Raw genomic sequence first — 57671 nt, forward strand, 5'->3', positions numbered from 1 at the left:
TCTATGACATATTTTTTATTTGCACGTATTGTTTTGGTAATCCAGCTCATGGTATTATAATACCTGAACGGATGAAGTTTCAGCATGTGTGCTTCTATCATTTTCTTGGAATTTATTTTGTCTTTTGGCAAAAGTTTTTGTTTGTCGAGTTTTGTAATATATTCTAAAACTTCTGCAGCCGAGAACTCTTTTGTAAACCATACTTTACAGTATGACGGGAACTGCTTGGCACCTGTGGCACCTTCATTTAAGATAATTAATGACTTGATTGTGTAGTTTGGAAAGATAATTTCCAAAAGTGCTTTTTTCTTTCTCAGTCTGCGACGCAATTTCAATACAGACTTTACCAGTGTCATTTCAACAAAATAGAGTTCATTGTTTTTTGTCAAAAACATTGCATCAAATTCACTGATTTCACGGCTTTTTGTTCTGTAGACTATTTGTTCTTTCTCGCTGATGGAAAGAGTATTTGCATAGGCTTTGCATTTTCCCTGATGAAAACCCTTGAGTACAAATTTTGTTATATAGTCATTCTCCTGGGCGTAACGCAAAAGCTTCTCATAAATAAAATTTTCATACACTTCCCCTTCAAAGGAACGGTAGGAACTCAAATAGGAAGGATCATCCAGTTCGATGCCTTTTTTAATTAAAGAGAGTAAATGTTTTGTATTATAAACATAATGGAGTAAATTATCCGCTATGTCTTCTTTTTCTAAATTTTTAATTGCCGGAGAAATTTCTAACATCAGAGTGTCATCTCACTGTTTTTAAAGAAGTCATCTATGACTGAACGGTATGTTGCTATATCATCAATTGAGTTTACTTCATTTCTCAAAACTGATGCACCTCGATAGCCTTTCGAATAGGTATGGGTATGCTTTCTAAACATTGCAACACCATGCTGTCCGTAAAACTCTATCATTTTGTCAAAATGTTCCATAATAATTTCATGTTTAAGACTCTGTTCGATAGATTCTGCACCGGTTTTAAGCTGATGAAATATCCACGGAGCCCCTACTGCACCGCGACCTATCATAACCCCGTCAGCACCAGTATGTTCAAGCACCCATTTGGCTTTTTCATAAGAATCTATATCTCCGTTGGCAATCACCGGGATATCTACAGCCTCTTTTATCTCTCTTATTGCATCATAATCAACAGCTGCTTTAAACTTGCCGGTTCGTGTTCTTCCATGCACTGCAATAAAATCTGCACCGCTGTCCTGCACAACTTTTGCAATATCTACGTGATTTTTCTTTTCAAAGCCCAATCTTATTTTAACACTGGTCATATTTTTATTGGAAGTATTTTTAATAGTTTTTATTATATCTCCCATCAGAGGAAGGTCCAAAAGAAGAGAACTGCCACTGCCGTGACCCACAACTTTGGGTACAGGACAACCACAGTTCAGATCAATAATGTCAATTCCATCCTGCTCGTTTAGTATTTCAACCGCACGACGTACAATATCAACATCAGCACCTGCAATTTGTACAGAATACGGATCTTCCAAAGAAGATTTTTCCAGCATATGCAGTGTTTTTTGTGAACCGTGGGCCAGAGCATTTGAACTCAACATTTCACTGACAGTCAAATCTGCTCCAAATTTTTTCACCACACTTCTAAAAGGAAGATCAGTAAAACCCGCCAATGGGGCTAATACATATAATGGCTTGTCAAAGGAGAGTTTTGTTTTTTTCATTATTACAGAAACATATCTATACTAAAGTTTTGTCCACACTCTTTAAGCGCACGATAGGCTTTAAAGTTCTGATACTCATCAGGCTGAGAATTGTCAAGAATAGCATTGGCCGGTGCTATCATTTCAAGGTCATAAAGCGTATAAAGATACGCATCCACAGCATCTTCATCTTCTTCAGACAATATTTCAAAAAGTTTTATTCTCTGTTCCGGAATCATACCGCCTTTAGATAGAATCGAAGAAATTTCAATATAGTCTTTCTTGCTGAGATCAAGTTTTTTAAATAAATCTATAAGTACTTCATTGCTGATTTTCAAAATATTTTCATCAGCATTAATTCTTGAAAGGATTACATGTAAAGCCTCTTTTGTTAAAAAGGATTTATATTTTTCAATACCGCTCAATGGTGCGGTTTTGACATAATCCACATAAACCTCTTTACATATACTGTCATCATATTTGGTACAGTTTGCCAGAATATTTTCTGCACTTATCTGACCTTTTTTGTATCTGTTTCTTTCGTTTTGTATCACAAGTTCATTGTCAGACGGTAAATTGTACGGTTTAAGATCCACAACTTCACCGTTTTTGACATCTTGAATAATACGCAGTACTTTTTCAATTTTTTCGTTATTTATTTTTCCTATAATCTCTCCGACCGGGTGCATCTCACTATTTTGCAAAAGCGTTCCCAATAGAGTATATCTATCGGTTTTAAATGTATAGTTTCTCTCTTTTTTTCCCAGGTAGGCATCAATAACAGCATTAATAAGTTTTTCATAATCTTTTTCATATTTACGTAATCGAAAATTACCGATAATTGAATAGAATGTCATATGTGCCACGCTTGCAAGGTATAGGATAAATATCGGTATGATTACCCATAAAGCAATAGAGAGTGACGGCATAGGAATGCCAAACAGATCTATACTCATGCTTTCCTGTGTTACATATGCGTAAACATACCAACCGACAAGTCCCATCCAAACCAATGCAGCTACTGTGTACCTTTTAATATACATTCTCCAATCCTTTATTTAGATTTTTCTACTATTTCTCTACAGTCAATGCAGTATGCAGCATGCGGTTTTACTTTCAGTCTTTGAAATCCTATTTCATCTTCACACATTTCACAAACACCATAACCACCGTTTTTAATTTTAGAGAGTATTTTTTCAATCTCATCCAATTCCTGCTTTTGCTGCTCTATTATAGCACCTTCTACCATAGAATTGTTATTTGCCGAAGCATGATCGCCTTCATCATTTAAATCTAACGAACTCAGTTCACTTAGTTCTGTTCGGACACCCTGAATGTTTTTCTCTATCTGTTCTTTTCGACTCAGTAGTAACTCTTTAAAATATTTTAACTCACTTGCTTGCACTTATATTTCCCTTTTATTTATGATATGGATGATTGCTCAGTATAGCAAAACCTCTATAGATCTGTTCCAATAAAACCGCCTTGGCAATTTTATGACTCATTGTTATTTTGCCTAAACTGACAACAGCATTGCTTTGGTCTAAAAAATCTTTTTCAAAACCATATGCTCCGCCTATAAAAAATTTTACAGACATTTTATCATTTAGAAGCTTACTAAATTCAAAACTGTCTACTAGTTTTCCATCTGGATGCAAAGTTATACAGAAATCTTTCCCAATATAAGCTTCTAAAGCTTTGGTATATGCTTTTTGAGCGGCCTGTGGGGAAATTGTGTGTGCTTTTGTTACATCTTTTGAAAAAATCTCCGTATCTTTTACAGTTGCAAACCTTGATATCATTTTTGTCAACTCTTTATACAGCGGATCGTAAAGTGTTTTTTCTCTTTTTGCTATAGAGACGATTTCTATATTCATTGGAGTAAGCCGCTCCCGATTACATTGTATGTTACATGTTCAAATGAATCATTAAGTTTCACACCGCCTATAGCAGCGACATGGTGTCTGGATTTTGAGGCAATGGTATCCAGGGTATCTCCAAGAAGGCTTGATACATCTTTTTTTGTATCAGTATTTCTGTATGCGCCAAGTCCGATATAGTTTAAATCCATTGCATTTGCCTGCAAAACTTCTTCTTCATTATGCGTTGAAATACCTAAAATTTTGTCTTCATTTATAACACTTCGTAAAATTTTGACTGCCTTGAATACATCTGTATCTATAGCTTTAAGATCTTCCTGCCCTACATGCACACCATCGCAGAATTCAACAAGCTCATAGGCATCATTCACTATCAAAAAACCGTCATAAAGTTTTCTGATTTTTATCAATTGTGCTTTAATAAAAGCGATGTCTGCATTTTTATTTCGATATTGTATAATTTCAGCATTCTTCTTTTTTGCAATACCTATAAAGGATTCTAAAGAAATTCCTTTTTTATCAAGCATGTCCTGATCACATAACGCATAGAGTCTCATATCAGTCTTTTTTCAGTAAAGTCAGCATATCAGAGAGGGTTTTTTTCAACTTGTTTCGATTGACAATCATATCAATGGAACCGTGTTCTAGTAAAAATTCAGCTCTTTGAAATCCCTCAGGCAATTCTGAACCAATAGTCTGCTCAATAACTCTCTGTCCTGCAAAACCGATCAACGCTCCCGGTTCAGCTATAATAATGTCACCAAGGTTGGCAAAAGAGGCACTCACCCCACCCATCGTCGGGTCCGTAAGCACAGAGATAAAAGGCAGTTTGTGATTGGAAAGTTTTGCCAGTGCCGCCGAAGTTTTACTCATCTGCAGCAGTGAAAAGGTTGATTCCTGCATTCTTGCACCACCTGAGGCACTGAGTATGATCAAACCCTGCTTTTTCTCAATAGCTCTCTCAGCCGCGCGAACAATTTTTTCACCCTCAACTGAGCCCAAAGAACCGCCCATAAAAGCAAAATCAAAAATGACAAGCTGTACATCAACCCCGTTCATTTTACATTCACCGCTTACTACTGATGATTTTCTTCCTGTTTTTGCATAGGCTTCTTCAAGACGTTTTTTATAAGGTTTTTTGTCAACAAACTTCAACGGATCCACAGGTTCCAATGAAGCATCATACTCTACAAATGTTCCCTCGTCTGCAAGCATATTGAGTCTCTCTTTTACACCTATACGGATATGATACCCACATTTTGGACATACGTAGTTTTGATTCTCAACTTCTTTGTAGTACATAAGAGAGTGACATGATTTGCATTTAATCCAATGAGACCCTGCTTCGGCTTTTTCCGGTTGTTTATTGTCAAATGTTTTTGTAAAAAGGTTTAGTAAATTCAAAAAAAATCCTTAAATTATATAAATAGACTCTATTATAGCAAATTAATGTTGATTTTAAAGAATTTTTGAAAATATTTTTTTCAGAAGAAAGGCAGATTTACTCATCAAAAACAAGTAAATCTGCTTGAATTTATTGCAACAAAGAGTCTATAATGCTTCTTGCTGCCTCACGACCGTCAAAAGCCGCAGTTACAACTAAATCGGCACCACGAAAACAATCGCCTCCGGCATATATACCGGGTGTTGTTGTTTCGTATGTCTCTTCATTCACAATAATCCCACCCCATGAATTTGTCTCTATGCCGTTTTCAGCTAAAAACGACGGCACAACAGGATCAAATCCAAGTGACATTATAACCACATCTGCATTCACTCTGAATTGTGAACCCTTTACCTCTTCCATGCGTTGACGGCCTGAAGCATCTTTGGCACCCAGAGTTGTTTTTACAACTTCTACCGCCACTGCACGTCCTTCCTCATTTAATATTATCTCTTTGGGTGCTACAAGAAATGTAAAATCAACACCCTCTTCCATCGCATTTTTATACTCTTTTTTACTGCCCGGCATGTTTTTTTCATCTCTGCGATACAAACATGTAACAGATTTTGCACCTTCACGTTTTGCAGTTCTTAAACAATCCATCGCCGTATCACCTCCACCGATGACCACAACATTTAAATCTTTAAAATCAAATTTTTTATCATACGGCTGTTTAAAATTCTTTCTTTGTATGTTTGTAAGATAATCCATTGCCTTGTAGACATTTGGTGCATTTTCACCTGCGATACCCGCACTTTTTGCTTTTGTTGCACCAACGCCTATAAACATTGCATCATGTTCGTTTGCAATAGTTTCAAACTCTATATCACGTCCCACTTCACTGTTGAGCACAAGTGTCAATCCGGCCTCTTCCAAAAGTTTCACACGTCTCTCAACTACTTTTTTATCGAGTTTGAAATTTGGAATACCGTATGTCAAAAGACCGCCTGCACGGTCACTTTTTTCATACATGGTTACAGCAATGCCTGAACGCAAAAGATAGGTAGCAGCAGAGAGTCCTGCTGGACCGCTTCCGATAACAGCCACTTTTTTATCTGTTGTTATTCCAGGAAAATCCGGTGTATATCCTGCTTTAAATCCTGCTTCAGTAATGTGTGTTTCAACAGAACCGATGGTAATCGCCCCGTGCCCGTCATTTAATGTACAATCCCCTTCACAGAGTCTGTCATGCGGACATACTCTTCCCATGACTTCAGGGAAAGGAGAAGGTTCATTGGAGAGTTTAAAAGCAAATTCCAAATCTTTTTCGGCAATAGATTTGAGCCATTGAGGAATATAATTGTGCAAAGGACATTTGTTTAAACAAAACGGATCGCCGCACTGAATACATCTGTCACTCTGTGTTGCTGCCTCATCTTTATCAAAGACTTCGTAAATTTCACCAAAATCTTTTGTTCTGTCAACAACCAGTCTTTTTGCCGGGTCAATTCTCTCAGTTTTTAGGTATTCGCGCATTTTAGTCTCCGTTCTCTAGATTAAGAGGTAATTTTGTTAAATTTTTAGGTTTTACCAGCCAGAAGTTTCGTACTTCCACTCTAAAGTTTTCCAGTAAATCTTCAGCTTTTTTGCTCTTTGTTTCTACTACATAATCTTTGAGCAGGCGTTTGAGGTAATGTCGTGCTTCATCTCCCTCATCTGTATCAATTCTTACAGCTTCCACAAGTTCACTGTTTACATTTTCAATAAAATCATGATCTTCATCATAGACAAAGCTCACGCCTCCTGTCATTCCTGCACCAAAATTAATACCGGTACGTCCCAGAATGACAACAACACCGCCTGTCATATATTCACAGGCATTGTCTCCGGTCCCCTCAACAATAGCAAAGGCTCCGGAATTACGTACTGCAAAACGCTCTCCGACACTGCCTGAAATATAAAGTTTTCCGCCGGTAGCACCATAAAGACAGGTGTTACCGCCTGCTGAAAATTCTTCACCCTCATTTTTGGAAGTAATAATGATTTTTCCTCCGTGCATACCTTTGCCTATATAATCATTTGCAACGCCGTCAAGATAAATCGAAACACCCGGAATTAAAAACGCACCGAGTGCCTGTCCGGCTACACCGCTGAGATTCATTTTGATTGTATCCGGCTTCAGTCCTTCATCCCCGTAGTATTTCGCAATTTCTCCGGATATCAAAGCACCAAAACTTCTGTGGATATTTTGGATTTCTCTTTTGATGCGTATCGGGTATTCAGGATGTTTAATCGCATTCATCGCCTCTTTGAGAACATCTTTTTCAAATTTGTTATCATCAAAAGGCGGATTAAACGGCTGTTGATGCGTATTGACACCCTCTTCTCTGTGCAGGATTGCCGAGAAATCAAATTTCTTGGCAAATTCATCGTCTTTGACACTCAGCAGGTCCACACGGCCTATCATTTCCTCCATGGTTCTGTACCCAAGTTCTGCCATAATGGCTCTGATATCTTCGGCCAAATATGTAAAATAATTGATTACCTGATCAACATGTCCTTTAAAGAACTCTTCACGAAGTTTTTCGTTTTGTGTTGCAATACCTACAGAACATTTATTAACATGACAGATACGAAGCATCTTACAGCCTACAATAGTCAAAACACCTGTACCGAAAGCAAAAGACTCCGCACCCAGTAAAGCAGCTTTAACAACATCAAGTCCTGTTTTTAGCCCACCGTCTGTCTGCAATTCTACAAGTCCACGCAGATTATTTGCCTTAAGCGCATTATGTGCTTCAGACAATCCGAGTTCCCAAGGATTCCCTGCAAATTTGATAGAGGTCAGTGGAGCGGCACCGGTACCGCCGTCTCCTCCTGAAATAATAATTTTATCAGCATAGGCTTTTGCCACACCCGCAGCAATGGTGCCTACTCCGACAGTAGATACAAGCTTGACAGCGATTCTTGCCGCAGGATTGACCTGCTTCAAATCAAAAATCAACTGTGCCAAATCTTCAATAGAATAAATATCATGGTGCGGCGGCGGTGATATGAGTGTCACGCCGGGAACAGTATGACGAAGCTTTCCGATAAGGGCAGTCACTTTATGCCCCGGAAGCTGTCCGCCTTCACCCGGTTTTGCACCCTGTGCAACTTTAATCTGAATCTCCTCTGCACTTCTCAGATACGCCGGAGTAACACCAAAACGGCCTGAGGCGACCTGTTTGATTTTGGAAACTCTCTCTGTGTTGTATCTTGCTTTGTCCTCTCCGCCTTCTCCTGAGTTTGACTGTGCTCCGATTCTGTTCATTGCAATGGCAATTGTTTCATGGGCTTCAGGAGAAATGGAACCGAGACTCATAGCAGCGGATGCAAAACGTTTGAAAATCGCTTCTTTCGGTTCAACTTCTGATATATCAATCGGTTTTCTGTCTGATTTCAAGTCAAAGAAATCACGAATAAATTTTAATCCGCGCTTGTTTACAAGATTTTTCAGTGTATCAAAGTTTTCCTGTGTAGGGTGCTTGGAAACAGCATGAATTGCATGAATGACAGCAGGACCGAAATCATGATGTTCCTGATTTGTATAAAACTTATAGTAGCCACCGATATTCAAAGGAAATATTTTGTTAAAACCGTTTGTTTTAAAAGCATCTTTATGGGCTTTTTGCAGTCTTTCGTCTATATCTTCATAGGTAAGTCCGCTGAGCGTACAATGCGATGTTGCAAAACACTCTTTTACTATGGTTTTATCCAGTCCCATTACATCAAAAAGACCGGAATTTCTGTAAGAGGCAATTGTTGCAATTCCCATTTTGGACATAATTTTCAAGAGTCCGCTGTTGAGTGCAGTGTGTACAGATTTATAGGCTTCAGAAAATGTCATATTTAACGCTTTTGATTTTTCAAGCTGGTTTGCCACTGTTGCGAACAATACATAAGGATGGATTGCCGAAGCACCATATCCAAGGAGTACTGCAGCACTGTGCGAATCAATGACTTCTCCCGTTGTAGCGATAATAGAAACCAAATGACGAATCTTTTCGTTCAGTAAAGCGAAGTTCAAACGGCCTATGGCCATTGCCATCGGAATAACTTTGTTGTCCTTGTCAAATCCGCTGTCATCCAAAATGACAATGCGTGTTCCTTCATTTTTAACCGATGCTATGACTTTTTGAACCAATGCTTCCAAAGAGGCTTTCAAATCGCTTGTATAGGTGGTTGAAAATGTGGCATTTTTATAAAATTCCTGATATCTTGGAGAGGAATCATTGCCAAAAGACTTGAGCACTTCCAACTTTTCAGTCGTTATTATCGGAGAAATAGACTTCAGCCTGTGCGCATGTGACGGAATTTCATCCAGAATATTATGCACTTCACCAAAACCGGTATTTAAGCTCATTACAACTTTTTCACGAATAGGATCAATTGGCGGATTGGTAACCTGTGCAAATTTTTGCTTGAAAAAATCAGTAAAATTACGCTGTTTTTTAGAAAAAGCTGCAAGAGGTGTGTCATCACCCATAGAACCCACGGCTTCTTTTGCCTCTTTTACCATTGGTTCGATTACCTGTTCAATAACTTCCTGCGTAACATTAAAATATCTTTGTTTGGCAATCAAATCTGCCTCATCAACTTCTCTGCATACAACATACTGCTCTTCCACATGTTCCTGCAAATAAATCATATGTTCATTCAGCCACTTCATATACGGATTGGAACCTTTTAAATAATCATCAATTTCCTGACTCTTCAGAAGCTTGCCAAATTTCAGATCAAGTCCTATCATTTCCCCTGACTGCAGACGTCCACGCTCTTTGATCTCTTCTTCGGGAATATCTACAACACCGTACTCGGAAGCTATCAGAAGGTTGTCATCTTTTGTTACGATGTATTTTGATGGACGCAAACCGTTTCTGTCAAGTACACAGCCTATATATCGTCCGTCTGTTACTGAAAATGCAGCCGGACCGTCCCATGCTTCAAATACAGTTGAATGATATTCATAAAAAGCTCGTAATTCAGGATCCATATGCGGTGCGTTCTGCCATGCCGGAGGAATCACTGCACGGACAGCTTTGAAAAAGTCCATACCGTTTACAATTAAAAATTCAAAAAAGTTATCGGCTGAAGCACTGTCAGAAGCACCGGGCTGCAGGATAGGAAGCAGTCTTTTAATTTCTTCGTCGCTGAATACTTCGCTTTTTATTGATTCAGATTTTATAGCCACATTAATGCGGTTGGCTTCAACAGAGTTGATTTCTCCATTATGCGCTACAGCACGAAACGGCTGTGCAAGACGCCATTCAGGGAGTGTATTTGTTGAAAATCTTTGATGAAAAAGTGAAAAAGAGATTTTAAAATTTTCATTCTGCAGATCTTTGTAAAATTCTTTGATATGCGTAGGCATAACAAGCCCTTTATACGATAGCACTTTAGAACTCATAGATGCTATATAGAAATCTCTTTCAGAAATCATTTCATGTTCTGCTTCTTTGCGTGAAAGATATAAAAGTGCATCAAATCTGTTTGTGGCCATGATTGAATTAGGAACAATGAAAAGCTGTACGATGTGAGGCAGTGAAGCCAGTGCCTGGTCTCCTAGTGCATTGGTGTCAATTGGAACATCACGGTATAAAACCACTTTTAAATCATTGTTGTTACAAATAGATTCCAGTGTCTGCAAATGCTTTTTCTCTTTGGTAAAAACTACAGCTACTGCAAACTGAGACGGTAATTCTATACCTTTTTCTTTTGCTTCATTTTTAAGAAAATCAGTCGGCATGGAAAGCAGTAAACCGCTTCCGTCCCCCGTTTTTCCATCTGCAGCAACAGCACCACGGTGCATCATGCGTTCAAGCGCAGTCACTGCATCATTGAGCACTTTGTGTGAAGGTTTGTTTTTGATGTTGGCGACAAGACCAAAACCGCAATTATCCTTAAATGATCTTAATAAATCATGATGTTCAACCATTTCAACTCCCAAATTTGTAAATTTTATATGCAAAACATATAAATTTAATCTCTTTTTAAAGAAACTTAGTCTATTTAGACAAAGCATGTAAATTATACTTTCTTTTGGTTTAAATAAGCATAATAAGTGTAAAATATTTTAAAAAAAATTAAAAAGTGTGTATATAGGAAGCAATTAGGTGCAAGGTTTTATCATTAATTTAAATCGCGTCAAAGACGAAGATTTAATAGTAAATATTTTATCTCAAAACAGCTTAGATACCCTTTACAGATTCTACGGTGCACGTCACGGTGTGATAAATATAGGTTTTAAAATTGATTATGAAGTCGAAAACTCGGCAAAATCCACTATATCAAGACTTAAAGATGTTATACACATTGGATACAGCTGGATAAATGATTATAATCTTTTGCGATTATGGCAGGATTTTTTAGGGCTTTTCTATAAGCACTTGAAAGACTCTGAAGATATTGGTTCTTTTTATTTTGATTTAATTGAGGAAGCTTCACAAAACTGGAACAGACAAAACCCCAAACGCGTAGCTATTGAAGCCTATACCAAACTTTTGGAGCATGAAGGACGGCTGCATAAAGATATGCACTGTTTTTTATGTTCCAAAAAAATTGATGGGGATGTCTCTCTTTTACGTGCATATCTTCCAACGCATGAACAGTGTTCGCATACGCTGGCAATCAACAAAAAAGGGCTAAAAGAACTCTTTGAAAACAAATCTTCTCTTTTTTTAGGCAACCAGGAAGTAAATCGGCTCTGGAATGTTCTGCTTGAAGGTTTATAATTTACATATTTTGTTGTATTCTACTATCATGCCATGATATCGGGCATATATAAGGTTTAAATCTTTACATGTAAAGGCCTCTTTTATGCCTGATTCCAAAAATTCTTTATACTGCATATAATTTTTAAACTCTATGTCAAAACTCTTTAACAGCCTTTTTGTATAACTGTCTACAACCATCTCATCTCTAAAACAGGCATAACAGAGAATAGCGTCCGCACTCTCCTGTCCGATGCCTTTTTGCAGCAAAAGCCACTCTCTGCTTACCTCTTTTTGAAAAGATGCAAAATCACCAAATTCATTTTGAATGTTTTTTGCAAGCTGCAAAAGCCTTGGTGCTTTTTGGTTATAGAATCCGCTTGGACGAATCTTCTCTTTTAAGACGTCTGCATCCAAAGCGGCAAAACTGTTCAAATCCAAAAACATGTCTAAATTCTTTAAAGACTTTTCAACATTTTTCCATGTTGTGTTTTGCGTCAATACAGCACCTGCAACAACTTCAAAGGTTCCCGCATTGGGCCACCACAATTTCGGCGAATACTGCAACAGGTTTTTTGCTTCTAAAAAATCATATATCTGCAGAGAATTTGTGTACATGTAAACCTTTATCTAAATGGGTACTTCTAAAAACCTAACATCTCTTTCTTGCTACAAGAGAGGCTACACGGGTATCTTCGCCTCGCAGATTCACTTCGTCTTTTTCTTCATAGTAGATAATATCAAGCCCGATAAAAGCATGCAGCAATTCATTTGTACGCAAAAGGTATTCAGGGTTTGCCGGCTGATTAAAATCGCCGTGTGCCACAATAAAAGTTTCAAAAATCAACAGGCCGTTCGGCTTGAGAGCTTCTTTGATCTGCGGCAACAACCTTCTGCTCAAATAGTTAATATTGATAATGAGATCGTACGTATTTTTCTCTAAATTATAACTGTCCAGGTCAGCTTCTATTTTATTTATTTTCTCATCATCTTTTATCTGAGAAAGTGCATAATCACTAAAATCCACAGCATCAACTTCAAAACCTTTTTCTGCTAAAAAGTGCGTATTTCTGCCAATTCCGCAGGCAATATCCAAGGCTCTGTCTCCTGCTGCACAATCTATATACTTTTCAACTATCGGTTCTACATTTTTTCGCATCGGCTTCTCTACATGGCGAATATTCCAACGTTCTTTATCTTCTATCATTCTCAACCTTTCTTATCTTAAGAGTTTCGGAGTTACTCAGCATAAACTTTATATGCTATTATATTGAAATTTTTTTGTATACACCTTGAACCGATAAAACAAACATATATTATTTTCAGGAAGCTTTAGTATGAAATTTTTTTTATTTTTATTTGTTTTCTTACTTTGTGTGCTCCGTGCCGAATCCACAGATACAAATTCATCGTATCTTGATACTGCGCATAAAATAATTTCTGACAAAGTCACAGGCTATTCAGACACCCTTGATCAGACGATCAGCAAACTGTTCACAGGAAAAAAAGCACAAAATAGCTATGATGATTTTTTTAAAAATGAAAAATATTTCAATGAAACAGAAAAATCATTTGTCAGTGTAAATCTAAATACACAATTTCAGTCAAAATACCAAGAAAAAAGTACCCTGAACATAAATGCCAACATTGCCCTCAAAAGAACAAATCAGAAGCTTAATCTTTTTATCTCAGGCATCAATGAAAACAAAAACATAATAGACAAAAATGCTGCCACAGAACTTGGTCTCAACTATTTCAGATCAGACAGTTACGAGATCCAAAGCAGGTATTCCATTGGAATCAGAGGCTTTTATCCGTTTATCAGAGCACGATATTATAAAGTTTTTATTGCAAAAAACTGGAAAATCGAACCTATGCAGATTTTTGAGTATTCGAGTAAAGAGAGTTTTACAGAAAGAACTTTCATCTATTTCGACAATACACTTACAGACAGATCACTGTTAAGGCTCACCTTACACAGAGAAACAAAAACAAAGGTAAAGGGAATGGACTATGATATCTCGGCACAATACTATTGGAACTTTAACAAAAAAAACATCCTAAGTATATCTGAAATATTTTCCGGCAATACAGAATATACAACAGAACAGTCTTCTAAAAAGTACAGCGGTATAAATAATTATGCTACAGTTTTGACTTTTAGAAAAAACATATGGAAAAAATGGTTTTTTTATCAGATCAGTCCCTCTGTAAACTTTCACAAGGAAAACAGTTACAAAGCAAATTATGCAATTGCATTTTTAATAAATCTTTATTTTGGCGATTTTGACTAAAAGTTCATGAAAGTCTGTTTTTGTAATCTTCATATCCAAACTCTTTTACAAGTTCAATTGTTCCGTTTTTGCGCTTTATCGCCAAAGAAGGAAGTTTCACACCATTAAAGGTGGTATTTTTGACAAAAGTATAATGAATTTGATCTTCAAATATAACAGTATCTCCTACATGCAAAGGTGTATCAAAAGAGTAATCCCCCATGATGTCACCCGCAAGACAGGTGTTTCCGCCTAAACGGTAGGTATATTTTTTTTCATTTGCCATGCCTGCATTTCTTACTTGGGCACGATACGGCATTGCCAGTGTATCAGGCATATGTGCTTCTGCTGATGTATCCAAAATGGCTATATTCATACCGTTTTGAAAAACATCCAAAACAGTGGACTCCAGATAGCCTGTTTCCCAACCGACGGCCTCTCCGGGTTCCAAATAGACATCAATATTATATTTTTCACGAAATTCTTTGATTATCCAAACAAGTTTCTCTATATCATAGCCTTTTTTGGTTATGTGATGTCCTCCGCCAAAATTAATATATTGCAAATTTTTCAAATATCTTCCGAATTTATCTTCAAAAGCCGCTAAAACCTGTTCAAGCGCATCTGCATTTTGCTCACAAAGCGCATGAAAATTGAGTCCGTCTATCTTTTCAAGCAGTTTTTCATCAAAATTCTGCAGAGTTGTTCCCAGTCTGCTGTACAAACCGCAGGGGTTGTATATATCGACCGGAGAAGAAGAGACTTCAGGGTTTATTCTCAAAGAAACATGAATATTTTCATTGATTTCTTTGACTTTCCAAATATATTTTTCCAATTGATTTGGAGAATTAAAGACTATATGATCAGATATTTTGGTTATTTCTTCAATCTCATCATCTTTATATGCCGGAGAATAAGTATGCACTTCTGCATCCGGGTTGTATTTGCAAAATTCTTCACGGGCAAGTTTTGCCTCATACAGACCACTGGCTGTACAGCCTTTTAAATATTTTGCCACCAGTTCAAAAGTGCTCCACATTGCAAAGCCCTTGAGTGCCAAAATAATTTTGGCACCGCTTTGTTCTTGCACATACGCTAAAGTTTGCAGATTCTTTTCTAAAAGGATTTCCTCGCATATATAACACGGTGTTTTAATTGGATTCATTTGTTTAGTCTAGTTCTTGAATCTTCCAAGGCAATCCCTGTTTATTGAGCTCTTCCATAAACGGATCAGGATCAAACTCTTCCATATTATGCACCCCTGTTTTGTACCAGACTTTTTCAAGCATCAACTTTGCACCTATCATCGCAGGAACTCCCGTCGTATAAGAGACAGCCTGAGAGTTCACCTCTTTATAGCATGCTTCATGATCACTTACCTGATAAATATAGATTTTTTTCTTTTTGCCGTCTTTTATGCCCTCTGCCACGATACCGATATTTGTTTTTCCTTTTGTACGGGGACCAAGAGAAGCCGGATCAGGGAGCAGTGTTTTTAAAAACTCTATCGGAACAATTTGTTGCCCCTGATGCTCAATCGGCTCAATTCCCAGCATGCCTACATTTTCAAGACACTTCATATGCGTAAGATAACTCTCGCCAAAGGTCATAAAAAACCGAATACGCTTAAGCCCTTTTATATGCTTGACAAGGGATTCCATCTCTTCATGATAAAGCAAATAAGAATCTTTAGGTCCGATTTCAGGATAATCCCAGACCATTTTTATCTCCATCGGCTCTGTTTCTATCCATTTGCCGTTTTCCCAGTATCGCCCGTTTGCAGAAACTTCACGAAGATTGATCTCAGGATTGAAGTTTGTTGCAAAAGGATAGCCGTGATCACCTGCATTGCAATCAAGAATATCAATAGTATGAATTTCGTCAAAATAGTGTTTTTGCGCATAGGCACAAAAAACATTTGTCACACCCGGGTCAAAACCGCTGCCAAGCAAACCCATAATACCTGCTTCTTTGAAGGCTTCGTCTTTTTCCCATTGCAGTTTATACTCAAATTTTGCCTCATCGGGATGTTCATAGTTTGCAGTGTCCAAATAATCTGTTTTTGTTGCAATACAGGCGTCCATAATTGTTAGGTCCTGGTAAGGGAGTGCCACATTGATAACAATATCCGCCTGCACTTTATTTATCAAATCTGCTATCTCCTGCGTATTGTCGGCATCAAGCGCATAGGTTTCTATATCTGCATCTGGCAGTTCTGATTTAATATCATCGCATTTTGATTTTGTTCTGCTTGCAAGTACTATTTTTCCAAATACCTCTGCATTCTGTACACATTTATGCACAACTACACGGCTTACGCCGCCCGCACCTATTATTAACGTTGTATTCATTATAATTCTCCCTATACTAAAGCGTCAGCTAATGTAAAAATCCATATCAAAAGTGTAACCAATAAGCTTAACAAAACTAAAGTCGCACCGGCATCTTTTGCCTGTTTTGCCAAAATATGATACTCGTTAGTCACCAAATCCACAACTCTTTCAATGGCACTGTTTGCAACTTCTGCCAAAACAGGTATAAACAGTGAAATAAAAAGGATACTTGAGTGTACAAAACCTACCGGCAAACTCCAGGCAACAATACCCATCACCGCAAGCATAAAAAGCTGCCACTTAAATGATGTTTCATTTTTCACTATATCTATAAAACCCTCTACTGCATACATACCATTTTTATAAAGATTATGTTTTGGTTTATTCAGCTTCATATTTTTCTCTCATTTGTAAAATTATATCCCGTAACTCTTTTGCTTTTGTATCAATCGGCAGAGGATTTCCAAAATAGATTTTAACTACTCTGCGCTTAAAAATATTCCTTTTGGCACCTTTTGGCCTATATTTTGCAAAAGAACTGCCAAATATACCTTTATCTATATAAAAAGGAACAATAACACCCTCATAATCTTTTGGAATCAGCTCATACCCTCTCTTAAACTCATGTATATTTCCGTCCTGTGATATTTCGCCTTCGGGAAACAAAGCGACAATGCTGCCTTTTTTTAATCTTTTATGTGCCTCTTTCATTGCATCTTTGAATGCTCTTGGCGAAAGAGGGATTGCTTCCCCCTTTTTAAAAACAGCGTGAAAAAATTTCCAGTTATAAATATCTTTGTCCATCATATAATTTATTCGTCTTGCTATAGGCAACTGCAATAAAATCCAGTCAAGCCAGCTGACATGATTTCCCAGTAATAAAACAGCTTTGTCCTCCGGGATATTTTCTAATCCTATGTAAATATATTTATGCCGCAATGCCGCAATAAGACCCATAAGTGAAAAAAACATCTCTACTACATATCTTTTATATAAATTACGTATCAGATAAATGCCTATCATCCCCATAAAATAAAAAAGCAGTTCAGCATTCATCCCGAAATATGCGAATACCGTTGTCAACAATAAAAAAGTAAACATAAATATGTTTTGTATAAAATTATTTGCTGCCAAAATAATTCCAAGATGTACACGTGAAGCCAGATACTGAATTCTTGCATTTAACGGTACCAAAATAAATGCCGCAAAAATACCAAAGAGTGTAAACATAATTGCAATGAATGTCATAGAATGCAAAAACGGCACACTCAAAACAATAAGCGTTATAATGGTTGCCCCTATCCCCGCCAAACCGACATTGATATAAAATCTTGAGAGTTTTGCAACCATAACTGATCCGACAACAATGCCTATACCTGCAAGTGCCATCACACCTTGCACATAAATAGTGTTGGTTACATGTAGCTCATCTTTTGCATATTCGCCAAATACAGCCAAAACAACCTGTGATATTGACCAGAAAAGACTGAGTGCGATAATCGCATCAAAGATTTCTCTGTTTCTTCTGACTGTTTTAATGTTTCTGAACAAATAGACACCGCTCACATACTTTTTTAAGCGAAAATCCCGTTTGCTCGCTTCTATCATTTTATTTGGCAGTTTTGAGGCTAAAAACCACTCAATTATCGAACCGATCACCAAAAGCCAGCCCAGAGGCGCAACAGTTTGCAAAATTTGGGACTCTGTTACCAAAGTATCCCTGTACATTCCCTCAAACAAAACCGTATAAAAAATAATACCGCCGAGAATTGCAACGGTTGTTACTGCCTGAACAGCACTGTTGGCACTGCTGAGAAACTTTATGCCAACCAACTCTTTTATATATCCGTATTTCGCCGGGCCGTAAATTGCACTCTGCATCGCAAGCAAAAAGGTTAAAATAAAAGCAAAAACAAAATACCCATGATAATAGGCATAGGTAATACCAAGGGTAATAATCACCGCAAAAAGAGCAGCATACTCCATAATTTTGTTTTTGGCAAATCTGTCTGCCAAGAAACCCGAAGGAGAAAAAATCAAAATAAAAGGAAGTAAAACCAAGGCATTAACGATTGCCGTCAAGACAATTTGTGTACTTCCGTCATAAACCTTGAATATCGTGTTTTGTATAATGATTTTATGCCCGAGATCTGTAAAAGCATTCAGAAAAACCACTGCAAGATAATTGATAACACCTGCTATTTTAAACATTTTCTTCTTGTGCTAAAAGCGTACTCCATCCTTCATAATAGCCCTGCTCTTTTTTTATTGCTTCAAAAAGTTCATTGACAACTTTTTTTACTTCCTCTCTTGTCACAGCATGTATTTTGAGTAAAGCTACACCGTTTTCAAACTCTTCACTGCTTATCTCATCTTTGAAACTGAAACCTTCAAGAGATAAAGAGTTTAAAAATTTATTCTTTTGTGTAGGTGTTGTAAATGAAACATAATGTTCCACTGCTCTTGGAATTTCTAAATTATCGCCTTCTTCTTTGAGTAAAAAAATAATTTTTTCGCTTTCTATATGACACAGTTCCAAATCATTCGGAGCAAGGTTTTTATAATGAAAATCCCATTTTGTATCACGGACTACATTGCTTTCATAAATATAATGAGCTGGTTTTAGCATATTTGCCACTGCAGCATCCAAGCCTTTTGAGTCAGCCGCGTAAAAATAGAGCTCACTCCATCCATCTACAACTCTTGAACCGACGTACTTTGCTTTGTCTTCATGTTCAAGAGTTATAATCAAAGATTCTTTTACATCCAAAAACTCTTCAAAGCCCTCTGCGCTTTCATCAAGAGCATCAAACTTTATAAATACACTAAGCAGCCATCCGTACTTGTTACTATATGCATAAGCATTTAAATCTACTTCTATCGACACTTGATTACCGTCTTCATTTCTTAAAAATATTTCTCTCATAAACTCTCAATCTTTTTTTTTCTTTATTATATCAAAGATTATTCTTTAATATCGATAATAATTATTAAAATTAAGAATATTTTTAAAAAAAAAGTATATAATTTCTGCATAAAAAAGATTTTGATAGTAAATATCATAATCAAGACAAAGGATAAAAAAATGAAAAAAACAAACGTATCACTAGTATTAGCAAGCATGTTACTGGTAAGCAGTGCCTCTTTCGGGGATGACAAAACAGATATTCTCAAGCTTCAACAGGAAGTGAAAGATCTCAAAGAAATGACACAGATTCTTGTTGATGAAACAAGTGATTTAAAAACCGGCTTTAATTATACCAAAGTTGATGAGAAAAAGCGTTATACCGGTCTAGGTAGTGCTGCTTCTAAAGTTTACTACTCAAAATCACCGTTAAGTATCGGCGGATACGGTGAAATGTATTATTCAAGTACACAAAAGGCTGGTTCTGAAACACAGATAAAAAGATTTATAACATATTTTGGATATAAGTTTGCTGACAATATCATTTTAAACTCGGAAATTGAGTATGAAGGCGGCGGAGTAAAAGCTACCAGTACAGGTGCGACCGGTGATACTGTAGCTGTTGAATTTATGTACCTTGACTTCATCGGGAACAAAAACTTCAATGCACGTCTTGGTAACTTCTTGCTCCCGATGGGTTTAATGAATGAACAGCACGAACCGACACTCTTTACAACGATACAGCGTCCAAATACAGCAAAGTATATTATTCCGACTACATGGAATACTTCAGGGGCAATGGTTTACGGTGAAATTGCAGATGGCATAGAGTATAAAGCCTCTATAGTCACAGCACTGCAGATAACGGATACCGGGGACAAGTGGGTAAGAAACGGTCGCGGCAGCGGGCGTTTAGTGAAAAATCCGGATGCAGCAGGACAGATAAGAGTTGACTACACCGGAAAAAGCGGTTTGCTTATCGGTGCTTCATCATACTTTTCAAAAGATTTGCTTATGGTAGATGTTCATCTTGACTACAAAATAGGCGCAGCAAGAATTTACGGTACCTATGCACAAAACAAAAGACTTGATACAAATGCAAGTCAACAGGTTATAGCAAATTACGGCGGTTTCTTAAATGCAAGTTACAATATTGCCTCTTTAATAGGTACAGACAAAAAAACACCTCTTTTTGTGCAATATGAACGATATAATCCGCAATCAGAAGTAAGCAACGGCGGAACTGCAGGTGATGCCATAACAGATGTGACACTTGGGATTAACTTTTTCCCACATGAGCAGGTAGTCCTTAAAGCTGAGTATGTTGTCTCAGACAATGCGGCGACAGGGAATATTACCGGCATATCTTTAGGTTTTGTTTTTTAAAAACATTCGAACATATTTTCTCCTTTATAAGGTTTTGCAGCAATTTTACTGCAAAACCCCAATTATTTTGCTAGAATTTTAAAAATAAAATATTTAAAGAATTAAGCTATGAAATATATTTCACTATTTATACTACTATTATTGACACAACAGCTATCAGCCCAACTCCTTGTATCTCCTATTGATGCAATGAAAGAAAATTTTGATCTTAATGCAACAATTACCAAGAAGAATATTATTCTGACCCATGAAAAATTTAAAACAGTACAAAAAAATGCAGGTGTAAAACTGACTACAAAAATCTACAGAGTATATATAGCCGAAAAAAACGGAAAAATATTAGGATACGGCATACTTGTTAACAGAAAAGTTCGTTCCAAAAATGCAGTAACACTCTATTTTTTCAAAGACTCTGTTTTGCAGGGGATAGAAGTCATTGCCTTTAATGAAACACTGGAATATCTTCCGCCAAAAAGATGGACGCAACAGTTTAAAAACAAAAAAACTGACAAGTTGTTAAAACTCAATCGTGAAATAACAAATATCTCAGGTGCAACAATGAGCGCAAAGAGTCTTACTGATGGTTCGCGTATAGCATTTGCCATATACAATATGCTCTATAAGGATAAATAATTGCGTTTTACTCTTATAAAAGACTTAAAGAAAGATTCATCGATCAAACCTATGCTCAACGGCTTGCTCGTTTTCATGCTTTTGTATTTTGCTGCTGAAGTTTTTGTAGATTCCAGCAACTTTGGTCTTTTTTATGAACAGGTAAAATTCACACTTTTTGGAAATGAAGAAAATTTCCTCGAACCCATCTCCGAAGCCTCGTTTTTGGAATATATTCATACCAAAATATTTTTCATGATGATGATACTTCTCACACTCAGTGCTATATTTATCCGCTTAACCGCAAATGACACTCTGAAACTTTTTTGCCTTAACAGTGTGATGACAAGTGCGCTGATTATGCTCATTGCCCTTACGCTTTCATATTATATACATCCTTTTTTTGTGTATATTTATCTTGTAACATATTATTTATGGCATTTGTGTGCATTTTACATGGTTATTTATTCATTATGGAGCCTTAATTTTGCAAAAAGCCTATAACCTTGCTATATTTTACTTTATTCTCTTTTCAATACTCCTTCTTATAAGCAGCAGTATTCTTTTTGCATCCAAGATCGGCTTCACGACTGAAGGTGTATTAACATACTATCTTGGAAATGAAGCACTTTTCATAGCACCTAAAACACCAGGCGGCATACTGAAAATCATCTTGCCGCATATTTTTGCCTTTGGACTTTTCGTAATGGTTACCGTGCACTTTTTGCTCTTTACACACAAAAAAAGAACAAGAGAACTGCGACTGCTTACATCTGCTCTGTTTATACTCTCATTTTTAGAAATTTTTACACCGTTTGCTCTTATAAACGGTTTTGAATCGCTTGCATTTTTAAAAATATTTTCATTTTTTTTCTTTGAAATTGTCATATTGTATACTTTGTTTATACTCTTTAAAAGTATTTTATATGATTAATTGGCTACAATATTTGTTATGAAAACACTTTTATTATTTTTATTACTTCTTATTACATGTAATGCTTCCTTTGCAAACGACAACAAAGTGTGTCAAAAATGCCATCCTTTAATCTATAAAGAATATTATGATTCAATTCACAGAAAGTCATCGCTTGCTAATGATGCAATATATAGAGCGGTCTTTGAGAAAGAACACAAAGAAAAAGAAAGAAGCAAATGCAACAGCTGCCATGCACCAAGCGCAACAAACCTGCAACAGGAAAAAGAAGAACCGATATCATGTATCTACTGCCATACAATCAAAAATATTCAAAAATATGATGAAGCGAACAAAAATATTTTAACAGGAAAGAAAAAAGACTTCTTTAGTGCCCAAGAAGATAAAAAAAACAGATCCAAAGTTACATATGAAACAACAACTTCTTTTTTTGGTCTTATCAAACGCTCTAAAAATTCTCCTTATCACCAAATTGAATACAACAATGAAAACTACTATAACGGCAATGTCTGCATGGGATGCCATTCACATGTAAACAATGCGCATGATTTTGATATCATCATGCTTGATGCGTATATTGACAAAAAAGACAAAAACACCTGCATATCCTGTCATATGCCGCAAACCATGGGCAGCAAAACAACACTCAGCGACAGTAAGACTCATGCCTATCATGGCATAGCAGGTCTGCACAAACTCAGCAAAAGTCTCGGAAAATATATCAATTTTCATGTACAAAAACATGAAAAAGGCTTTCAGGTAAGCATTGAAAATCTTGCCAATCATGCTCTGTTCGGACAGGCCTACAGAGAAGGAGTCCTCAATGTTACAATCATTCGCGGAGCAGACAAAATAGTTCAGGAACCTTATATATTTACACGTATTTTCGGAAAAGGCGACAAAGAAAGTATGCCTTTTGAAGCAACGAATATTTTAAAAGATACCCTTATTTATGCGAAAAAAAATATTGTCTACAACACAAAGCTGCAAAAAGGTGATAAAATTGTACTAACACTTGGTTTTCGGCTTATCTCAAAAAAAGCAGCAAAAGAGTTAAAGCTGCAACATAGCAAAGAGCTTACCAAAATAAGAATTCTAAAAACTGAATCATTTAATTTTTAATAAATATATCAGTATATTCAGCTATATTTTTGCTTATAACAAGTTTTTTATCTGCTTGCAAAATAATGTAGCCTATCTTCTTAGAATCTAAAAATGCATATGTTTCTTTTATCGGCATAACACTCGCAGCCGTTGCATATGCATCGAGTGTTGCTGATGGAAGTTTTGAGACAAGCGTTATAGAGATAAATTTTTGTTCTGATTCTTTTGTTTTTGGATTAATGAGATGATTATACTTTGTGCTTTTTATATAACGATTATAATTTCCGCTTGTACTTACACCGCTGTTATGTATTATAAATGTAACCAAAGGATGTGTCACATCCAAAGGATTATTAACGGCAATTTTACAGCTGCCTATGCATCGAATGTCTCCGCTCAGGGCAACAACTGCCTTTTTCACCTTGTTTTGCAGTAAAAATTCACTGACTTTGTCTGCTGCAAATCCCTTTCCCATACCGCCAAGATCTATTTTTACTGCATTGCCTAAAAAAGCCTCATCTTTATCAAATCTAAGCTCATTGACAGAAACAGAACTTTTTTCAAGTTCATTTTTCAAAGCAATACGCTCTTTGGCACCAAATCTGTATAAATCTTTCGTAATTGTTCCTATCGCAATATTAAAGTACCCGTGTGTTTGCTTATAGTATTTTAAAGAAAGCGTCAAAGCTTCATAAGAATACTTGTCTAAAGATGCATGTCTGTTTTGATTAAGTTGAGATATTGGAGAATTCTTTTTATAGGTAGAGAGCGAGTTATCGACCCTTTTGATAATCTCAAAAGAGGGTTTAAGAAATTTTTTATCTTCCTTGTCGACAGATATTGACACAAAAGTACCCATCAATACTTTTGTACGCTGTATCATCTGTGAATCTGCATTACATGTAACAAATACAGAGACAAGAAGAAAAAATTTGTACATCAGTTAAATATCAATAATCTCATTTACTTCAAGTCCAAATCCGCTCAGTCCTACAAAGTCGGTTTTTTTCATAGAAGTAATAAGATTCATTTTTGAAATACCAAATGATTTAATAATCTGCGCCCCTATTCCAAACTCTTTTATGGCCGCATTGTCCTGATGATGTGTTTTGTTTATAAAAACCAACAAACCGCTGTTTTGCTTCAAATATTCTATAGAATTGATCAAATTATTGTATTTCTCTTGTTGCAAAAGTAGTTCACAGTCAGGAATTACATTATGAACCCGTACATTTGCAACTTCACCTGCATTGTAAAAAAGTATCGCTGTATGTTTTATACCATCATGGTCTTCAAATGTATGTTGCTGCACTTTGACACCGAAAAACTCTATCTCCTGCACCTCTGTCTCTTTTACAAGTCTTTCATTCGAAAGTCTATACTCAACAATATCAGAAATAAATACTGTATGCAGATCATGTTTTTTGGCAAAAATATCCAAATCATCGCGACGGGCCATTTCACCGTTATCTTTAATTATTTCACAAATTACCCCCGCTTCACTCAGCCCTGCCAAACGGCACAGATCAACAGAGCCTTCCGTATGGCCTGTTCTTACAAGTGTACCGCCCTCTTTTGCAATGAGAGGAAAAATATGCCCCGGTTTTACCAGTTCATCCGGCTTTGAAATGGGGTTGGCTAATATTTTTATAGTATCGTCCCGCTCTTTAGCTGAAATTCCTGTCAGTGCATCTTTAGCATCAACAGAGACTGTAAAGGCAGTTTCATACGAAGAAGTATTTGAACTCACCATAGGATTCAAATCAAGTCTGTCGGCAATAGACTTAGAAAGAGCAACACATATAAGCCCCCGTGCGTGCATTGCCATAAAGTTTACATGTGCCGGTGTAGAAAAGGCGGCCGCATAGACCAGATCGCCCTCGTTTTCTCTGTCTTCATCATCAACCATAATAACCATTTTGCCTTTTTTAATATCTTCTATAGCCTGTAAAACTCTTTCTATCGGTTTCATATTTTCTCTTTATTTATTAATATTTTTCTTTTCTTTATTATAGGAAAATTAGTATTAAAAAGAGTTCAAAAAAAAAATTAATACTTTTAATAAAAAACTCTTGACATAAAAGAAATTTTTGTCTATAATTTCGCTCACAAACACAGAGTAAAAGTGTTTGAAACACCGCGGAATAGAGCAGTTCGGTAGCTCGTCGGGCTCATAACCCGAAGGTCACAGGTTCAAATCCTGTTTCCGCAACCAATCTTTAATCTACAAAGCATTGGGGTATCGCCAAGCGGTAAGGCACCAGTTTTTGGTACTGGCATTCGGGGGTTCGAATCCCTCTACCCCATCCACTTTAAACTCCCTAAATTAGGCACTTTCAAAACTAAATCTTAAAAATAGCGCCAATTCTAATATCAAGTGCAATTTCCACCTAATTTAACTAGCTAACTTTTTACTCATTTCACTAAAAAACACCTCATATGGAGTTTTGTATCCAAGGATTTTTCTAGGTCGATTGTTAAGTCTGTTCTGAATCATAATGATTTCATCCTTTGAGACATTTAAAAAGGTGCTTTTCTTGGGTAAATACTGCCTGATTAATCCATTAGTATGTTCATTCAATCCTCTCTCCCAAGAGTGATATGGATTAGCAAAGTAAAAATCTGTGTTCAGTGCAGCTGCTACTTGTTTATGATATGCGAATTCCTTGCCGTTGTCACTTGTAATTGTATGAGTGATCTTTTTCATTGGTGTGAGCATCTCTATAAGCGCTTGGGTTACTACTTCGGCATGTTTAGTTGGTACATTTTTAATGATAGCAAATTTTGATTTTCTGTCAACTACAGTAACTAAAAATCCTTTATGATCTTTACCAACTACAGTGTCAATTTCCCAATCTCCGATGCGAGACTTTTCTCTCGCCAATTATAATTACAATTAACTTGTATCACCAAAAATATGTTATACTTAGGTAACTAAAGGAGGTAATTACAGATGCAAATATCTTTAAATATTCAAGATGATGTTTATCAAAAACTCAAGAATGCTGGCATTGATATGCAATCAAAAATTAATGAATACCTTCTGAATCTAGTAGATAGAAAAGATGATTACTTAAACTCTAAGCAATTTCAAGAGGATAAAGCTTATTTCCAAAATGCTTTAGAAAATATTGAAAGTGGAAAGACAAAACCTCTTTCACATACAGAAGTATGGAATACAATAGAACATCATACTAGCAATTAAGTATGAAAATTATCTATGAGCCAAGGTTTATAAATTCTTTTAATAACATTTGGGACTATATTGCACAAGATAGCAAGAATAGAGCAAATCAATTTAAAAAAGGGATAAAAAAATTAATTGAAGATATACACCATATGCCTTACAAATGTAGAAAATCAATTTACTTTGATGATGATAATATCCGAGACTTGATTTATAAAGGGTATACAGTTGTATATAAAGTTGATGAAGAAAAATCAATCATTACAGTTTTAGGTATTAAAAAGTATAAAGCAGAATTGTAGGTCACTTTAATTTTTAGGGGTATATTTTTATTTTGTATTTAAAAAATACAATAAAACAGGGATACAGTGAAACCCTCTACCCAATCCACCCCTTAAAACCCCTAAAATAAGCACTTTAAATTTGAATTGGCAGAGCAAGAATCCGAACAATAAAAATATTATCTCAAAAATTGTATCTATCTTTCAAGCTATTGAAGGATATACTACAACAAAATACTTCTGTTATAAAAAAAGCTCAACTCCTCAGAAAAAAGTATGGTATCAAAGTATCAGTTAGTAAGTAGTGAGTTTTACTACGAGAACAGTGATGTATCTAGAAACAAATTTAACATCAAAGACACTCAAACTATCCATGAGATAGAAAAAGAGCTCCTAGAAGAAGCATATGCTATCTTTTTCAATGAAATCAATGAAAGCACTCGTTTGACAACTGCTAAAGAGTTCAGGGTTTAATTTGGAAAAATGGCAACATAAGAGTGCACAGGCTATATTTAAACGCTTGTTTGTTGCCTCTTATGCCTGTTTGCTTGTATGAGAGACAGAACATACAAACAGTAAAAATATGTTGGAAATCAGAAAGTTTTTTTAGTTCGATTAAGCTGCAGGCTCGTAACCAGGAACAAGATATCTGATGTAGATGGAGTTTTGAGTTGTGTAGATACTTATGACTGAAGTACCGGTTCCGAAAAAGCATTAATTTTTTTTAACTTAATGGCATTGGGTATAAATAGCGGGTTAAAAAGAATTATAATTTCTCTTTAACCATATTGTCTAAATAAGTAAACAACTCCTGTGATGCTTTTTCTGCATCTTTAAATATTTTTATGATTTCATCAACTTTATCACTGCCAAGCATACGCATAGCTTTTGCTATATCATCATGCACTTTTTTATGCGGCTCTTGCAGATTTGTATAAAAACTGCTTTTTCCAAATAGTTTTTTACCTTCATCTGCATACCATTTGCCTAGTCTGCATTGAGTATGGTCACTCAATTCAAATTTCAATTTCCCTTCAAGCATTGATGAATATGCATTGTTTTTATAGACCATATGATCAAGTTTTGCCATATTTGTAAATAGTTCGTATCCTATGATTTCATTGTCTTTTGTGATAGCTTCACTGTTGGAAATCAACTGAGAAAGCGTGTCAACATAGTCCTCGAGTGTTTGCTGTGAACTTATGGAGTGTTCTTCAATTTTTTCACTGTTTTCACTCATATTCATCGAGTTTTGCTTAAGTACACTTATATTTGCTTCTACCTCACTTGTAGCTTTTTGCGTTCGTTCTGCAAGCTTACGAACTTCATCGGCAACTACTGCAAATCCTCGTCCGTGTTCACCTGCACGTGCCGCTTCTATAGCCGCATTCAGTGCAAGCAGGTTAGTCTGGTCTGAAATATCTTTAATAAGAGAGATCACATTAAAAATTTCTTCAACATTTGCATTCAGTTCCTCTGCAGAATGTCGTGATTCTGAAACCATCTCTGTAATACTGCCAATTGCATCTTTAATGTTATCCGTAGAGTGTGTCACTTCTTTAATGACTTCGGATGTTTTGGCATTGAGTATATTTACCTGATTGACACTTTCAACACTCTGAGACATGCTGTTTCTTAAATTTTCTGCATTGTTGAGTGCACCGCTTATCATCTCTCCCGACAGCGCAAGAGTCAGTTTGTTCTTCTCGCCAATTTCCGCAGCATGTTTTGCAGAATCTTCAGCTCTTAAAGCTTCTTCTTTTGCTTCGAGTGCAAGCGCTTCGACTTTATCTAAAAAGGCATTGAAATTTTTACTCGCCTGCCCTAATTCATCTTCTGATACCACGGGAAGTCTCTTTGACAAATCAGCATCACCCTGTGCCAATTCATCAGCAACATTTGCAAGGTTTACTATAGGGTCAGTAATTGTTTTTTTGATAATGTACATTAAAAACAGTAAAATAAACAGATCAACCAAAGACATAATATATACTTGTCTCAAAAGAGAGTCTTCAGATTGAGAAATGACGCTGTTTACTTTATTGATATCTTCACCGATCAGTGCATAAGCAACAACATTGTTTGAAAAATCTTTTATAGGTTCTGAGACTATAAAATACTTATCAGTTATTTGTGGTCTATCTGTCTTCTCAATAGAAATATGAGCCAAATCATTAAAAAACTCTTTATTAACGACATTTTCTTTGACTGCAAGTGTAAAATTACCGACTTTTGGAGCAGATTTTAATGAACGTGCTGTTGAGAGATATTCGTTTTTCATGACAATGGCTATTTCGTATCCGTTGTTTTTTCTCGCAGATTTTATTATAGAATTTAAACCTTGCATAAATTCAACAGAACCTAAATAGCGATTATTGAGCTCAACGGGAGCTAAGCCTCTGAGTACAAGCCCTGCACGACCAAGCTCAATAGCGACAATAGGTTTTTTATCTCTTTTAACGGCAACTATTGTTTTTCTAAAAGAACTTAAATCATCTCCAAATTTCTTTGGCTTCCAAGCACGTAAAAAACTATGTACATTTGCATCATGTATATGTATTTTAATATTTTTATATTTTGTGTATTTTTTAAATTCCTGAGACAGGCTTTTTAAACCATTGATGGCAACAGTTCTGTTGTTTTCCATCAATGAGCGTATCACACTGTAATTTTGCGATATGTTTATAGCATTGGTAAGACCGATGTCTTCCTTTGCTTGCATTGCTTGCTTGTAGCTAAGATGCAAAGAAGCAGATTCTGAAGTATAAACCTCATGTTCCAAGTCTTTAATAGAATAATAGTAGTTCACCAAAATAATAATAAATCCTGCTAAAATAGAAACTACCAATGGTATATGTATTTTTTTACTGATTGACATGAAATTTACCTCCATTCCTGCAATTTTTTTTGACAGGTACTATTTTAATTTGCCGTTTCCATAGTGCTTAAAGAGATAGTCAGTCACAATTTTTTCATCTTCTTTTGTGATAGGTGCTTTAAAATGTACAATCATCTTCTCTATCTTTTTATGCCAAAACTCACGTGATTGAGGGCCTTGGTTAATAATATATCCAAAAGAGTGACACATCAGACAGTTTGCCTGAACAGCATCAAATCCTTTACCCATTTTGATTTGATAAGATATATACGGGACTTCAATATCTCCCTTTACTTGTGCAAAGAGTGAACCTGCGGACAGTATTGCTATTAATAATAATTTTTTCATTTTTTCTCCTTAAACCACTTCTACTGTAACTTCATCAATACCATTGTACTTATATCCACCATGGTTCCATCCGATATCTTTTGCAAATGGCTGTTCATCTCCAAGACGATTAACTGCTTTTGCCATAAATGTCAGTTTTCCGTATTTTGTAGGTTTATATGAATACCTAAACTCCGTATAAGCATAACGTCCATTTTCTTGTTTGAGTTCTGCTTTTTCCCATGTTTTCCCACCATTAACAGAGACTAAAACTTCTCTAATTCCATGTCCGTCATCAAATGCCACACCTCTTACAACTACATGTGAATTATGATAGAGTTTCATCCCGTTTTCAGGATACCCTATCACTGATTTTACATTCATATTTGTTATTGGCTTTGTTGGTTTAAATTTATGCTTTGGCGTTTCACATTCACATTTATTGTCTGGAACACGGTATGCTACATCCATAAAGAAAAGAGATTTGTATTTATTTGTAACTGTAATATTACTTAACATTTTAACCCAACTGTCCGAATAGTATCCAGGAATAACCAAACGAAGAGGAAAGCCATTTAAATAAGGTAAATCCTCACCATTCATTTCATACGCAATAATGACATGATCATTTAACTCTTCAATCTCTAATTCTCTTACAAAATTCGGTGTTTCATAATAAGCTGCATTATCCTTACCGTTGAAACCGATCCAATGAGCATCTTTTTTCAAGCCTGCACGATTCAAAATATCACTTAACCGTACACCTTTCCATTTTGCACATCCCATAGCACCACTTCCCCATTGAATACCGCCTGCTATTGGTGTAAAAGCTGAACGGGAATTACCACCACATTGCAGTACTGCAGTTACTTCAACTTGTTCAAAATCATTTTTCAACTCTTTAAGAGAAATTTCCAACTCTTTTTCAACCAAACCATCGATTTTAATAGTAAAAGAATCTGTATCAATATAAGTCGGAATATCCGGAAGGTGCCATCTGACAAAAAATTCATCATTTTCAGTGATGCCGCGTGCAAATGTACTTCTTGGTGATTCCAAAAGCGGTGGTCTGTCCGAATAGGTTATCAATGGTCTTTTTTCAGGGAAAGCCATATCAGAGACTTTTCTGGTATCAATTGGCTGATGTGTTTCACCGGCTGATAATGCAGTTGTACCTAAAATAGCAGCTGAAGCAGCCATAGAAGTTTTAAGAAATTCTCTTCTTTTCATATTTTTCCTTATAATTGTTATTTTGGTTTGGATTATATCGACAAATATTTAAAATGACTTAAAAGAGCTTTTTTTCCAATCTTTTTAAAAGATTTTCAAGCTCTTTGTATGATGTTATATAATCCGATTTTATCGCTTCTATTTCTTGAATCACACTGTTTAATTGAGAAAATATTTTTGGAAAACTTGCTGTTGTTTTTTCAAGTTCCTGCATATTCTTCACTGATAAAACAATCTGTTTTATTATCATTTCACTTTGATTCTTGACATTTAACAGTTTGGCTTCACTCTCGCTTAAAGTTGTATTTATACTGCCGGCATGAGATTTTAAAAGCAGTATCTCACTTTCAAAATCTTTTATCAAAGCAGACAGTTTATTTGATGTTTCTAAAACAATATTTTGCTCTTCAACTCTCTGTATATCTCTGTCTGCATGTATGATGCTCTCAAGTTGTGCCAATTGCATTTTCATAAACTGCGATTGTTGTGTTTGATGAAAAATGTTCATAATTACATATAAGATTAAAGCAAAAAGAAGAGGAAAAAGAGATTCTTTGACAAGTAGTAAAATATCTGCATACTGTGTATGTAAAATAAAATGGACAAGTGTAGCAATCACTCCAATAGCAAGAACAAGAGGAGCATAGTTAATTTTGTCCGGACGTTTCAAAATTGCTATTTGTCGTAAAAATAAAATGCCCATTACAATAAAAGCTATCAGTAAATCATTATGAAACATTTTGACATCCCTCCTCAACCGAGTTAGGATTTATTGTATCATAATTTATTGTAAAACGATATCTACTATTTCTTTTGGATCTTTTACTACTACGGTATGTGTTCCATGCGCAGAAAATCCCCATGCTGCAAAAATCGCTTCAATGCCGGCATTGTGTGCACTTTTAATATCTTTTGAATTATCCCCCACCATCCATGCCTTATCTTTTTTTGCATCATAACTGTAAAAATTCAAAATTTTGTGTATCATATCGGGATGCGGCTTTGATGCCTGTACTTTATCTGCACCGACTATCATGTCAAACAGATCGGCTACATGTAAATGTTTCAGCATTGTCAGGGCAAACTGTGTCGGTGCATTTGTCGCAACTGAAAGCTTTACCCCCTTTACATGTAACCGCTCAAGCATCTCTTGGACACCATCATAAAGGTAAGGATGTTCTATACACTGCTCTTTATAATGTTTTTCAAAAAGAATTCTGTCTTTTTCTTCATAGATTTCAGTATTGTAAAAGAGTTTAGGAAGATTTCTTACCTCTTTGTTAATAGCATCCACTATAAACTCTTCGCTTAGTGGAGGCAGGTTATGATTTGTTTTTCTTACATAATTGACTGAGATGGTAATATCTTTTTTTGAATCAATCAATGTCCCGTCCATATCAAATATAACTATTTTTTTCATGATTTCATCTTTTTATAAATTTCCACAAGTGCTTCAACAAACAAATCACTGTCATTTGGACATTTACAGACTCTATACTCTTTAAATCCCAAATCCTGTGCTATTTCTCTGTACTCTACATCCAGCTCATAGTCTGTTTCCGAATTGTCAATAGTAAAGGCGATAGGAAAAATGACAACACCCCTGTTTCTGACTGTTTTGAGTTTGTCCTCAAGTGAAGGTTTGAGCCACTCCATACGCCCTACTTTTGACTGGTATGCCAAATGAACATCATGAAATGCCATCCCTTCTTTTTGCATCATCTCTTTTAAAATTTCCACATGACGTTTCACATGTTTTTCATACACATCTCCCGCATCTATAATTTTTTGCGGAAGTCCGTGTGCTGAAAAAACAATGTCAAAATCACGATACTCACTCTCTCCCACTGTATTTTGAATACTTTGAATAACTGCCCTGTTATATGTTTCATTTTGGAAAAAATGTTTTATTTCCACCAAAAGTGCATTGCCTTTACTCTTGTGATAGCACTCTTCAAAATCTTCAAGAGAGGACTTTGTCGTCGTTGTAGAGTATTGCGGATACAAAGGAATCAAGTATATTTTGTCCACATCCTCTTTAGCCAGTTTTTCCACTACTTCACAGGCAAAAGGCGGTGTATATCGCATGGCAAAATCAACTATAAATTTTTCACCCAGTTTTTTTTGCAGTTTTGACACAAGATTTTTTGTATGCCCGACTATAGGCGATTTTCCGCCCAGTTCTCTGTATATTTCCTGAGATGCTTCCGCACGGTTAAAGACAATCAGTCCGCCAACCATTTTTCTCACAAGATTGCTTTTCATCGTCAGTATGTTTTTATCTGCAAACATATTTTTTAAAAACATTTCTACTTCATTCAGGTTGTTTGGACCACCCATATTCAGTAATACTATTGCCTCTTTTTTCAATCTACTTCCTATTGTATATATACACTCAGCCAGACAACGACTTTTTTTGTTTTGAGAAGTGTATGCTTTGTATTTGCAGCTATAAACAGAGTATCACCGCTTTTTAATTTGTGTACTATACCATTTATTTCCAATTTTGCACAACCTTTGAGAACGACAAGCCATTCATCTCTCTCCTCAACAAAGGTTTGCGGAGTTTTCAGGGTGTTGCTTACTATAGTTTTTATTTCTACATTTTTCTTTTTTAAAAGTGTTTGAAATTTCTCACTGTCAGGTTCAGGCAGCTCATAATCAAAAATATTACTCATCTTCGACTCTCAGGCTGACTTCATACATAAACTGTTGCAGAGGCAGCATATCTTCATAAATTTCATAAAGCCTGTTTATAAGCTTCTCCCCGTCTTCTATAAGATGCGGGTCGAGTATCGTATAGGTTGCCATACCTTTATAAAGGCTCAAATCAGCATGTTCCATATCAGCATGAAATGCTTTAGGAAAACGCTTATAGCCTTTTTCAAGATGGGTGTAGTTTTTGTTTTTTGCTTTGATAACTTTAAGTATATTTGCGAGTTCGGCACGTTTGGCATCATTTTTAATGGTTTGCCGAAAAGCATCAAGCATCGGTTTTTCAAACCAGCGTACACCCACGGCTACATAAAGTTCTTCAGGCGAAAAGTGCAGATAAAAAGAGGAGCTTTGCATTCTCTTGCTGTTTCCCTGCCAAAATATTATGCCGATGCGCTCTTTTATAGGCATGGCAAGCGCATTTGGACGTCTTGAATCACGGTAGATTCTATACAGAGATTTGTTGATTTTTGGTATTGCGTTTATGGATGGTTCAAGTGCCTGCAGATGCTCTCCCATCTCTGTGACAAAAGCACGGGAGGGATTGAGAATGAGTGTTTCGTACTCCTGTTTATGAGCCGAAAACCACTCTTTGTTGTTGTTTTTTCGAATTGCTGCCAAAAACGGCAGTGTTTTTTTACTAAAACCTGTAAACTCCAAAGGTATTTCCTTTTTTACATTACAAATATATGTGTCAAACTAAAACTTAGTCATGAAAGACACAAAGCCCGCACTAAAGTACGGGTTCCAAAAAAGTCGCTTAACTTAATAGCATTGCGTTTAAAACCAAGGTTTTAAGCTTGCCTAAAATCTGGTATTTCTATGCTAATTTTCTGTTTCTAAAAGCAAGTGCAATAATTATAAACACTATTGCATAGGTTACCGGAACAAAGTCAGGAATAGGTACCGGATCCCCTTTTGCATACGAGTGCATACCCGCAAGATAATAATTCACTCCGAAATATGTCATCAAAACCGATGTAAATGCCAAGAGCGAGATTACACTGTAATTAAAGTCATTGTAAATAGATTTAATAAACCGTACATGGATAACAACGGCATAGACTAAAATAGTCACCAGTGCCCATGTCTCTTTTGGATCCCATCCCCAGTATCGGCCCCAGGATTCATTTGCCCAGACACCGCCTAAAAAGTTTCCGACTGTCAACAAAACAAGCCCGATGATCAAACTCATTTCGTTAATGGCATTCAACTCTTTAATAGAGAGCGAAATCTGCTTGTCATTTTTGTCATTTTTTACAATAAACAGCAACAGGGTGATAAATCCAAGCAATGCTCCAAGCCCCAGAAAACCATAACTTGCCGTAATCATTGATACATGTATACTCAACCAGTAAGAATTAAGTACAGGCACAAGATTGGTAATCTGCGGGTTCATCCAGCTCAAATGTGCCACAAACAGAATCAGACCTGCCAAAATTGACGTAGATGCCAGCGTAATAGGAGACTGCTTGGAAAAAATAAATCCTGCCAGAACCGTTGCCCATGCAATATATGTCATTGATTCAAAACCGTTTGACCATGGAGCATGTCCCGATATGTACCATCGCAGTGCAAGACCCAAAGTATGTGCAATAAAAAAGATACCTAAAAGTCCCAAAGAAACTTTTGTAATTTTTTGCATTTGAAATTTCGGTTTTAAAATTTTCACAAAACTTAAAATCAACAATACAAAGCCCATAATGAAATACAATGGCCAAAGAATTTCAAAAACATTTGAGTGGTTGTAAAAAATCTCTGCTTTTATTTTATTTTCACTCGGATAGACAGCAGAACCGTAGAACCTCTGATATTCGTCTATCTTTTTCAATCCTGCATCAGCGATTTTCCATTCTCCGTTTGAAAGAGCAGCATCGACAGCTGTGAAATAGGCTATCGCAATCATTCTGACTTTTTCAGCCTGAGAAGCATCAAATGTTTTTAAAGCCTCAATTGTTGCATACCATTTGTTATTAAGGTCATTCGGTTTTGGCCATATTTTCAACAGTGAACCTGTAAAAACCATATAAACAACATTTACTTTTTCATCAATTTTCAAGGCAGCTTTGTCTAACTTGTTTCTGTCTTTTGGAGCTTTTCTTGAAGCCTGTTCAACAAGAGACAAAAGCTTGTAACCCCGCATACCTGCAGGATCCTGAAAAAACTGTGCAAAAGAGGCATATTTTGCATCTTTTTTTATTCCTATGGCCTCATTTATTCTTTCATCACCCGTTCGAATAAGTTTTATGTCTTTGTAAACATCCGGTCGTATCATCATGCCCAGGATTACCTGATTTGCACTTAACTCTGTTTCTCCGACTTGCAATGTAGAACTTCTGTGTATTTTTGCCAATACTTCCAAAGCAAGTGTATCTATCGGCTTCATACGTCCTTTTGTATCCTGCACTATCAAATGTCCAAATTTTTGTGCATGCTCTTTATCAAAAGAAAGTATGGTTTTTATAGCCGGATCAAGTTCAGCGGCTTTTGCCGGTGTCACTGCAAATGCCAAACCTGCAATCAACAATGCCGGAACTATTTTACACTCACTCGCTTTTTTTGCTTTTGCCGAAAGTTTGGCAAATCTGTGTTTTTTGGAAAAGAGTGCCCAAAACATTCCGAGTGCCAGTAAAAAATACCCTATATATGTCGGCAGTGTTCCTGGGTCATGGTTTACTGACAAAATTGTTCCTTTTTCATCCATATCATAAGAAGATTGGAAAAATCTGTAATTTCTGTGTTCCAAAATATGATTCATATATATTCTGTATTTCATATCAATTCCCATTTCCTTGTCTATAAGTTCCACTTCACTTGCATATGATGCCGGACTCATAGATCCCGGATATCTGTCAAGCTGGAAATCCAAAAGTTTTAAGGTAAAAGGAATTTTTATCTCTTTTGAACCATAGGCAACACTTACATGTAAACCATTTATATCCACTTCACTGGGAACACCAAGCATACCTTTTTGTGAGTATACCAGGACTTCTTTTTGTTTATCGCCACTGTGAACCAAAAACTTAAGCGCATCTACACCGGAAGCCCGCAGTATGGATTTTGGGTTTGAAACCACTTTTTTATGTGCATGCAGCATAAAATCACGCAAAACAAAACCGCCTAAATCACTGCTGTAAAGAACTCTTGTCTGAAGCGCTTCATGATCATTTGCATCCAAACTGCCTCTGGATCGGTCAGCCATTTTTAAGTAAGAAAGTTTCATATCATGCTTCAGGTACAACCTGCCGTCTTTTATATACAAAAACAAAACCGGTTTATCAAAATGTTCGCCTGAATTAAAATCCAGAATAAAACTTCCCGCATTATAAAACTTGCCCTCTTCAAGTGCTACAGGTTTTCCCTGTCCACTGCCTGTAACCATAAGTTTTGCTATTGCCTTGCCGTTTTTGTCTGCCACCAAAGTTTCTATGGCATTAGGAATGTACTCTACAAGCTTCACATCAACCTTTTTATTCTCAAGCTTCAAATACGCCTCAAAATCATTATTTCCTCTTTTTGAAAGATATAAAACTTTAGAGAATTTTTTTGTGTCACTGCCGTTACTGACTTTTATGCTTATATAGGGATCAGCACTTACAATTGAAGAAGCACTGCCTCCTTCACGAATATGCATAGTCCCTTCATAACCAAAATACCGCGTCACTGCCGCACCGACCAATATCACCAAGAACGCAATATGAAAGATAAAAATAGGCGCTTTAGAGAGTTTGTACATCTTAAATCGATAGATATTATACAAAAGATTCAAAGCCAATAAACCCAGCAAAACCTCAAACCATCGTGCATTATAGATTTCTGCTTTTGCAGTCATCGTTCCATAGTCATTTTCAACTATCGTTGCATACCCTATTGTAAATGCAAAAATAAGCATTAAAATTGCCATCGTATGCATTGAACCAATTAAAGAGAGAATTTTTTTCATGTTTAACCTTTTAAAAAAAAATTATTATACTTGCAATAAGATAATAATAAACTAACCTAAAAACAATCACGCCTTTTTAACTTACATTTTAATTTTCACTTCAAAACATTTTTTCTGCACAGTGCATAAATTTACACTTCCGCCGTGTGCCTCGGCAATCTGACGGGAAAGAACAAGTCCTAAACCGTTGCCTTTGAGCTTTGTGCTTTTAAATGCTTCAAAAAGCTCTTTTTCATTATCTATAGCCACACCACTGTCATATATCTTAAAGATGTGATATATTCCATCATTTTCATAGGTTATTTCAACCCTTCCCTCTTCGTTTTCATCCTCTTCTATCGCATCAATGGCATTGGTGATAAAGTTTGCAAACAGCATTTCAAGTAAATCTTTGTCTGCATGCATAAAAAAATCCTCTTTTGGAAAAACAAACTCTATCTCTTTTGAATATCCGTAATAGGCTATCGCCATATCCAGAGACTCTTTGAGCTGACTCCACGGTATAAGATCTTTTTGTGTCTGCACACCTTTTGAAAACATCAGTGTCGCTTTAATGATTCGCTCAATTCTATAAACTGATTTTTGTATCTCTTCGACTATTGGAATATTTTCAGGAAGTACCCGTTTTTTAAGTGTCGAACTCATCAAAGAAATCGCACCTATAGGGTTCCGTATTTCATGGGAAAGGTGGGCTGCCATCTGTCCCATAGTGGCAAGATTCTCTTTTCGCTTTTGTTCTGTAATATCTGTTGCAGAGAGCATCACTTTGTCTTTATAGGTAGAACTCTTGACAAGGTAGGAGTGTGCATTAAAAGTAATTTCATAATCTTCATCACGGTACTCCAAAAGCTTTAAAAGCTCCCATAACTCTCTTGCATGGGAATTTTGCAAAAAAACAGTGTTATCACTGTTAAGAATCCAAATAGCATTAGGGAGAAATTCAACAACCTTTTCAACAGTATCCTGCAGGTGTGCATACGAGGCCTTTAACTCATTAAACTCATTCTCAACCTTATAAGTCTGCTGAATAAGAACATTAAGTTCCTGCGGTGTAATAGATGCCATTAAGCACTGAGTCCTGTCAAAATTTTATACAAATCATGTGCATCATCACTACCGGCAAGTTCGCGTATGGAATGCATTGCCCAGGTTGGCAGTCCTACATCTATGGTGTCTATTCCTAAACGCGAAGCCGTGATGGGTCCTATGGTGGAGCCACATCCCATATCGCTTCTTGTCACAAAATTTTGCAGCCTTACATGTAACAATGAAGCGCTATACTTAAACTTTGCTATTGTTTTGTCATTGGAGGCATATCGCTGATTTGCATTGACTTTTATGACAACACCTTTGTTTATATGCGGGGCATGATTGCTGTCATGTTTTGCCGGGTAATTTGGATGAATTGCATGGGCATTGTCTGCACTTATCATCAAAGAGCTTCTTGTCATCTGCATATACTCTTCATAATCATCAAACATTCTGTGCAGGGTATTTTCTAGAAAACTGCCCCCTGCTCCGCTCGTCGATTCACTCCCCACCTCTTCATGGTCACTTGCGATGAAAAGCATAGGCTTGTCTGTATTTACACTGCAAATACTAACCATGCCTGTATAACAACTCAGCAGATTATCAAGCCGCGCACTTGCAATAAAATCATTTCGCAGCCCTACAAATTCTGCTTTTTGTGTATCATAAAAGCTCAACTCACTTGCATAAATTTCTTCGACATCTCCAATACCGTTGTTTGCAAGCTGCCATTTAATAAATTCATCAAAATCAAAATCTTCATTTGTGCTCAAAACCGGACAGATATCTGTCTGTTTGTTCACCGTTCTCTCTTTGTTGGCTTTGTCGTCCAAATGAATGGCTAGCGATGGAATAACAGCGATTGGCTTTTGCACATTAATCAAGATACTTTGCAAAGTCTTGTTTGCATCAAGATAACTTACCCGACCCGCTAAAGACAAATCTCTGTCAAACCAGGGATTTAAGAGCAGTCCGCCGTAAGGCTCAACACCGAATTTCACCACACCATGCTCTTTTATTACAGGATTTGGCTTGAGTTTCAGGTTTGGCGAATCGGTATGTGCCCCGACCATCACATAATTTTTCTCTGTTTTTGGATAGGTAAAGGCAATGATTGAAGAGCCATTGCGTGTGACATAATACTTTTCTCCTGCTTTAAGTTCCCATTTATCTGCTTCATCAAGCTTGATAAATCCTGCATTTTCAAACATCATTGCCATATTTTGCGTCGCATGAAAAGGCGTAGGCGAAGCATCCAAAAAGCCTAAAAGTCCTTCGTTAAAATCTTGTTTATTCATCTGTTTATCCTATTATATCCACAAATTCATTGCCTTCAAGCGCAGTTATGAGCTGTGCATTTACATGTATGGCGGAATCTATGACGACATTGTGCAGTTTTGACACTATGGTAATTTTAAGCGGTCTGTTCCCCGGATTTTGCCTGATAAGCGTATAAAGTTTTTCCAGTACATCAAAATTACTGCTTAGCCGTACAGCCAAATTAATTGGCTCCGGCGGCGCTTCTTGAATCTCTGTTTTTACTTTTTTTGTCTCTTTCTTTGCCTGTTTGAGTGTCATTAGCTTTGTAACATTGAGTCGTGGTCCAAAATCAGTATGCGTGACTCTTGCCTTAAAAGCAACAGGTTCTTCCAGATCCATTTCACTGAGTTGTTCGAGCTTATCGGAAAAAAGCATAATTTCAATATTTCCATGAAAGTCCATCAGGTTGACAATACCGAACTGATTCCCTTTTTTAGAGATTTTTTTCGTTATCTCTTCTACTTTTCCTATAAATATAGCAAAAGAGCCGTCTTTGATGCTTTCAAGTTCTGATGAGAGTGTATAATTTAGCTCATCCAATTCTTGTCTGAAATTATCCATCGGATGCCCGGAGACATAAAATCCCAAAGTCTCTTTTTCAAACTCTAAAATCTCTTTGAGTTCATATTCGTCTGAGTTTGTAAGCTCGAGTTTTACGGTTGTAATCTCTTCATCATCTCCAAAAAGAGAACCAACTGCATTTTTCTTTGCTTCACTCGCTTTTTTTGCCGTCTCCACAATCAGTTCTATCTGGTCTAAGAGTGCTTTTCGTGAGTAGCCGTATCTGTCAAATCCGCCTGACTTTATAATGGCTTCAATAACACGCTTGTTTACTTTACTTGGCTCGATTCTGTTGACAAAATCCTGCAAAGAGGTATAGTCACCGTTTTCTTCGCGCTCTTCTATCATGGCATAAATAGCTGCTTCTCCAACCCCTTTTATACCGCCCAAACCAAACAAAATAATCTCCTGCTGATTTTTCGTAATAGCAGAAAATTCCAGATAAGAGTCACAGATATCAGGAGGAGAAAGTGCTATGCCCATTCGCTTGACTTCATCTATATAGCGCACTACTTTTTCTGTATTGTCTTTGTCTGAGGTTAAAAGTGCTGCCATAAATTCATTGGGATAATATGTCTTGAGCCATGCCGTTTGAAAAGTAACCATGGCATAGGCTGCCGAGTGTGATTTGTTGAAACCGTATCCGGCAAACTTTTCAATCAAATCAAAGAGTTCTGAAGCCGTTTTATAATCAAGCCCCTGTTTGGCTGCACCCTCGGAGAACTCTTTGTTGTATTTAAGCATCTCCTCGACTTTTTTCTTCCCCATGGCACGGCGCACAATATCTGCACCACCGAGAGAAAATCCGCCGATAGTCTGCACAATCTGCATAACCTGTTCTTGATAAACTATAACTCCGTAGGTAGGCTTGAGTATCTCTTCAAGTGCGGGAAAAACATAGGTAATTTCCTGTCGTCCGTGTTTACGCTCGATGAAATCATCAAGCATCCCTGATTCCATAGGACCCGGACGATACAGTGCCAGGACCGCAATCAAATCCTCAAAGTTTGAAGGTTTTAAACGACGGTTCAGATCCTGCATACCGGATGATTCTATCTGAAACATTCCGACTGTTTCACCGGTCTGAATGACATCATACACATTTTTGTCATTTTCGTCTATCTGATGCCAGTCTATCTCCTTGTTGTATCTTCTTTTAATGAGTTTGATTGCATTATCAATAACATCGAGTGTTTTTAGACCCAAGAAGTCAAACTTGATTAAATCGACATCTTCCATATAGTTGAGTGAATACTGTGTGACAAAAGTATCTTCCCCGGAAGGCTTGTATATAGGTGTTTTTTTCCATAACTCTTCATTGCTTATAACGACACCGGCAGCGTGCATTCCTGCATTTCGCTTGAGCCCTTCAAGCTTTTTGGCAAATTCCCAAACCCGTCCGACCTGAGGATCACTCTCTATGAGTTCTCGAAGTTTTGGCTCTTTTTGAAAAGCACCCTCTTTAAACTCTCCGTTTTTTGTTTTACCGTTAAGTGTAATGCCGAGTTCATCGGGTACAAGTTTTGCCATCTGGTCGGCTTTACTAAGCGGCATATCCAAAACACGTGCCACATCCCGAATGACTCCCTTGGCAAGCAAAGAACCAAAAGTAATGATTTGGGCAACCTGATTACGCCCGTATTTTTTTGTGACATAGTCTATCACTTCTCCGCGGCGCGCCTGCATAAAATCCATATCAATATCGGGCATACTCACACGCTCAGGATTTAAAAAACGCTCAAAAAGCAGGTCGTATTTCATCGGGTCAATGTCGGTAATCTCCAAAGAGTAGGCAACCAGGCTTCCGGCAGCACTTCCCCGTCCTGGACCTACTGCAATACCCAGACGCTTTGCCTCTTTAACAAAGTCCCAAACAATCATCATATAACCAGGAAATTTCATAGAGTTAATGATGTTCATCTCAAATTCCAGCCTGTCACGATACTCCTGATGCTTCTCTTTTGGAACAATTTTCAGACGCTTTTGGAGTCCCTGTCGGCATTTGACAATGAAAAATTCAGCATCATTCTTATCAGCAGCACTCATCCACTTTTTTTTCTCTTCTTCTGTGGCATTTTCAGGTAAAGGGGGATCATCTTCAAAGTCTATATCAAGCCCCTCTTCTTTTGCATACTCCTGCGTAAATTTAAAGTTGGGCGGTGTCGGTGATTTTACAATGGGTACAAAATCTTCTATTTTGTCTGTAATTTCCTGTGTATGTTCTAAAGCTTCCGGAATATCGGCAAAAAGCCGTGCCATCTCATCAGGAGATTTTATATAAAACTCATGTACCGAGTGACGCATACGATTTGGATCATCATAAAGTTTATTCATCCCTATGCACATAAAGGCCTCATGGTACTGGGCATCTTCAGGATAGGTATAGTGTGTGTCATTTGTCGCCACAACTTTAATACCTGTTTCTTTGGAAATTTTTAAAATCTGCTCATCTATGTAGAGTTGATCCCCGATACCGTGACGCATCAGTTCAAGGTAAAAATCATCACCGAAAATATCCTGATATTCCCGAGCGACATCTAAAGCACCCTCATATCCGAGCGCACCGTTTTTGACATTTCTTTCATTTTGCAGATTTAGGTGCCAGTTTACTTCTCCCTGGAGACATGCAGAGGTACAGATAAGCCCCTCACTGTGTTCTCTCAGCTCTTTTTTGTTGATTCGAGGGAAATAGTAAAATCCCTCTATAAAGGCTTTGGAGGAGAGGTACATCAGATTTTCATATCCCTTTTTATTTTTGGCATATAAACAGATATGAAAACGCTGTTTTGTACTTTTATCGCCAAGAGTCTCACCGTTGTGAATGTACCCTTCCATACCGATAATAGGCTTGAGTCCGGCATTTTTCATCTGCTTGTAAAAATCAATAGCTCCAAACATATTGCCGTGATCTGTCATAGCAACACTTGTCATCCCAAGTTCTTTGACTCTTGAAACAAGGTTTGAGAGTTTGTTTGCACCGTCTAACAGTGAGTATTCTGTATGAAGATGTAAATGTGTAAAGGAAGGTTTTGCACTCAAAAATCACTCCGTTTTTTAGTATGTAAAGAATAGAGTGATTATAGTTAAAATGACTTAATTTGAGGTAAGAAGATGAAAAAAAGCTCCTTATTTAAGAAGCTTTTTCCATGCTTTTTTTATTTTTTTTACAAGCTTCTCGGTAATGCCTTTTATTTCTGTCAGCATATTCGGATTTTGATGCAATACACCAATTACCTCTTCCACATCACCAAAATGTTCCACTATTTTTTTTACTTTCTTTTTCCCTATGCCTTTTACAGATGTTAAAAAATCACTCAGTTCTTCTTGTGTAATTTTCACCTCATCACTAAAAGACTCCTGTGATTCATCTTTCGTAGGCTTTGGAACTTCTACATTCGAATCTTTCTTCAAAGAACGCAACGGTTTAAGCGAGAGTTTATCCTGATAATTCCATTTTTCACTCGGCCACTCCTCACTGTATCGTGGTTTGACGGCAGAAATTTTATACTTTTTATCCAGTTCATGCAGATAAACTTCTTTGTCACCATACATTTTCTTCTTTTTACCAAAGTAGGCACCGTCATAACTTGCACGATATTCACCAAAAGTAATGTGTCGCATTGTTCGCAGCAAATCCGGAGAGATTTTTCCCAGCTCTTCCCAGTTAAACATTGGAATATGCGGTTTTCTAAATCTTCCCTCGCTTAAAAGCCACATCAGGTATTCCCCGATCCAGTCTCTTATATAAGGAAAAGCGGCAAATGCAGTCGCACACTCTAAAATACGCACTTTCCCGTCTTTGCCGTAAGCCACATCACAGGCCCAGTATTCTGCTTTTGCAGCCTTTGAGACTTTCACTGCCAAATCAAGTACGGATTTTGGTACATCATTATAATCCATACTGCCGCCCTGGGAAGTATTTGTCAGCCATTCCCCCTCAGGCGCACGACGCCAAAAGGCACATACAGGTTTATGCCCTATGAGCATAACACGAATGTCTGCCTCCATCGGCACAAAATCCTGCACATAGACAGGATGATATCTTTTTTCTTCCAAAAGTGCTTTTGCTTCCTCATAACTGTCGACTTTATGTACAAAATAACCGCCGTAATTTGAAGGTCCGTAGGACTTTTTGATGATTTTAGGGTACTTTGCTTTTTTCAGTGCTTCATCCGCTTTTTTATGATTGTAGTAAATATAGGTCTTTGGAATCGGCAAGTCATATTTCCAGGCAAACCGTGTCACATTCTCTTTTGATTTGTTAGAAAACTGTGTATCCAAAGAAGGAATAAAACGCACATGAGGCAAGGCTCGAGCAATTTCACGAAATGTCTCATAAGCAGTAGCAGGAATATTGCCGATAAGTACATCAATTTTTTTGTCTTTGACCTCTTGAATAAATCTCTCTTTATCATTTTTCCAGTGATATGTCACTGTCTCTATTTTATTTGGCCACCCTTTGAAATTGGAGTGGTCAAAAAATCTCAGGACATAGTCCATATACAAAAGGCCTAATTTCGGTAACTCTTTATTGCTTAATCCCATGCTGCTTATTCCTTAATCAGTGAAGTTAAATTATTTAACTTTTTCTAAATACTCGCCGTCAACTGTATTGACTTTAACAGTATCGCCCTCTAGCACATGATACGGTACCTGAACAACAGCACCGCTTTCGAGTGTTGCAGGTTTTTTGCTTCCGCTTGATGTATCACCTTTAAAATTCGGCGGTGTTTCTGTGATAACAAATTCCATTACTTCCGGAGCCTGCACAGAAATCGCCTTGCCTTTGTAAAACACAATATCAACGTTGATACCGTCTTTAAACCATTTAGAAGCATCATCACACTGCTCATATGTCAAGCCAAGCTGATCATATGTTTCATTATCCATAAACTGATACATCTCTCCGTCATCATACAGATACTGCATTGTTTTGTATTCAATCACAGGCACTTCAAACTTGTCACCCGCATGCACTGTTTTTTCAACCACTTTGCCGTTTAAAAAACTTTTCATTTTCATACGGACAAATGCTGCCCCTTTTCCCGGTTTTACATGTTGGAACTCTACTACTTTATATGGAACTTCCCCTACTATCAGACGCACATTTTTTTTGATATCACTCATACCGATTGTTGCCATTCACTCACCTTTAAAAATATTTTTACAATTCTATAATAAATGGGCTTAGAAGTCTCTAATAGCATTGCAAATATCTGATTAGTGACATTTTATTATTATTTGCTATTTTAAATCGCAAGATTAAGCAATTCTTAATATATAGAGGCGTACTATTTATAAAAAGCAAACTGGAGCTAAAAATGGAAATTTCATCATCATTAAATACTATAACTGTAAAAGGCAATATCAAGGCTATAAGCCATTATGAAGAAATAAAAAACGAAATTGAAAAGATGATTGACAATTCTCCGGATATAAAATATATAAAAATTCTCATTTTGGAATCCATCTCCATTACCTCCTCTATTATAGGATACCTGTGTAAACTCGTGGACGACGGGATAAATCTTGAGGTACACATACAAAATGAAGGTTTGCATGAACTTTTGGATGATTTGAATCTGGTTCCTTTATTGAATGTAAAAAAACTCTCCGCGCATTGATGAATGACTATATATCAGACATATATAAAACTTTAAATATATTATGTGTTGAAAACGATACAAAAACGATACAGATATATAAAAACATTTTTGCCGATATGTTCAAAAATGTATATTGTGCCAAAAACGGTCTAGAAGGTTTTAACAGCTTTCAAAAAAATGAAATAGATATTGTTATTACCAGATACAGTATGCCGATATGCAACGGACTGCAAATGAGCAAAAAAATACGCAAAGTGGATACTTCTGTTCCAATAGTACTGGTAACTTCTTTTCAAAGTATTGAAATTCTCAAAGAAGCAATTGATCTGCATATTGCAAGCTTTTTAAAACGACCTTTTACTGTCTCTTCTTTAGTCTCAATATTCAATCAGGCAGTAAAATCCATCATAGTTGACAGATGTATTATGAAAGAACAGGACCAAAAAATAAAATACAGCAATTATCAGGAAGGTATTACTTTTGCAAAAGAAAAAATTATTACAAAAAATGATTTGGAAGAGGACAACAGGCTTCTAAAACTTACATGTAAAGCCGTCTATAAGCCAAAAGACACGCTCAGCGGAGACAGCTATATTATACGAAAGTTAAATGAAAATGAGTATTTTATCTTTTTGGTAGACGGTATGGGCAAAGGCATCTCTGCTTCTGTGACTGCAATGCTGTGCAGTTCTTTTGTCAACTACTCTGTTGATTTGCTAAAAGAAGAAAAAAAACTGTTTTCGCTTGAGACATTACTCAACTCGTTAGTGAAGTTTATACGACCAAATTTACTAAAATATGAAGTACTTTGTGCGCATTTTTTACATTTTAAGCACAATACCCTGAGTTATGCGATTTTTTCTATGCCTCCTCTACTCTATATGCTCGATACCGATGAAGTATGCAAACTCAAATCCAACAATACTCCTCTGGCATCCTATACAAAAAAATTTACTGTTGACACACTGGATATACAAAAACTTAAAAAAATGATTCTCTACAGTGACGGTTTGAATGAGAACACGGTTCATAATTCACAAGAGAGTTATAATGCATATATTGCAGAAGATTTTATGCAGGCAAACAGTGTTGAGGAATTTGAAAATTTGTATCAAAAAAAGATAGAAATACAAGAAGATGATATCACCTATATTTTACTGACATAAATTAGCTATAATTTCACAAAATTTTAAAATGAGTGGAGAAATATGGAATTTACTTTAGATGCAACTTCAAAAAATGCCCGTGCAGGAACTCTTAAAACAGCCCACTCCACTATTAAAACACCTGTTTTTATGCCTGTCGGCACTATAGGCAGTGTGAAATCTTTGGATGCTCATGATGTTTTAGAATTACTCGGTGCCGACATCATTTTGGCAAACACCTACCATATGTATCTGCGTCCCGGAGACAAAACAGTTTCCAAGATGGGCAAACTTCACGGATTCACACAATACCCTAAAAGTTTTTTGACAGACAGCGGCGGTTTTCAGGCATTTTCTTTAAGCGATATCTCAAAATCAAAAACTGACGGCATAGAGTTTCGTTCCCACATTGACGGCAGCAAACACTTTTTTACACCTAAAAAGGTAATAGACATCCAACACAATCTCGGTTCTGACATAATGATGATTTTAGATGATTTGGTTGCACTGCCGGCAACACAGAAGCGCATAAAACTCTCTATAGAACGGACAACTGCCTGGGCAAAAGAATCAATAGAGTACTTTCGTGCAAAGCAAAAAGAGGGTGTGGGCGTTGAACAGAATATTTTTGCCATAATTCAAGGCGGCACAGACAAAGCGTTTCGAACAAAAAGTGCGACCGAACTGTGTGCTTTGGATTATGACGGTTTTGCCATCGGCGGGCTCTCTGTAGGAGAACTCAACAATGAAATGTACGATACGGTAGAACATACCGTACAATATATGCCAAAAGACAAACCGCGCTACCTGATGGGTGTCGGTACACCGGAAGATTTAATAGAAAATATTGAACGCGGCATAGATATGTTTGACTGTGTAATGCCCACAAGAAATGCAAGAAACGGCACTCTTTTTACCTCATTTGGGAAAATAAACATCAAAGGGGCAAAATTCAAAGAAGATCCTTTACCTATAGACCCTGAGTGTCAGTGCCTTACATGTAAAACATACAGCCGTGCCTACATCAACCATCTATTTCGTGCGCGTGAAATAACCTACTTCAGACTTGCTACGATTCACAATCTGCATTACTATCTCAACCTGATGAGAGAAGTTCGTGAGGCTATTTTAGCAGACAGCTTTGCAGAGTATAAACAAATATTTTATGCAAAAAGAAGTTGATTTTCAAGTAATTTAAACATAAAAGCAATTCAGCCCGCACTGAAGTACGGGTTCCAAAAAGACTTCGGAATCGGTACTTTCTATGCCAAAGCATGGCTTAAAAATAAAACCAAATTTTTTTCTGTAATAACTTTCCTGCCACTCTCGCCCGCACTGAAGTACGGGTTCCAAAAAGACTTCGGAATCGGTACTTCAGTGCCGACTGTTGTTACTTTTTATCACGCTCTTCCGGCATTGGAATAGCAGTTCCAAAAAGTGCTTCGCCGTTATAAAGCGACTGGGCATTGTGGATAACTTTTTTTTCATTTGTGTCAAAAAGCACAATGTCTGCTGCATTTTGTCCTACCTCTATAATTCCTGCTTTCGTATTGATACATTTGGCAGGATTTTGTACAGTCAATTTTACTAATTCGCTCATAGAGATCATCCCTGATTTTACCAGTTTTGTATAATAAATCGGCAGTGCATCTTCTAGTGCTTCACATCCATAGGCCGCATCAAAGAACGCCACTTCTTTATTTACAGGTGAATTTGGCTGATGCAAAACACTCAGAACATCAATATCACCATTTTTTAAAGCATTTTGCAAAAGAATGACATCTTCCCTGCTTGCTAAAGGAGGATTGAGTTTTGCCGTTGTATTAAAACCTTCACAGGCTTCATCGGAATAAATCAAGTGATGCACGGAGACTTCACAGCTTACATGGACACCCTCTTTTTTTGCCTTAGTGATAAGCTCTATAGAACGAGGTGAGGCAATGGACTTAAAGAGTATTTTAATATTGAAATATCTTGCTATTTCTATCATTCGTGATACATGTAATACTTCACTCAGCTCAGGAATTCCTGCCAGTCCGAGTTTTGAGCTGACATCTCCTTCAAGCATTACACCGGCATTAATCAAAGAGTTGTCCTCAGGCTTGCAAAAGAGTGTTACGTCATACATCTTGACATATTCTGCTATTTTAATAGCAATATTGTTTTTTGCTATCGTGCTCATATAAGGGGCCACAACACCTTTTTTTAATAAAATCGCGATATTTGAAAGCGCCATATCTTCTTTTAAAGCGTTCAGCATAAAATCAATCTTTACGCCCTTAATATCTTTGACACCGTTTTGTGCAAATTCCAAAACAACTTCATTGTCAATAGCAGGTGTTGCATCGGCATTTAATACAATATGCCCTACTCCGCCTTTTCTTGCCTCTTTCGCAAGTGTTTTTATATTTTTTGCATTTAAAGAAGAATCCAGCACTCTTACATTGGTATCTATAAGACTCGGCAACAGATAGGCACCTTGGGCATCTATAACATTTTCATCCTGCAAATTTTCACCTATGGCGACAATCACACCGTCTTGTATCTGTACATCGACATTTCTTTCTCCGTTTACGTCACACACTACGGCATTTGATATAAGCATTTCAGACCACCTTTGATATAATGTCCGTATTATAAATTATTAAGGCTTAAAACTCATGAAAATTCTTGTATCAGCACTCGAACACTCTGCAAATATGCATCTCAAATCATTACAAAAAGAGTTGGCCGATGATGTTGAATTTATAGGTATCTTTGATAAAAATCTGGGAGAGCCCATTGTGGATTTGAGAAGCCTTGCTATTATGGGTTTTGTGGATGCTTTGAAAAAATTACGGTTCTTTTTCAAACTTGCAGACGAAATGACAGAACTTGCAAAAGAGGCGGATAAAATACTGCTGATAGACTCTTCGGGCTTTAACCTGCCTCTGGCAAAAAAAATTAAAAAAAGATACCCGCAAAAAAAGATAATCTACTATATACTGCCCCAAGCCTGGGCCTGGAAGAAAAAACGCATTCCCGTGCTTGCCAAAACTATAGACAGGTTATGCTCTATTTTACCTTTTGAGCCGAGTTACTATCCAAAAGAAGCTCCTATAGAATATGTCGGGCATCCATTACTTGACCAAATTACACACTTTAAAGAATCCCTCAGGGACGAAGTACAAAATGTCGTGTTTATGCCCGGCAGTCGAAAAGGTGAAATTACAAAACTCATGCCTGTTTTTAGGGAACTTGTGCAGCACTTACATGTAAAGGCAACACTGGTTATACCTGAGCATTTTTCCCAGACAGACATCAAGTCATTATATGGAGATATAAGTAATTTTGACATCACGCATGAACCGCATAACGCCCTTTACAATGCAGATTTTGCTTTTATCTGCAGTGGAACGGCTACACTTGAAGCGGCACTCATAGGTGTGCCTTTTGTTTTGAGTTACATTGCAAAACCGTTTGATTATTTTCTAGCAAGCAGACTTGTGAAACTGGATTATCTTGGTCTTGGGAATATTATGTTTTCACAGTATAAAAAGGAGGCACTGCATCCTGAGTTTATTCAGAAAGATGTGACTGTAGAAAATCTTTTAAATGCTTATAAAGAGTATGACAGAGAGAAATTTTTACAAAATTCCCAATCTTTAAGAGAATATCTGCAGCATGGGAGTTCTCAAAGAGTGGCAGAAATTCTTTCCCGTTAGCGTCAAACTAATGCCTTTATGTATCTTTTGGTTTGCGGGCTTGAATGCTTATTTTTTTCCCTGTGAGCTTTTCTCTTGGCTTCCCGTCATAACGGTGATTACGCTCGCCGCTTTTTCCTGAAAATTTTGCTTTGCCGTTTTCATCTTTGCCTAAAAACTTGTTGGGTGCTTTTTTCTTTTTTGCCCATTTGTTCTCTTTTTCATCATCCTTTGTAAAATCACCTTTTGGCTTGTCAAACTTCGGCTTTTCCTGTGTAGAACTTTCATACCGTTTTTTAGCAACTTCTCTTATCTCATCTTTTGAGAGTTTTTTTCTTTTGGGTTCATCACTGTTTTTCGACTCTTTTTGCGGATATTCAAAACCTGTCACTCTTTCTTGTTTAATAGCACGACCCAGTAGTGTTTCTATGGCATGCAGGGCTTTTTGCTCACTCTCATCCAACAGCATTACGGCCTTGTGTGTAGCTTTTGACACTCTTGCTATATAGACGATGGCTTTGATCGGCATATCATAACTGATCAAAAAACCACAGGTCAAATCTTTGTTTTTTACAAGTTCTCTGTCTTCTATGACCGGAATCTCTTTATTGTCCAGCTCTTCTTTAAGTGCTTGAGAATTGTTTGCACAAACAATTAAAATATCTTCATTCTTGTTTTCTTCTATAATTTTATTTAAAAGTTCTGTTTTTTTATCATCCGGGCAGGGATAAATACGATGGTTGTTTGGTTTAATGGCAATGGTCTCAGCAGGCATTTGGTGTCCTATAAAAGTATTTTTGAAATTATACCCACAAATGCCATAAATTATGCTATTATAGAAGAATAAACAAAAGACTTGTTTAAGTCTTCATTAGGAAAAAACGATTCAAAAAGAAATTACATTTAATTCACTCGGTCTTTCAGCGCCGATTTTAAAAGCTGTCAAAGAACAAGGGTATGACATACCTACACCCATTCAGGCAAAGGCGATTCCCGTCATTTTACAAAAAAAAGATATTTTGGCAGGTGCACAGACAGGAACAGGAAAAACCGCAGGTTTTACACTGCCTCTTTTGGAGTTGCTTTCACGCAAAAAATCTTCAAAGCAAAAGCATAAAGTCCGTGCACTTATTTTGACGCCGACACGCGAGCTTGCACTGCAGGTTGCCGAAAATGTCGCATTGTATGCCAAACATACCCCTTTTAAATCAACTGTTATTTTTGGCGGTGTAAAGATTAACCCGCAGATTACACAACTGCGAAAAGGCATTGATATTGTCATTGCAACACCGGGACGTCTGCTTGACCATATTTCCCAAAAAACAATCGATTTGAGAGAAATAGAGTTTTTGGTACTAGATGAAGCGGACAGAATGCTCGATATGGGTTTTGTCAACGACATTAAAAAAATTGTCAACATTATTCCAAGCGAACGACAAACCCTGCTTTTTTCTGCAACCTATTCGGATGCCATTAAAAAACTCTCAAACCAGTTTTTAAGATCTCCTACGCTTATAGAAGTAGCCCGCACAAACGAGTCAAACACCAGTGTAGCGCAGAGTGTCTATCCTGTTGACAAGACAAGAAAAAGAGAACTCTTAACCCATCTTATACATGAGGGAAAATGGCAGCAGGTTCTTGTTTTTACCCGTACCAAGCACGGCGCAAACAAACTCAGCGGACAGCTTGAAAAAGAGGGTATTTCATCAGTTGCCATTCATGGAAACAAAAGCCAAAATGCCCGTACAAAAGCGCTTGCTGATTTCAAAAAAGGAGATGTGAGAGTTTTGGTAGCTACAGATATTGCAGCCCGCGGTATTGACATCGACCAGCTGCCTCATGTCGTTAACTTTGAACTGCCTAATGTCAGCGAAGATTATGTGCATCGTATAGGACGAACCGGCCGTGCAGGCAATAAAGGTGAGGCAATCAGCCTTGTCTGTGTTGATGAAGATGAGTTTTTAGGCAATATAGAAAAGCTGATAAAAAAAGATATACAAAAGGTATGGCTCAAAGGTTTTAAACCCGATCCGAGCATCAAAGCAGAACCTATCAATATGGGTGGAAACCGAGGCTCAAGAAACAAGCCAAGAGGAAACTCCCGCGGCTCAAATGCCAACAGAAGCAGAGCAAGAAGATAACTCTTCTACTCTGTAATATCTTTCAAAATAGATTCGAAATCTTTTTGTGCTTTTAAGAGTGTCGCTTTCGCCTCTTTGTCTTCAACTTTTGCAGAACTCAGCCAGTTATACACAGCCGGAAAACCTACGACAACTTTATTTTCTCCTTTTTTCTTATACAACATTGTTGTACATGGTGCAAATGCCGATGCTTCAGGTCTGCTTTTTGAAACAGTATAAATAACCGGCAGTTTACAGATAGAGTAAGTGATATAAAAATCAAACGGTGACTCTTTTGTTCCGTCTTGTGTAAGTACTTCGTTGAGATCCATAAACTGGGGAACAACAAACCCGTATGGTTTAAATGCGCCTTCAAGGTTCATTTGAAGTTCATCCAGCACATCATCAGGGTCTTCATCCTCATCTACTTCCATCTCATAAACTGTTACTAAATTATGTGATGTTTTTAAACTGTCTTCACTGTAAGTATGCTTTGCTTTTGGAAAATTCTTTTTTATCACTGCAAGCACGTCTGTTTCTATCTTTTTTAGAAGAGACAGGTCTTTAATCCCTAATATTTTTCCCTGTGCCTCTGCACTCAACACAGAAAAATGCAAAGTATTTTCATTTTTTGCCTGATAGATTCCCATACCCATCGGTGTAAAAACACCCGCTTTTGGATACTTAATCACCAAATCTCTTGTGTATTTTTTACTCCAGAATGTCATTAAAGTAAAAACTTTGTATTGTGTCTCTTTAAACTGTTTTTTAAACGGTCCTATCATATTGCTGTTAAGCTCTACATGGAAACCGCCGTTGTTCAGCGCCTGTTCAATAGTATATGGAGTAATTTTTCCATCTTTGTTTTCTATACTGAAAAGATGCAAGTCTCCTTTTGCCTGGAGTGAAACTGCACAAAAAAGTACAATTGCCAGTGTAATTAGTTTTTTCATTTTTCTTTTCCTATGGTTTAATATAAATCCAACCTGCTTTAACACTCTCCAGCAGTTCAACCACACCTGCGGTTACTACAACGGAGCCGTCAACAAGGTCTTCTTTTTTTATATGCAGTGTCCGCATTGTGTTACCACACGCAACAAATTCTACATCATACTGCATCAGAGCATCTACGCGCACAGCAGTCTCTTTCACATGTCTGTCCAAAAGTTTTATCCCCTTGGAATAGGCAACGATTTTCATCTCTACTTTTTCCGGTCCGTAAAACTTCAAAACATTGTTTGCGACACTGAGTATGTGATCCAGTGCATGCGGAGAATCTTCTGTGACTGAAAAGACAATTTGTCTCGGATTGTCTATAGAAGGTTTGGGCTCTGCATACTCTGTATCTGCAAACGAGAGAATACAAAAGCTTAGTAAAATTAGTGTAAATTTTAGCATGAATTATCCTTTATTTTATGTTTTTTGTTAAATCTTTAAAATCCTGAATATTCCATGAACCCGGAATCTGTTTAATTATTTTTTGATTTTTATCTACAAAGAAAAAAGTCGGTGTAAAATATACATGTAATCCCAAAGGCAGTTCATCAAAATCAAGATTCAATTCCACGGGAATGAAACGCTCTTCTATCCATTCTGACATTTCCGGATCATCAAAAACCTCTTTTTTCATTTTGATGCAGTACTGACAATCCGAACGTATGACATCTATCATAATAATTTTATTGTTTTGTTTTTGGATTTTTAACGCTTCTTCATAAGTATGAAATTCAAGACCCCATAAAGAAAAAGCACTTAACAAAACTAAAAATATAATTTTACTCATCTTCCCACTCCAACATTCTATAAGCTGTTTCTACATTCTGTCTGTGGATGGAATCATAAAAAGGGTCATTTTCATACTTTTTCATTTTAACCTCATTTACAACATCAGCGATATCTTCACCCGCTTCCAGCCTTTTTTTTACTTCTTTTTTTAAGGTTTTCAGATAATTATAGGTAAAATCAACGGCTTTTTTATCTATATTTTCTCCATGCCCGCCAATAATATACTGAACATCCATTTTCTTTATTTGTTCAAGAGCCTCCAACCAGCCGCTTATATCTCCATCTCGAAGTGAGGGAAGTCTTTGATTAAACACAAGATCACCTACAAAGACAATTTTTTTACTTGGTATGTAAACGTAAAGATCACTGTTTGTGTGCGCTTTATGATTTACACTTTTGATATATACTTTGTTTCCGTTAATCTGTAAAACTTTTTCTTTTTTTACAAAAACAGTCGGAAAGACCTGTGTCGTTTTTTTATATGCCTCGGCAGATATTCTTCTTTGCATGCGTGTTTGTTCCAACTTAGGGAGTTCTTTAAATGCCTCTGATCCTATGATTTTGGCACCAAGTGTCGCATAGTAACTATTTCCAAGCCAATGATCATCATGAACATGTGTGTTTATAACATAAGAGACAGGAAGATTTTTGATAGTTTTCATCTTTTGATATGCCTGCTGGGCATACTGATACGTGGGACCACTATCTATCACAAGATAGCTGCTCCCAAGGGTAACAAAACATGAATTGGACATGTTTCCGTTGTTATGCTCATCCATCACTTCTGGTAGCCCAAAAAAGCAGTGAGTGGTGATCTCATCTACTTTTTCAGGCTGAAGTTTGTAATCGTAAGAAAGGAGAGAATGAAATAATACAATACTCAACAAAAATGACTTCAAAGCATAACCTTTATAATTGTGTTAAACTACTTCTCTTTAGAAGAAGTAGTTATACTCTAAACGGTACTCATTGTATGATACATCTGTCTTACCGTTTGTCGGTTTCGCGTCAACCATACCGAGTCTGAATTTTAATTCACTGCTGTGTCCGATGTTCTGACGAACATCCATATGAATAATATTGCTATCAGCCTGTACACCTGGTTTATTGTCATCAAAATCCTGCATTGCGTATCTGACCATTACACTGAATCCTGGAAGAATTTTTGCTTTTCCAAAGTCATATCCTGCGCGAAGCATAATAGTTTGAGTGTTTGCATACCAGTTATACTGAGCCATTGCACGAGTAAATCCACCCGTCGGGAATCCACGCCATGGAGCAACGATATCTGCTTTGTCAGCTACTTTTGAGTACCCTAAACGGCCTAAAAATGCACCTTGTTTAAAGTCAATTCTAGCACATAACAGATTTGAATCCAAAGAGTTCGGATTAGTATAGTTTGTCTGATTCCCTTTTAAGTTTGCCACACCGTAGTTGGCACCCAAAGCATCATACTGCATCATATATCTCACACCAGGGACAACTTTCATTGAACCGACAGGAATAGTATAATGTGCTTCCAATGTAATATTGCTCACAACACCGGGAACTGTTGCATAACCTACACTTGCTTTGAGGTTTTTAACAGACTTGTTTGTCACAGTACCGACTATAAGTTTGTTATCCTGTCCTATTCTTGCAACTGTGAGGTTTTTGTTTATTGCCGAATCATCATTTTGGTTCCATTTATTGTTTGGATCAAATGCGAGAACATCATGTGCAACTGTATGATCTCTTAGTTTTTGTTTTGTAAAATATGCAAGTTTTACCGTAGTTTTTGGTAAATCTTTACTGACAACAGTAAGACCGTCAAAAGTATTTGGTATCATCTTTGTATCATTTGATTTTGTAAACACTGTCTCAAACATTTGACGACCAACTTTAACAGTTGTCTTTTTTGTAGCATCATACTGTAAATATGCCTGACCTAAATCAGTAATACCATAATGCCCGCCAGTTGATAAATTATATCTACTGAATGTATCTTTACCCGATTTTGCATATTTTGCATCTTGTTTATCCATACGAAAGAAATCCAGGTTTTGTGATGTATACAGGCCAACAGTTCCGCTGAACCCTTTAAACGGAGCAGATTTATAGATTAAACTACCGCCGACACCATTGTTTTTGTTATCTTTTTGCTTTCCGCCTGTTGCATAATTTTCTACATCCCAGTCCCAATAGAAAAAGTTTGTTCTGAAACGACCGTAGAACATACCCTCAGTAAAAGCTTCTTTCAAAGAATCAACTGGAGATGGAAGTTTGTTATACTTCACTTGCATGTTCCCTTTTAAAGTAACCTTATCTGTCTTTAACGTTGCCTGTGCTGAAGTAGCCATTAGTAGTAAAGCAGCAGTTCCAGCTGCCAATTTAATCATATTTTTCATTTGTTTCCCTTTTATTTGTTTAAAAAGTGTTATAATAACCTTGTTTGATTATGTTATTGTTAACACATTCAGATACAGGAGGCAGTTGCAGTTGCCTCCTGTTCCTTTAGCAGCCTCTTGACCCCTTAGTCGGACAGCCACAACTGTAATCTAGTATAGTAACATTACCTTTGTTACTCACATCAACCACTTTTTTCTTTTTAATATAATCACGTACAACATCATAAACC

The 57671-nt window shown here is 36.8% G+C and carries 55 protein-coding genes and 2 tRNA genes (2 of these 57 only partly in view); 16 read left to right on the forward strand and 41 right to left on the reverse strand.

The genetic code is table 11. The features are described from left to right. The 9 genes from MNY28_RS02685 to gltB form a co-directional block, all read right to left on the reverse strand. Positions 1–746, reverse strand: the 5' portion of a protein-coding gene (locus MNY28_RS02685; RefSeq protein ID WP_151900198.1) for a hypothetical protein. The gene continues 409 nt to the left of window position 1, outside the view; only the first 746 of its 1155 coding nucleotides appear in the window; its start codon is at positions 744–746; the stop codon falls past the left edge of the window. Beyond that, positions 746–1702: a tRNA dihydrouridine synthase DusB gene (gene dusB, locus MNY28_RS02690; RefSeq protein ID WP_151900197.1), complete on the reverse strand. Its 957-nt coding sequence runs from the start codon at positions 1700–1702 to the stop codon at positions 746–748. The genes MNY28_RS02685 and dusB overlap by 1 nt, the downstream gene beginning before the upstream one ends. Positions 1703–1704: 2 nt before the next feature. Next, positions 1705–2724, reverse strand: coding sequence for a hypothetical protein (locus tag MNY28_RS02695; RefSeq protein ID WP_151900196.1), 1020 nt, complete (start codon positions 2722–2724; stop codon positions 1705–1707). A gap of 11 nt (positions 2725–2735) precedes the next feature. Beyond that, positions 2736–3086, reverse strand: coding sequence for an RNA polymerase-binding protein DksA (gene dksA, locus MNY28_RS02700; RefSeq protein ID WP_151900195.1), 351 nt, complete (start codon positions 3084–3086; stop codon positions 2736–2738). A gap of 13 nt (positions 3087–3099) precedes the next feature. Next, a complete protein-coding gene (locus tag MNY28_RS02705) occupies positions 3100–3558 on the reverse strand; it encodes a 23S rRNA (pseudouridine(1915)-N(3))-methyltransferase RlmH (protein ID WP_151900194.1) in 459 nt (152 codons plus the stop codon). Continuing rightward, a complete protein-coding gene (locus MNY28_RS02710) occupies positions 3555–4118 on the reverse strand; it encodes a thiamine phosphate synthase (protein ID WP_151900193.1) in 564 nt (187 codons plus the stop codon). The genes MNY28_RS02705 and MNY28_RS02710 overlap by 4 nt, the downstream gene beginning before the upstream one ends. Position 4119: 1 nt before the next feature. Continuing rightward, positions 4120–4965, reverse strand: a complete 846-nt coding sequence (gene accD, locus MNY28_RS02715) for an acetyl-CoA carboxylase, carboxyltransferase subunit beta (protein ID WP_151900192.1) — start codon at positions 4963–4965, stop codon at positions 4120–4122. Between the two features lie 130 nt (positions 4966–5095). Continuing rightward, the gene (locus MNY28_RS02720) at positions 5096–6481 is read right to left on the reverse strand and encodes a glutamate synthase subunit beta (protein WP_151900191.1); all 1386 of its coding nucleotides are present in this window, start codon (positions 6479–6481) and stop codon (positions 5096–5098) included. A gap of 1 nt (position 6482) precedes the next feature. After that, positions 6483–10922, reverse strand: a complete 4440-nt coding sequence (gltB, locus tag MNY28_RS02725) for a glutamate synthase large subunit (protein ID WP_346388826.1) — start codon at positions 10920–10922, stop codon at positions 6483–6485. 178 nt (positions 10923–11100) lie between these two features. Between gltB and recO the strand changes: the two genes are divergently transcribed. After that, positions 11101–11718 carry a recombination protein RecO gene (gene recO / locus MNY28_RS02730; RefSeq protein WP_151900190.1) on the forward strand — a complete coding sequence of 206 codons (618 nt, stop codon included), beginning with the start codon at positions 11101–11103 and terminating at the stop codon, positions 11716–11718. On the opposite strand, the gene MNY28_RS02735 is transcribed toward recO, so the two are convergent. Together MNY28_RS02735 and MNY28_RS02740 are read right to left on the reverse strand one after the other, a co-directional pair. Continuing rightward, complete coding sequence (locus MNY28_RS02735; protein WP_346388827.1) at positions 11713–12315, reverse strand: 3-methyladenine DNA glycosylase; 603 nt, start codon at positions 12313–12315, stop codon at positions 11713–11715. The two genes, recO and MNY28_RS02735, sit on opposite strands and share 6 nt — an antisense overlap. A gap of 34 nt (positions 12316–12349) precedes the next feature. Continuing rightward, positions 12350–12904, reverse strand: a complete 555-nt coding sequence (locus MNY28_RS02740; RefSeq protein ID WP_151900188.1) for a class I SAM-dependent methyltransferase — start codon at positions 12902–12904, stop codon at positions 12350–12352. A gap of 130 nt (positions 12905–13034) precedes the next feature. Here MNY28_RS02740 and MNY28_RS02745 point away from each other — a divergent pair, with 130 nt between their 5' ends. Then, complete coding sequence (locus MNY28_RS02745) at positions 13035–13991, forward strand: hypothetical protein (protein WP_346388828.1); 957 nt, start codon at positions 13035–13037, stop codon at positions 13989–13991. A gap of 4 nt (positions 13992–13995) precedes the next feature. On the opposite strand, the gene nspC is transcribed toward MNY28_RS02745, so the two are convergent. The 5 genes from nspC to MNY28_RS02770 are packed head-to-tail and all read right to left on the reverse strand — an operon-like array spanning position 13996 to position 19229. Continuing rightward, the gene (nspC, locus tag MNY28_RS02750) at positions 13996–15135 is read right to left on the reverse strand and encodes a carboxynorspermidine decarboxylase (protein WP_346388829.1); all 1140 of its coding nucleotides are present in this window, start codon (positions 15133–15135) and stop codon (positions 13996–13998) included. A 4-nt stretch (positions 15136–15139) separates the two neighbouring features. Then, positions 15140–16321 carry a saccharopine dehydrogenase family protein gene (locus tag MNY28_RS02755; protein ID WP_151900183.1) on the reverse strand — a complete coding sequence of 394 codons (1182 nt, stop codon included), beginning with the start codon at positions 16319–16321 and terminating at the stop codon, positions 15140–15142. Positions 16322–16332: 11 nt separating this feature from the next. Then, positions 16333–16698 (reverse strand): diacylglycerol kinase, encoded by a 366-nt coding sequence (locus MNY28_RS02760; RefSeq protein ID WP_151900182.1) that lies wholly within the window; start codon positions 16696–16698, stop codon positions 16333–16335. Next, a complete protein-coding gene (locus tag MNY28_RS02765) occupies positions 16685–18514 on the reverse strand; it encodes an MFS transporter (RefSeq protein ID WP_346388830.1) in 1830 nt (609 codons plus the stop codon). The genes MNY28_RS02760 and MNY28_RS02765 overlap by 14 nt, the downstream gene beginning before the upstream one ends. Further along, positions 18507–19229, reverse strand: a complete 723-nt coding sequence (locus tag MNY28_RS02770; protein WP_346388831.1) for a DUF695 domain-containing protein — start codon at positions 19227–19229, stop codon at positions 18507–18509. Before MNY28_RS02770 ends, MNY28_RS02765 begins: the two co-directional genes overlap by 8 nt. 159 nt (positions 19230–19388) lie before the next feature. On the opposite strand from MNY28_RS02770, the gene MNY28_RS02775 reads away from it, so the two are divergent. The 5 genes from MNY28_RS02775 (at position 19389) to MNY28_RS02795 (ending at position 23262) form a co-directional block, all read left to right on the forward strand. Beyond that, entirely contained in the window at positions 19389–20594 is a 1206-nt protein-coding gene (locus MNY28_RS02775; RefSeq protein WP_346388832.1) for a porin, read from the forward strand. Between the two features lie 108 nt (positions 20595–20702). Continuing rightward, positions 20703–21227: an FMN-binding protein gene (locus tag MNY28_RS02780; protein WP_346388833.1), complete on the forward strand. Its 525-nt coding sequence runs from the start codon at positions 20703–20705 to the stop codon at positions 21225–21227. Further along, positions 21228–21710 carry a hypothetical protein gene (locus MNY28_RS02785; RefSeq protein WP_346388834.1) on the forward strand — a complete coding sequence of 161 codons (483 nt, stop codon included), beginning with the start codon at positions 21228–21230 and terminating at the stop codon, positions 21708–21710. Then, positions 21694–22140 (forward strand): hypothetical protein, encoded by a 447-nt coding sequence (locus MNY28_RS02790; protein WP_346388835.1) that lies wholly within the window; start codon positions 21694–21696, stop codon positions 22138–22140. The genes MNY28_RS02785 and MNY28_RS02790 overlap by 17 nt, the downstream gene beginning before the upstream one ends. Positions 22141–22158: 18 nt before the next feature. Beyond that, on the forward strand, positions 22159–23262 hold the full coding sequence (locus tag MNY28_RS02795; RefSeq protein ID WP_346388836.1) for a multiheme c-type cytochrome: 1104 nt from the start codon (positions 22159–22161) through the stop codon (positions 23260–23262). Here MNY28_RS02795 and MNY28_RS02800 read toward each other — a convergent pair. Both MNY28_RS02800 and MNY28_RS02805 read right to left on the reverse strand, forming a co-directional pair. Further along, a complete protein-coding gene (locus tag MNY28_RS02800; RefSeq protein WP_346388837.1) occupies positions 23252–24184 on the reverse strand; it encodes an FAD:protein FMN transferase in 933 nt (310 codons plus the stop codon). The two genes, MNY28_RS02795 and MNY28_RS02800, sit on opposite strands and share 11 nt — an antisense overlap. 3 nt (positions 24185–24187) lie before the next feature. Then, positions 24188–25216, reverse strand: coding sequence for a bifunctional 3,4-dihydroxy-2-butanone 4-phosphate synthase/GTP cyclohydrolase II (locus MNY28_RS02805; RefSeq protein WP_346388838.1), 1029 nt, complete (start codon positions 25214–25216; stop codon positions 24188–24190). Positions 25217–25382: 166 nt separating this feature from the next. Between MNY28_RS02805 and MNY28_RS02810 the strand changes: the two genes are divergently transcribed. Then, positions 25383–25459, forward strand: a tRNA-Met gene (locus tag MNY28_RS02810). A gap of 20 nt (positions 25460–25479) precedes the next feature. After that, positions 25480–25554, forward strand: a tRNA-Gln gene (locus MNY28_RS02815). Between the two features lie 85 nt (positions 25555–25639). On the opposite strand, the gene MNY28_RS02820 is transcribed toward MNY28_RS02815, so the two are convergent. Continuing rightward, positions 25640–26128 (reverse strand): IS30 family transposase, encoded by a 489-nt coding sequence (locus tag MNY28_RS02820; RefSeq protein WP_346388839.1) that lies wholly within the window; start codon positions 26126–26128, stop codon positions 25640–25642. Positions 26129–26197: 69 nt separating this feature from the next. Between MNY28_RS02820 and MNY28_RS02825 the strand changes: the two genes are divergently transcribed. Continuing rightward, positions 26198–26449, forward strand: a complete 252-nt coding sequence (locus MNY28_RS02825) for a hypothetical protein (RefSeq protein ID WP_346388840.1) — start codon at positions 26198–26200, stop codon at positions 26447–26449. Positions 26450–26451: 2 nt separating this feature from the next. Continuing rightward, complete coding sequence (locus tag MNY28_RS02830; protein WP_346388841.1) at positions 26452–26733, forward strand: type II toxin-antitoxin system RelE/ParE family toxin; 282 nt, start codon at positions 26452–26454, stop codon at positions 26731–26733. A gap of 745 nt (positions 26734–27478) precedes the next feature. On the opposite strand, the gene MNY28_RS02835 is transcribed toward MNY28_RS02830, so the two are convergent. The 14 genes from MNY28_RS02835 to efp all read right to left on the reverse strand — a co-directional run bounded on the left by MNY28_RS02835 (position 27479) and on the right by efp (position 45857). Further along, entirely contained in the window at positions 27479–29590 is a 2112-nt protein-coding gene (locus tag MNY28_RS02835; protein WP_346388842.1) for a methyl-accepting chemotaxis protein, read from the reverse strand. A 39-nt stretch (positions 29591–29629) separates the two neighbouring features. Beyond that, the gene (locus MNY28_RS02840; protein WP_151900171.1) at positions 29630–29938 is read right to left on the reverse strand and encodes a sulfite:cytochrome C oxidoreductase subunit B; all 309 of its coding nucleotides are present in this window, start codon (positions 29936–29938) and stop codon (positions 29630–29632) included. Positions 29939–29947: 9 nt separating this feature from the next. Continuing rightward, positions 29948–31147 (reverse strand): molybdopterin-dependent oxidoreductase, encoded by a 1200-nt coding sequence (locus MNY28_RS02845; RefSeq protein WP_151900170.1) that lies wholly within the window; start codon positions 31145–31147, stop codon positions 29948–29950. Positions 31148–31205: 58 nt separating this feature from the next. Continuing rightward, positions 31206–31886, reverse strand: coding sequence for a hypothetical protein (locus MNY28_RS02850; RefSeq protein WP_346388843.1), 681 nt, complete (start codon positions 31884–31886; stop codon positions 31206–31208). Positions 31887–31931: 45 nt separating this feature from the next. Further along, a complete protein-coding gene (locus tag MNY28_RS02855; protein WP_346388844.1) occupies positions 31932–32567 on the reverse strand; it encodes an HAD family hydrolase in 636 nt (211 codons plus the stop codon). Then, a complete protein-coding gene (gene hemH / locus MNY28_RS02860) occupies positions 32564–33517 on the reverse strand; it encodes a ferrochelatase (protein ID WP_151900167.1) in 954 nt (317 codons plus the stop codon). The genes MNY28_RS02855 and hemH overlap by 4 nt, the downstream gene beginning before the upstream one ends. 8 nt (positions 33518–33525) lie before the next feature. Next, positions 33526–33825, reverse strand: a complete 300-nt coding sequence (locus MNY28_RS02865) for a cupin domain-containing protein (protein WP_151900166.1) — start codon at positions 33823–33825, stop codon at positions 33526–33528. Continuing rightward, positions 33818–34522 (reverse strand): DUF2461 domain-containing protein, encoded by a 705-nt coding sequence (locus tag MNY28_RS02870; protein ID WP_346388845.1) that lies wholly within the window; start codon positions 34520–34522, stop codon positions 33818–33820. The genes MNY28_RS02865 and MNY28_RS02870 overlap by 8 nt, the downstream gene beginning before the upstream one ends. Before the next feature lie 160 nt (positions 34523–34682). Continuing rightward, a complete protein-coding gene (gene ccsA, locus MNY28_RS02875; protein ID WP_346388846.1) occupies positions 34683–37805 on the reverse strand; it encodes a cytochrome c biogenesis protein CcsA in 3123 nt (1040 codons plus the stop codon). A gap of 81 nt (positions 37806–37886) precedes the next feature. Continuing rightward, complete coding sequence (locus MNY28_RS02880) at positions 37887–38870, reverse strand: HAMP domain-containing sensor histidine kinase (RefSeq protein ID WP_151900163.1); 984 nt, start codon at positions 38868–38870, stop codon at positions 37887–37889. Next, a complete protein-coding gene (locus tag MNY28_RS02885) occupies positions 38870–40132 on the reverse strand; it encodes a M18 family aminopeptidase (RefSeq protein ID WP_346388847.1) in 1263 nt (420 codons plus the stop codon). The genes MNY28_RS02880 and MNY28_RS02885 overlap by 1 nt, the downstream gene beginning before the upstream one ends. Before the next feature lie 4 nt (positions 40133–40136). Continuing rightward, positions 40137–43754: a DNA polymerase III subunit alpha gene (dnaE, locus tag MNY28_RS02890; RefSeq protein WP_346388848.1), complete on the reverse strand. Its 3618-nt coding sequence runs from the start codon at positions 43752–43754 to the stop codon at positions 40137–40139. Positions 43755–43841: 87 nt separating this feature from the next. Continuing rightward, positions 43842–45260: a helix-hairpin-helix domain-containing protein gene (locus MNY28_RS02895; RefSeq protein WP_346388849.1), complete on the reverse strand. Its 1419-nt coding sequence runs from the start codon at positions 45258–45260 to the stop codon at positions 43842–43844. A gap of 30 nt (positions 45261–45290) precedes the next feature. Continuing rightward, entirely contained in the window at positions 45291–45857 is a 567-nt protein-coding gene (gene efp, locus MNY28_RS02900; protein WP_151900159.1) for an elongation factor P, read from the reverse strand. A gap of 179 nt (positions 45858–46036) precedes the next feature. Here efp and MNY28_RS02905 point away from each other — a divergent pair, with 179 nt between their 5' ends. The 3 genes from MNY28_RS02905 to tgt are packed head-to-tail and all read left to right on the forward strand — an operon-like array spanning position 46037 to position 48648. Beyond that, positions 46037–46339, forward strand: coding sequence for a hypothetical protein (locus MNY28_RS02905; protein WP_151900158.1), 303 nt, complete (start codon positions 46037–46039; stop codon positions 46337–46339). After that, on the forward strand, positions 46339–47487 hold the full coding sequence (locus MNY28_RS02910; protein WP_346388850.1) for a response regulator: 1149 nt from the start codon (positions 46339–46341) through the stop codon (positions 47485–47487). Before MNY28_RS02905 ends, MNY28_RS02910 begins: the two co-directional genes overlap by 1 nt. Positions 47488–47529: 42 nt before the next feature. After that, complete coding sequence (tgt, locus tag MNY28_RS02915) at positions 47530–48648, forward strand: tRNA guanosine(34) transglycosylase Tgt (RefSeq protein WP_346388851.1); 1119 nt, start codon at positions 47530–47532, stop codon at positions 48646–48648. Positions 48649–48856: 208 nt separating this feature from the next. Here tgt and MNY28_RS02920 read toward each other — a convergent pair whose 3' ends face one another. Further along, the gene (locus MNY28_RS02920) at positions 48857–50071 is read right to left on the reverse strand and encodes an amidohydrolase family protein (protein WP_346388852.1); all 1215 of its coding nucleotides are present in this window, start codon (positions 50069–50071) and stop codon (positions 48857–48859) included. 55 nt (positions 50072–50126) lie between these two features. On the opposite strand from MNY28_RS02920, the gene lpxB reads away from it, so the two are divergent. Beyond that, on the forward strand, positions 50127–51170 hold the full coding sequence (gene lpxB / locus MNY28_RS02925) for a lipid-A-disaccharide synthase (RefSeq protein ID WP_346388853.1): 1044 nt from the start codon (positions 50127–50129) through the stop codon (positions 51168–51170). Between the two features lie 16 nt (positions 51171–51186). Here lpxB and MNY28_RS02930 read toward each other — a convergent pair whose 3' ends face one another. After that, entirely contained in the window at positions 51187–51924 is a 738-nt protein-coding gene (locus MNY28_RS02930; protein WP_346388854.1) for a hypothetical protein, read from the reverse strand. A gap of 121 nt (positions 51925–52045) precedes the next feature. On the opposite strand from MNY28_RS02930, the gene MNY28_RS02935 reads away from it, so the two are divergent. Next, a complete protein-coding gene (locus MNY28_RS02935; protein ID WP_151900152.1) occupies positions 52046–53290 on the forward strand; it encodes a DEAD/DEAH box helicase in 1245 nt (414 codons plus the stop codon). Positions 53291–53295: 5 nt separating this feature from the next. Here the strand turns inward: MNY28_RS02935 and MNY28_RS02940 are convergent, their stop codons facing one another. The 6 genes from MNY28_RS02940 to soxB form a co-directional block, all read right to left on the reverse strand. Beyond that, entirely contained in the window at positions 53296–54222 is a 927-nt protein-coding gene (locus tag MNY28_RS02940; RefSeq protein ID WP_151900151.1) for a DUF302 domain-containing protein, read from the reverse strand. A 10-nt stretch (positions 54223–54232) separates the two neighbouring features. Beyond that, entirely contained in the window at positions 54233–54667 is a 435-nt protein-coding gene (locus MNY28_RS02945; RefSeq protein WP_151900150.1) for a DsrE family protein, read from the reverse strand. Positions 54668–54677: 10 nt separating this feature from the next. Continuing rightward, positions 54678–55052 carry a thioredoxin fold domain-containing protein gene (locus MNY28_RS02950; protein ID WP_151900149.1) on the reverse strand — a complete coding sequence of 125 codons (375 nt, stop codon included), beginning with the start codon at positions 55050–55052 and terminating at the stop codon, positions 54678–54680. Then, a complete protein-coding gene (locus MNY28_RS02955; RefSeq protein WP_346388855.1) occupies positions 55045–55953 on the reverse strand; it encodes an MBL fold metallo-hydrolase in 909 nt (302 codons plus the stop codon). The genes MNY28_RS02950 and MNY28_RS02955 overlap by 8 nt, the downstream gene beginning before the upstream one ends. A 36-nt stretch (positions 55954–55989) precedes the next feature. Continuing rightward, positions 55990–57441, reverse strand: a complete 1452-nt coding sequence (locus tag MNY28_RS02960) for an OprD family outer membrane porin (RefSeq protein ID WP_346388856.1) — start codon at positions 57439–57441, stop codon at positions 55990–55992. A gap of 106 nt (positions 57442–57547) precedes the next feature. Continuing rightward, a protein-coding gene (soxB, locus tag MNY28_RS02965) for a thiosulfohydrolase SoxB (protein ID WP_226065482.1) crosses the window boundary here: on the reverse strand, positions 57548–57671 show its end. The gene runs 1637 nt beyond the window's last position; 124 of the gene's 1761 nt are visible here — the last part of the coding sequence; its start codon lies off the right edge, out of view — the gene reads right to left on this strand; its stop codon occupies positions 57548–57550.

The sequence above is a fragment of the Sulfurimonas sp. NWX367 genome, from assembly GCF_039667065.1.
Lineage (GTDB): Bacteria > Campylobacterota > Campylobacteria > Campylobacterales > Sulfurimonadaceae > Sulfurimonas > Sulfurimonas hydrogeniphila.

Bases quoted from the DNA above. Each gene is read 5' to 3' on its own strand.
- dusB (WP_151900197.1), bottom strand. From the start codon at position 1,702: ATGAAAAAAACAAAACTCTCCTTTGACAAGCCATTATATGTATTAGCC.
- MNY28_RS02695 (WP_151900196.1), bottom strand. From the start codon at position 2,724: ATGTATATTAAAAGGTACACAGTAGCTGCATTGGTTTGGATGGGACTT.
- MNY28_RS02705 (WP_151900194.1), bottom strand. From the start codon at position 3,558: ATGAATATAGAAATCGTCTCTATAGCAAAAAGAGAAAAAACACTTTAC.
- MNY28_RS02710 (WP_151900193.1), bottom strand. From the start codon at position 4,118: ATGAGACTCTATGCGTTATGTGATCAGGACATGCTTGATAAAAAAGGA.
- MNY28_RS02720 (WP_151900191.1), bottom strand. From the start codon at position 6,481: ATGCGCGAATACCTAAAAACTGAGAGAATTGACCCGGCAAAAAGACTG.
- gltB (WP_346388826.1), bottom strand. From the start codon at position 10,922: ATGGTTGAACATCATGATTTATTAAGATCATTTAAGGATAATTGCGGT.
- MNY28_RS02735 (WP_346388827.1), bottom strand. From the start codon at position 12,315: ATGTACACAAATTCTCTGCAGATATATGATTTTTTAGAAGCAAAAAAC.
- MNY28_RS02740 (WP_151900188.1), bottom strand. From the start codon at position 12,904: ATGATAGAAGATAAAGAACGTTGGAATATTCGCCATGTAGAGAAGCCG.
- MNY28_RS02745 (WP_346388828.1), top strand. From the start codon at position 13,035: ATGAAATTTTTTTTATTTTTATTTGTTTTCTTACTTTGTGTGCTCCGT.
- nspC (WP_346388829.1), bottom strand. From the start codon at position 15,135: ATGAATCCAATTAAAACACCGTGTTATATATGCGAGGAAATCCTTTTA.
- MNY28_RS02755 (WP_151900183.1), bottom strand. From the start codon at position 16,321: ATGAATACAACGTTAATAATAGGTGCGGGCGGCGTAAGCCGTGTAGTT.
- MNY28_RS02760 (WP_151900182.1), bottom strand. From the start codon at position 16,698: ATGAAGCTGAATAAACCAAAACATAATCTTTATAAAAATGGTATGTAT.
- MNY28_RS02765 (WP_346388830.1), bottom strand. From the start codon at position 18,514: ATGTTTAAAATAGCAGGTGTTATCAATTATCTTGCAGTGGTTTTTCTG.
- MNY28_RS02770 (WP_346388831.1), bottom strand. From the start codon at position 19,229: ATGAGAGAAATATTTTTAAGAAATGAAGACGGTAATCAAGTGTCGATA.
- MNY28_RS02775 (WP_346388832.1), top strand. From the start codon at position 19,389: ATGAAAAAAACAAACGTATCACTAGTATTAGCAAGCATGTTACTGGTA.
- MNY28_RS02780 (WP_346388833.1), top strand. From the start codon at position 20,703: ATGAAATATATTTCACTATTTATACTACTATTATTGACACAACAGCTA.
- MNY28_RS02795 (WP_346388836.1), top strand. From the start codon at position 22,159: ATGAAAACACTTTTATTATTTTTATTACTTCTTATTACATGTAATGCT.
- MNY28_RS02800 (WP_346388837.1), bottom strand. From the start codon at position 24,184: ATGTACAAATTTTTTCTTCTTGTCTCTGTATTTGTTACATGTAATGCA.
- MNY28_RS02805 (WP_346388838.1), bottom strand. From the start codon at position 25,216: ATGAAACCGATAGAAAGAGTTTTACAGGCTATAGAAGATATTAAAAAA.
- MNY28_RS02825 (WP_346388840.1), top strand. From the start codon at position 26,198: ATGCAAATATCTTTAAATATTCAAGATGATGTTTATCAAAAACTCAAG.
- MNY28_RS02830 (WP_346388841.1), top strand. From the start codon at position 26,452: ATGAAAATTATCTATGAGCCAAGGTTTATAAATTCTTTTAATAACATT.
- MNY28_RS02835 (WP_346388842.1), bottom strand. From the start codon at position 29,590: ATGTCAATCAGTAAAAAAATACATATACCATTGGTAGTTTCTATTTTA.
- MNY28_RS02840 (WP_151900171.1), bottom strand. From the start codon at position 29,938: ATGAAAAAATTATTATTAATAGCAATACTGTCCGCAGGTTCACTCTTT.
- MNY28_RS02845 (WP_151900170.1), bottom strand. From the start codon at position 31,147: ATGAAAAGAAGAGAATTTCTTAAAACTTCTATGGCTGCTTCAGCTGCT.
- MNY28_RS02850 (WP_346388843.1), bottom strand. From the start codon at position 31,886: ATGTTTCATAATGATTTACTGATAGCTTTTATTGTAATGGGCATTTTA.
- MNY28_RS02855 (WP_346388844.1), bottom strand. From the start codon at position 32,567: ATGAAAAAAATAGTTATATTTGATATGGACGGGACATTGATTGATTCA.
- MNY28_RS02865 (WP_151900166.1), bottom strand. From the start codon at position 33,825: ATGAGTAATATTTTTGATTATGAGCTGCCTGAACCTGACAGTGAGAAA.
- ccsA (WP_346388846.1), bottom strand. From the start codon at position 37,805: ATGAAAAAAATTCTCTCTTTAATTGGTTCAATGCATACGATGGCAATT.
- MNY28_RS02880 (WP_151900163.1), bottom strand. From the start codon at position 38,870: ATGGCATCTATTACACCGCAGGAACTTAATGTTCTTATTCAGCAGACT.
- MNY28_RS02885 (WP_346388847.1), bottom strand. From the start codon at position 40,132: ATGAATAAACAAGATTTTAACGAAGGACTTTTAGGCTTTTTGGATGCT.
- MNY28_RS02895 (WP_346388849.1), bottom strand. From the start codon at position 45,260: ATGGGATTAAGCAATAAAGAGTTACCGAAATTAGGCCTTTTGTATATG.
- efp (WP_151900159.1), bottom strand. From the start codon at position 45,857: ATGGCAACAATCGGTATGAGTGATATCAAAAAAAATGTGCGTCTGATA.
- MNY28_RS02905 (WP_151900158.1), top strand. From the start codon at position 46,037: ATGGAAATTTCATCATCATTAAATACTATAACTGTAAAAGGCAATATC.
- MNY28_RS02910 (WP_346388850.1), top strand. From the start codon at position 46,339: ATGAATGACTATATATCAGACATATATAAAACTTTAAATATATTATGT.
- tgt (WP_346388851.1), top strand. From the start codon at position 47,530: ATGGAATTTACTTTAGATGCAACTTCAAAAAATGCCCGTGCAGGAACT.
- MNY28_RS02920 (WP_346388852.1), bottom strand. From the start codon at position 50,071: ATGCTTATATCAAATGCCGTAGTGTGTGACGTAAACGGAGAAAGAAAT.
- lpxB (WP_346388853.1), top strand. From the start codon at position 50,127: ATGAAAATTCTTGTATCAGCACTCGAACACTCTGCAAATATGCATCTC.
- MNY28_RS02930 (WP_346388854.1), bottom strand. From the start codon at position 51,924: ATGCCTGCTGAGACCATTGCCATTAAACCAAACAACCATCGTATTTAT.
- MNY28_RS02940 (WP_151900151.1), bottom strand. From the start codon at position 54,222: ATGAAAAAACTAATTACACTGGCAATTGTACTTTTTTGTGCAGTTTCA.
- MNY28_RS02945 (WP_151900150.1), bottom strand. From the start codon at position 54,667: ATGCTAAAATTTACACTAATTTTACTAAGCTTTTGTATTCTCTCGTTT.
- MNY28_RS02950 (WP_151900149.1), bottom strand. From the start codon at position 55,052: ATGAGTAAAATTATATTTTTAGTTTTGTTAAGTGCTTTTTCTTTATGG.
- MNY28_RS02960 (WP_346388856.1), bottom strand. From the start codon at position 57,441: ATGAAAAATATGATTAAATTGGCAGCTGGAACTGCTGCTTTACTACTA.